The 57457-nt window shown below is 49.1% G+C and carries 53 protein-coding genes and 1 other RNA gene (1 of these 54 cut by a window edge); 42 read left to right on the top strand and 12 right to left on the bottom strand.

Going from position 1 to position 57457, the window contains the following annotated elements; genetic code table 11:
- From HMPREF1246_RS08255 to mmuM, 11 genes are all read left to right on the top strand, one after another.
- Window positions 1–216: the 3' end of a ChbG/HpnK family deacetylase gene (locus tag HMPREF1246_RS08255; protein ID WP_009016156.1), read on the top strand. The gene continues 660 nt to the left of window position 1, outside the view; the window shows 216 of its 876 coding nt (coding positions 661–876); the start codon falls outside the window, past its left edge; the stop codon is at window positions 214–216.
- Window positions 213–1118, top strand: a complete 906-nt coding sequence (pfkB, locus tag HMPREF1246_RS08250; protein WP_009016157.1) for a 1-phosphofructokinase — start codon at window positions 213–215, stop codon at window positions 1116–1118. Before HMPREF1246_RS08255 ends, pfkB begins: the two co-directional genes overlap by 4 nt.
- 1 nt (window position 1119) lies before the next feature.
- Window positions 1120–3030 (top strand): PTS fructose transporter subunit IIABC, encoded by a 1911-nt coding sequence (locus tag HMPREF1246_RS08245; RefSeq protein ID WP_021737219.1) that lies wholly within the window; start codon window positions 1120–1122, stop codon window positions 3028–3030.
- A gap of 498 nt (window positions 3031–3528) precedes the next feature.
- Window positions 3529–3885, top strand: a complete 357-nt coding sequence (locus tag HMPREF1246_RS08235; protein ID WP_009015463.1) for a hypothetical protein — start codon at window positions 3529–3531, stop codon at window positions 3883–3885.
- An 81-nt stretch (window positions 3886–3966) separates the two neighbouring features.
- Window positions 3967–4587, top strand: a complete 621-nt coding sequence (locus tag HMPREF1246_RS08230; RefSeq protein ID WP_009015462.1) for an ECF transporter S component — start codon at window positions 3967–3969, stop codon at window positions 4585–4587.
- An 11-nt stretch (window positions 4588–4598) separates the two neighbouring features.
- Window positions 4599–5117: a PPC domain-containing DNA-binding protein gene (locus tag HMPREF1246_RS10330; protein ID WP_016459498.1), complete on the top strand. Its 519-nt coding sequence runs from the start codon at window positions 4599–4601 to the stop codon at window positions 5115–5117.
- An 85-nt stretch (window positions 5118–5202) separates the two neighbouring features.
- A complete protein-coding gene (locus tag HMPREF1246_RS08220; protein ID WP_009015460.1) occupies window positions 5203–6045 on the top strand; it encodes a DMT family transporter in 843 nt (280 codons plus the stop codon).
- Between the two features lie 3 nt (window positions 6046–6048).
- Complete coding sequence (locus tag HMPREF1246_RS08215) at window positions 6049–6750, top strand: (Fe-S)-binding protein (RefSeq protein ID WP_009015459.1); 702 nt, start codon at window positions 6049–6051, stop codon at window positions 6748–6750.
- Between the two features lie 30 nt (window positions 6751–6780).
- A complete protein-coding gene (locus tag HMPREF1246_RS08210) occupies window positions 6781–7815 on the top strand; it encodes a mechanosensitive ion channel family protein (RefSeq protein ID WP_009015458.1) in 1035 nt (344 codons plus the stop codon).
- 120 nt (window positions 7816–7935) lie between these two features.
- Complete coding sequence (locus HMPREF1246_RS08205; protein ID WP_035224655.1) at window positions 7936–9366, top strand: amino acid carrier protein; 1431 nt, start codon at window positions 7936–7938, stop codon at window positions 9364–9366.
- Between the two features lie 6 nt (window positions 9367–9372).
- The gene (gene mmuM, locus HMPREF1246_RS08200) at window positions 9373–10335 is read left to right on the top strand and encodes a homocysteine S-methyltransferase (RefSeq protein ID WP_021737210.1); all 963 of its coding nucleotides are present in this window, start codon (window positions 9373–9375) and stop codon (window positions 10333–10335) included.
- Between the two features lie 539 nt (window positions 10336–10874).
- Here the strand turns inward: mmuM and bcp are convergent.
- Both bcp and HMPREF1246_RS08190 read right to left on the bottom strand, forming a co-directional pair.
- Entirely contained in the window at window positions 10875–11330 is a 456-nt protein-coding gene (gene bcp, locus HMPREF1246_RS08195; protein ID WP_009015455.1) for a thioredoxin-dependent thiol peroxidase, read from the bottom strand.
- Between the two features lie 14 nt (window positions 11331–11344).
- Window positions 11345–12271 carry a DUF1848 domain-containing protein gene (locus HMPREF1246_RS08190; RefSeq protein ID WP_014128643.1) on the bottom strand — a complete coding sequence of 309 codons (927 nt, stop codon included), beginning with the start codon at window positions 12269–12271 and terminating at the stop codon, window positions 11345–11347.
- A 177-nt stretch (window positions 12272–12448) separates the two neighbouring features.
- On the opposite strand from HMPREF1246_RS08190, the gene HMPREF1246_RS08185 reads away from it, so the two are divergent.
- The 13 genes from HMPREF1246_RS08185 to HMPREF1246_RS08125 all read left to right on the top strand — a co-directional run bounded on the left by HMPREF1246_RS08185 (window position 12449) and on the right by HMPREF1246_RS08125 (window position 31864).
- Window positions 12449–12682, top strand: a complete 234-nt coding sequence (locus tag HMPREF1246_RS08185; RefSeq protein ID WP_009015453.1) for a FeoA family protein — start codon at window positions 12449–12451, stop codon at window positions 12680–12682.
- Window positions 12675–14738 (top strand): ferrous iron transport protein B, encoded by a 2064-nt coding sequence (feoB, locus tag HMPREF1246_RS08180; RefSeq protein ID WP_009015452.1) that lies wholly within the window; start codon window positions 12675–12677, stop codon window positions 14736–14738. Before HMPREF1246_RS08185 ends, feoB begins: the two co-directional genes overlap by 8 nt.
- A 751-nt stretch (window positions 14739–15489) precedes the next feature.
- Window positions 15490–15708 carry a cation transporter gene (locus tag HMPREF1246_RS08175; protein ID WP_014128642.1) on the top strand — a complete coding sequence of 73 codons (219 nt, stop codon included), beginning with the start codon at window positions 15490–15492 and terminating at the stop codon, window positions 15706–15708.
- A gap of 43 nt (window positions 15709–15751) precedes the next feature.
- Window positions 15752–17662: a heavy metal translocating P-type ATPase gene (locus HMPREF1246_RS08170; RefSeq protein WP_021737233.1), complete on the top strand. Its 1911-nt coding sequence runs from the start codon at window positions 15752–15754 to the stop codon at window positions 17660–17662.
- A 208-nt stretch (window positions 17663–17870) separates the two neighbouring features.
- Window positions 17871–18794, top strand: a complete 924-nt coding sequence (gene argC, locus HMPREF1246_RS08165) for an N-acetyl-gamma-glutamyl-phosphate reductase (protein ID WP_021737237.1) — start codon at window positions 17871–17873, stop codon at window positions 18792–18794.
- Between the two features lie 163 nt (window positions 18795–18957).
- Window positions 18958–19506 (top strand): NADH peroxidase, encoded by a 549-nt coding sequence (locus tag HMPREF1246_RS08160; RefSeq protein WP_009015448.1) that lies wholly within the window; start codon window positions 18958–18960, stop codon window positions 19504–19506.
- Between the two features lie 776 nt (window positions 19507–20282).
- Window positions 20283–20981 (top strand): response regulator transcription factor, encoded by a 699-nt coding sequence (locus HMPREF1246_RS08155; protein ID WP_016459500.1) that lies wholly within the window; start codon window positions 20283–20285, stop codon window positions 20979–20981.
- Window positions 20982–21004: 23 nt separating this feature from the next.
- Entirely contained in the window at window positions 21005–22615 is a 1611-nt protein-coding gene (locus HMPREF1246_RS08150) for a HAMP domain-containing sensor histidine kinase (RefSeq protein WP_021737216.1), read from the top strand.
- 5 nt (window positions 22616–22620) lie between these two features.
- Window positions 22621–23925, top strand: coding sequence for a M15 family metallopeptidase (locus tag HMPREF1246_RS08145; protein ID WP_021737238.1), 1305 nt, complete (start codon window positions 22621–22623; stop codon window positions 23923–23925).
- 152 nt (window positions 23926–24077) lie between these two features.
- Window positions 24078–24413, top strand: coding sequence for a YlbF family regulator (locus tag HMPREF1246_RS08140; RefSeq protein ID WP_009015444.1), 336 nt, complete (start codon window positions 24078–24080; stop codon window positions 24411–24413).
- Window positions 24410–25345, top strand: coding sequence for a UDP-N-acetylmuramate dehydrogenase (gene murB / locus HMPREF1246_RS08135; RefSeq protein ID WP_021737234.1), 936 nt, complete (start codon window positions 24410–24412; stop codon window positions 25343–25345). Before HMPREF1246_RS08140 ends, murB begins: the two co-directional genes overlap by 4 nt.
- A gap of 167 nt (window positions 25346–25512) precedes the next feature.
- On the top strand, window positions 25513–28539 hold the full coding sequence (locus HMPREF1246_RS08130; RefSeq protein WP_021737213.1) for a PD-(D/E)XK nuclease family protein: 3027 nt from the start codon (window positions 25513–25515) through the stop codon (window positions 28537–28539).
- Complete coding sequence (locus tag HMPREF1246_RS08125; RefSeq protein ID WP_021737221.1) at window positions 28532–31864, top strand: exodeoxyribonuclease V subunit beta; 3333 nt, start codon at window positions 28532–28534, stop codon at window positions 31862–31864. Before HMPREF1246_RS08130 ends, HMPREF1246_RS08125 begins: the two co-directional genes overlap by 8 nt.
- 168 nt (window positions 31865–32032) lie before the next feature.
- Here the strand turns inward: HMPREF1246_RS08125 and HMPREF1246_RS08120 are convergent, their stop codons facing one another.
- Complete coding sequence (locus tag HMPREF1246_RS08120) at window positions 32033–32902, bottom strand: LysR family transcriptional regulator (protein ID WP_021737236.1); 870 nt, start codon at window positions 32900–32902, stop codon at window positions 32033–32035.
- Window positions 32903–33030: 128 nt separating this feature from the next.
- Between HMPREF1246_RS08120 and HMPREF1246_RS08115 the strand changes: the two genes are divergently transcribed.
- Both HMPREF1246_RS08115 and HMPREF1246_RS08110 read left to right on the top strand, forming a co-directional pair.
- Window positions 33031–33819, top strand: a complete 789-nt coding sequence (locus HMPREF1246_RS08115; protein ID WP_021737211.1) for a PhzF family phenazine biosynthesis protein — start codon at window positions 33031–33033, stop codon at window positions 33817–33819.
- A 123-nt stretch (window positions 33820–33942) separates the two neighbouring features.
- Window positions 33943–35013, top strand: coding sequence for an MFS transporter (locus HMPREF1246_RS08110; RefSeq protein WP_021737229.1), 1071 nt, complete (start codon window positions 33943–33945; stop codon window positions 35011–35013).
- A gap of 1290 nt (window positions 35014–36303) precedes the next feature.
- Here the strand turns inward: HMPREF1246_RS08110 and HMPREF1246_RS08105 are convergent.
- From HMPREF1246_RS08105 to HMPREF1246_RS08095, 3 genes are all read right to left on the bottom strand, one after another.
- Complete coding sequence (locus HMPREF1246_RS08105) at window positions 36304–37224, bottom strand: LysR family transcriptional regulator (RefSeq protein WP_009015436.1); 921 nt, start codon at window positions 37222–37224, stop codon at window positions 36304–36306.
- A 106-nt stretch (window positions 37225–37330) separates the two neighbouring features.
- Window positions 37331–38161 carry a S9 family peptidase gene (locus HMPREF1246_RS08100; RefSeq protein ID WP_009015435.1) on the bottom strand — a complete coding sequence of 277 codons (831 nt, stop codon included), beginning with the start codon at window positions 38159–38161 and terminating at the stop codon, window positions 37331–37333.
- The gene (locus tag HMPREF1246_RS08095) at window positions 38158–39420 is read right to left on the bottom strand and encodes a dicarboxylate/amino acid:cation symporter (RefSeq protein ID WP_009015434.1); all 1263 of its coding nucleotides are present in this window, start codon (window positions 39418–39420) and stop codon (window positions 38158–38160) included. The genes HMPREF1246_RS08100 and HMPREF1246_RS08095 overlap by 4 nt, the downstream gene beginning before the upstream one ends.
- Window positions 39421–39652: 232 nt before the next feature.
- Between HMPREF1246_RS08095 and ssrA the strand changes: the two genes are divergently transcribed.
- From ssrA to HMPREF1246_RS08090, 3 genes are all read left to right on the top strand, one after another.
- Window positions 39653–39999: a transfer-messenger RNA gene (gene ssrA / locus HMPREF1246_RS10325) on the top strand.
- A 716-nt stretch (window positions 40000–40715) separates the two neighbouring features.
- Window positions 40716–40883, top strand: coding sequence for an RNA-directed DNA polymerase (locus HMPREF1246_RS10600; RefSeq protein WP_014128527.1), 168 nt, complete (start codon window positions 40716–40718; stop codon window positions 40881–40883).
- Window positions 40880–41869, top strand: coding sequence for a reverse transcriptase domain-containing protein (locus HMPREF1246_RS08090; protein ID WP_021737232.1), 990 nt, complete (start codon window positions 40880–40882; stop codon window positions 41867–41869). The genes HMPREF1246_RS10600 and HMPREF1246_RS08090 overlap by 4 nt, the downstream gene beginning before the upstream one ends.
- A 217-nt stretch (window positions 41870–42086) precedes the next feature.
- Here HMPREF1246_RS08090 and HMPREF1246_RS08085 read toward each other — a convergent pair whose 3' ends face one another.
- Window positions 42087–42635 (bottom strand): flavodoxin family protein, encoded by a 549-nt coding sequence (locus tag HMPREF1246_RS08085; RefSeq protein WP_021737225.1) that lies wholly within the window; start codon window positions 42633–42635, stop codon window positions 42087–42089.
- Window positions 42636–42813: 178 nt separating this feature from the next.
- Between HMPREF1246_RS08085 and HMPREF1246_RS08080 the strand changes: the two genes are divergently transcribed.
- From HMPREF1246_RS08080 to HMPREF1246_RS08065, 4 genes are all read left to right on the top strand, one after another.
- Window positions 42814–44187: a PLP-dependent aminotransferase family protein gene (locus HMPREF1246_RS08080; protein ID WP_016459508.1), complete on the top strand. Its 1374-nt coding sequence runs from the start codon at window positions 42814–42816 to the stop codon at window positions 44185–44187.
- Between the two features lie 154 nt (window positions 44188–44341).
- The gene (locus HMPREF1246_RS08075) at window positions 44342–45127 is read left to right on the top strand and encodes a PhzF family phenazine biosynthesis protein (protein ID WP_009015430.1); all 786 of its coding nucleotides are present in this window, start codon (window positions 44342–44344) and stop codon (window positions 45125–45127) included.
- Between the two features lie 48 nt (window positions 45128–45175).
- Window positions 45176–45550, top strand: coding sequence for a RidA family protein (locus HMPREF1246_RS08070; protein WP_009015429.1), 375 nt, complete (start codon window positions 45176–45178; stop codon window positions 45548–45550).
- 54 nt (window positions 45551–45604) lie between these two features.
- The gene (locus tag HMPREF1246_RS08065) at window positions 45605–46570 is read left to right on the top strand and encodes an NADPH:quinone reductase (RefSeq protein ID WP_226828480.1); all 966 of its coding nucleotides are present in this window, start codon (window positions 45605–45607) and stop codon (window positions 46568–46570) included.
- Between the two features lie 76 nt (window positions 46571–46646).
- Here HMPREF1246_RS08065 and HMPREF1246_RS11115 read toward each other — a convergent pair whose 3' ends face one another.
- Window positions 46647–46964: a transposase gene (locus tag HMPREF1246_RS11115; protein ID WP_026385585.1), complete on the bottom strand. Its 318-nt coding sequence runs from the start codon at window positions 46962–46964 to the stop codon at window positions 46647–46649.
- Window positions 46965–47030: 66 nt separating this feature from the next.
- On the opposite strand from HMPREF1246_RS11115, the gene HMPREF1246_RS08055 reads away from it, so the two are divergent.
- Together HMPREF1246_RS08055 and HMPREF1246_RS08050 are read left to right on the top strand one after the other, a co-directional pair.
- Entirely contained in the window at window positions 47031–47240 is a 210-nt protein-coding gene (locus tag HMPREF1246_RS08055) for a hypothetical protein (protein WP_035224646.1), read from the top strand.
- Between the two features lie 278 nt (window positions 47241–47518).
- Window positions 47519–48406: a 3-hydroxyacyl-CoA dehydrogenase family protein gene (locus HMPREF1246_RS08050; protein WP_016459511.1), complete on the top strand. Its 888-nt coding sequence runs from the start codon at window positions 47519–47521 to the stop codon at window positions 48404–48406.
- Between the two features lie 91 nt (window positions 48407–48497).
- Here HMPREF1246_RS08050 and HMPREF1246_RS08045 read toward each other — a convergent pair whose 3' ends face one another.
- Genes HMPREF1246_RS08045 through panC form a run of 3 tightly spaced genes read right to left on the bottom strand, consistent with a single transcriptional unit; the run spans window position 48498 to window position 50709 of the window.
- Window positions 48498–49469, bottom strand: coding sequence for a bile acid:sodium symporter family protein (locus HMPREF1246_RS08045; protein ID WP_014128521.1), 972 nt, complete (start codon window positions 49467–49469; stop codon window positions 48498–48500).
- Window positions 49469–49855: an aspartate 1-decarboxylase gene (gene panD / locus HMPREF1246_RS08040; protein WP_021737218.1), complete on the bottom strand. Its 387-nt coding sequence runs from the start codon at window positions 49853–49855 to the stop codon at window positions 49469–49471. Before panD ends, HMPREF1246_RS08045 begins: the two co-directional genes overlap by 1 nt.
- A complete protein-coding gene (panC, locus tag HMPREF1246_RS08035; protein WP_009014641.1) occupies window positions 49852–50709 on the bottom strand; it encodes a pantoate--beta-alanine ligase in 858 nt (285 codons plus the stop codon). Before panC ends, panD begins: the two co-directional genes overlap by 4 nt.
- 619 nt (window positions 50710–51328) lie before the next feature.
- Here panC and secG point away from each other — a divergent pair.
- The 7 genes from secG (at window position 51329) to HMPREF1246_RS08000 (ending at window position 57215) form a co-directional block, all read left to right on the top strand.
- Window positions 51329–51550: a preprotein translocase subunit SecG gene (gene secG / locus HMPREF1246_RS08030; RefSeq protein WP_009014692.1), complete on the top strand. Its 222-nt coding sequence runs from the start codon at window positions 51329–51331 to the stop codon at window positions 51548–51550.
- 95 nt (window positions 51551–51645) lie between these two features.
- Window positions 51646–52383, top strand: a complete 738-nt coding sequence (locus HMPREF1246_RS08025) for a carboxylesterase (RefSeq protein ID WP_021737223.1) — start codon at window positions 51646–51648, stop codon at window positions 52381–52383.
- Window positions 52380–52787, top strand: a complete 408-nt coding sequence (locus HMPREF1246_RS08020) for a PaaI family thioesterase (protein ID WP_009014694.1) — start codon at window positions 52380–52382, stop codon at window positions 52785–52787. Before HMPREF1246_RS08025 ends, HMPREF1246_RS08020 begins: the two co-directional genes overlap by 4 nt.
- Window positions 52784–55093 carry a ribonuclease R gene (rnr, locus tag HMPREF1246_RS08015; protein ID WP_021737212.1) on the top strand — a complete coding sequence of 770 codons (2310 nt, stop codon included), beginning with the start codon at window positions 52784–52786 and terminating at the stop codon, window positions 55091–55093. The genes HMPREF1246_RS08020 and rnr overlap by 4 nt, the downstream gene beginning before the upstream one ends.
- The gene (gene smpB / locus HMPREF1246_RS08010) at window positions 55056–55523 is read left to right on the top strand and encodes an SsrA-binding protein SmpB (RefSeq protein WP_009014696.1); all 468 of its coding nucleotides are present in this window, start codon (window positions 55056–55058) and stop codon (window positions 55521–55523) included. The genes rnr and smpB overlap by 38 nt, the downstream gene beginning before the upstream one ends.
- 139 nt (window positions 55524–55662) lie before the next feature.
- Window positions 55663–56043, top strand: a complete 381-nt coding sequence (locus HMPREF1246_RS08005) for a desulfoferrodoxin family protein (RefSeq protein ID WP_009014697.1) — start codon at window positions 55663–55665, stop codon at window positions 56041–56043.
- 179 nt (window positions 56044–56222) lie between these two features.
- Complete coding sequence (locus tag HMPREF1246_RS08000) at window positions 56223–57215, top strand: 2-hydroxyacid dehydrogenase (RefSeq protein ID WP_009014698.1); 993 nt, start codon at window positions 56223–56225, stop codon at window positions 57213–57215.
- Between the two features lie 93 nt (window positions 57216–57308).
- On the opposite strand, the gene HMPREF1246_RS07995 is transcribed toward HMPREF1246_RS08000, so the two are convergent.
- Window positions 57309–57457 (bottom strand): transposase (locus tag HMPREF1246_RS07995; RefSeq protein ID WP_035224643.1); only part of this gene is annotated, 149 nt, incomplete at its 5' end.

Here is a 57457-nt window from a genome sequence, read left to right as displayed (position 1 = left end):
CGACAGATCCTTTTAAGTCATTATCAAGGGGTAACGGAAATCATGGTCCATCCTGGTCTTGATGACGCCATTCTTAGTGCCGATGCGCACTGGGACCACAGCTTTGAAACGGAACTTGCGGCTGTGACCGACGAGGGAAATCGCTCCATTTGTGAAGCTCTTTCCATTCATGTCATGAATTTCAGGGACCTTGTGGAAGAAAGGAAACAGCCATGATCTATACGGTAACACTCAATCCGTCCCTTGACTATATTGTGGACGTGGAAAACCTTACGGTTGGCGCCATCAACCGAAGCACGAAGGAAGCCATTTACCCCGGCGGCAAGGGCATCAACGTGTCCATCATCCTTTCCCGTCTCGGCGCCGAGACAACGGTAATTGGCTTCAAAGCGGGCTTTACAGGGGAAAACCTGGAGCACCTTGTCCAAAAAGAAGGCATCAAGGCTCAGCTTCTTTCGGTTGAAAAAGGCTTTACCCGCATCAACGTGAAAGTGCGGGGAAAGGAAGAGACGGCCATTAACGGCGCCGGACCAGAAGTGGCGGAAAAGGAATTAGCTGACCTTACAACCCGTCTTGAAGGTCTCGGAAAAGATGATACCCTCGTCCTTTCCGGGAGTGCACCTAAAAAAGCTGCCGATACGCTCTACGCAGATCTTGCAGCGAGGATGGAAGCCCGCGGCACACGCTGCGTTATCGATGCAACGGGCATGCTTCTTACAAAAGCGCTGCCCTATCACCCCTTCCTCGTAAAACCCAATCTAGAAGAACTCGAGGAAATCGTAGGTAAAAAGCTTGATGGTCTTTCTGCCATCGAAATCGCGGCGCAGCAGATGCAGCAGCTGGGAGCGCGGAATGTCCTTGTCTCCTTAGGCGGAGAGGGTGCCCTTCTTATCGATGAAAAAGGCCATGCTCATCACCACAGGGCCCCAAAGGGAAAAGTCCTCAATACAGTTGGTGCCGGTGACAGTATGGTCGCAGGTTTTCTCGCAGGGTACGAAAAGACCGGTGATTATGCAAAGGCTCTCCATTGGGGCATCTGCGCTGGCAGTGCCACGGCCTTTACAATGCATTTAGCAAGTCAAGCGGCGATGAAAGAACTGATTGAAAAGGGAGAATGACATGAAAATCACGGATCTGCTCAAAAAAGAGAGTGTCCTCTTAGAAGGTCACGCCACTGACAAAAAAGACGCCCTCCATACCTTGGTGGGTCTCATGGCCAAACAAGGAAACGTCGCCGATGTGGAAACGTACGAAGCCTGCGTTCTTAAGCGGGAAGAAGAGGGCAGTACAGGTGTTGGCGAGGGCGTTGCCATTCCTCATGCCAAGACGAGTGCTGTCACACGTCCTGGTCTTGCCTTTATGCGCTGCCTTGATGGCGTGGAATTTGATTCCCTCGACGGACAGCCAGCAAAACTCTTTTTCCTCATTGCCGCACCGGACAGTAAGGACAACGTCCATTTGGACGTATTGAGCCGCCTGTCGACGCTCCTCATGGACCCTGATTTTATTAATGGTCTCATGGCTGTAACAAGTGAGGACGAACTTTTTGCTCTCATCACAAAAGCTGAAGCGGAAAAGTATGCTGACGAAGAGCCGGCAGAAGAAGCCACTCCTGCTGTGGCAGGGGATAAGAAGGCACCCTATCAGGTCCTTGCCGTCACAGCCTGCCCGACGGGCATTGCTCACACTTATATGGCGGCCGAAAGCCTGGAGCAACATGCGGCCAAAAAGGGTATTTCCATCAAAGTTGAGACCAACGGCCAAAGCGGCATCAAGCATGCCCTCACGGCTGAAGAAATCGAAGGGGCGGAAGGCATCATCGTCGCTGCTGATAAGTACGTTCCCATGAACCGCTTCAAGGGAAAACGTGTCGTCATCGTAAAGGTTGCGGACGGTATCAATAAAGCGGATGCCCTCCTTGATGAAGCCCTTTCGGGGAAGGTCCCCATTTTTGAAGGGGAGACCGGCGGAAGTAAAACCGCAGCGGAAGAAGCCGCAGAAAGCGGTGCCCGTAAGATCTATAAGCACCTTATGGACGGCGTTTCCCATATGCTGCCCTTTGTCATTGGCGGGGGCATCCTCATCGCCCTTGCCTTCCTTGCTGATATGAGTGCTGCGGGGACGGCCCAGTTCGGGAACAGCACGCCTTTTGCGGCCTTCCTCAAAAATACGGGGAGCATGGCCTTTGGCTTCATGATGCCCATGCTCGCAGGCTTCATTAGTCAGAGCATTGCCGACAGGCCGGGTCTTCTTGTCGGTATCATGACCGGCGCCCTTGCAAGTGCGGGCGGCAGTGGTTTTTTTGGGGCGCTTATCGGCGGTTTTGCAGCCGGCTACCTCATTCTTCTATTAAAGAAACTCGTAAGCGGTTTGCCTCAGTCTCTGGAAAGCCTGAAACCAATTCTCATCTATCCCGTCATCGGTCTCCTTCTCATTGGGGCTCTCATGGCTGGCGTCATCAACCCTGTCATGGCTTCCTTTAATCAGTGGGTGACTGGTTCCCTGGCTCATATGGGCGGCACGAGCAAAGTTCTCATGGGCTTTATCCTGGGTGGTATGATGAGCATTGACTTTGGCGGGCCGCTCAACAAGGCTGCCTATGTTTTTGGCACGGCTTCCCTTGCTGGCGCCGATGGGTCCGCCGTTTCATCCCCCTTCATGGCTGCTGTCATGATAGGCGGCATGGTGCCCCCCGTAGCCATTGCCATTGCAACGCAGTGCTTCCGCAGCAAGTTCACGGAAAAAGATCGCAAGTCCTTTGTCTCGACTTTTGTCATGGGTCTTGCTTTCATTACGGAAGGGGCCATTCCTTTTGCTGCAGAAGATCCGATGAGGGTCATCCCGTCATGCGCCATTGGTGCTGCGGTAGCAGGGGCCCTCAGCATGTACTTTGGCTGCTCTGTGCCCGCGCCGCACGGCGGAATATTTGTCTTTGGCGTTGTCCAAAATACCGGCATGTATCTCGTATCCCTTGCTGTAGGCTCCGTCGTTGGGGCGGTCCTTCTGGGTGTTTTAAAGAAAAAAGTATAAGTTCATAGAGGCTGTGAAAAATGGGGAAATCCTTTTTTCACAGTCTCTTTTTTATGGAGAAAAGACACAACTGCTTAAAGGTGGTTGCCGCATCGCACCAATTCGCACCAAGCCTTCAAAAAAGGCGCGTCAGGGTCACGGTTACCCGTCTTTTCCATCAAGACCTTGCCATACTGTCCTTTGCTCTTGGGTCATTGCCTCAGGGCGGCGGAAGCAAATCCGCCTTGGCAAAGGCGAATCGGCTCTTCGAGTCGAGTTCAAAGGAAAAATACGTACGCAGGTCGTCCCGGGACGATTGTGATTCCTCTTACGGTCTTTTGGTCGACAGACTCTTTGTCTTTCTCTTCCGCTTCAATAAGCTGGGCACTGGAAGTAATGGCATGTTCTACATAATTATCAGTCTAGTTTTTATCGGGATCCAACTTTCCGCCACCTTGTCATTGACAACGCTTCATGGTAGAATGAAAGTGTATCTACAACAATAAGGAGGGGAGTCCCATGTCAACCGTTACGTTTGCTGCCATCAAATCCAAGGTGGAAGAACTTTGCACGCTGCCTTCCACCTGTCCTGAACTGAAAGCCGTCTGTATGGAATGGCTCGCAGCTGTTGGTACGGACCGTCAGCAGGAAATGAACACTAAGCTCTTAAAGGAAGTGGGAGAAGACATCAACACCCTTGATGACGTCATTCCGTTCTTTGAATCTGCTGCAGGTAAGAAGATCTTCGGTGAAGAAACGGCAGCCCAGCTTGCAAAAAAGGCCCACGACCTGAAGGCCGAAGGCAAGAAATACTGTTTCTGCCCGTCCTGCACGATTTGTCTCTTCATCCTGGAAAATAAAGAAGTCCTTCTCTAAGGAACGATTCCAGGGGGTGCTTTCGCGGCACCCCTTTTCCTATGTCGAAATCGCCAGTTTTCTATATCATTGGGAGGCATTATGTTTGTCAATCGTCCACTGACGACTCGTGCCGTCGTTTTTATCGGCCTTTTGGGGGCCTTATCCTTTCTTCTCATGAGTTTCGAATTTCCCTTGCCTTTTGCACCTGCCTACATGAAATTCGAAATCTCTGATATGCCGGCCCTTTTCGGCGGCTTTTTTCTGGGACCCATTGCCGGGGCCTTGGCTGCCTTTGTCAAGATCCTTTTGAAACTTGTCATTATCGGGACAAACAGCGCCCTTGTAGGAGAGGTCATGAACCTTTTCTGTTCCATTGCTTATGTCGTCCCAAGCACCATCTTCTACCATCTCCATCATTCAAAAAAAGGCGCCCTCTATGCCCTTGTGTCTGGCTCCCTCATTGCCAGTATCTTTGCCGTTGTGACAAACTATTACTTTGCCATTCCCATGTATGTGAAGCTCTACGGGATCCCTCTTGAAACCATCCTCAAGATGGGGCGAGCCGTCAATCCTTTTGTAGATTCCCTCATAGATTATCTCTTATTTACGGTCCTGCCCTTTAACCTCATCAAATACGGAATCGTAAGTTTTCTTACCTATCTTGTCTATAAAAAGGCCAGTGTGGCCTTGACGGAAATCGTGAATCGTCTTGATCGGTAAGGAGAAAATTGATGGAATATGGTAAAATTGATGAACCCCATTTTGTGGTCTGCCTTGAGGGGGGCGATGAAATCCATGACAGCCTTGTTGCCTTTGTTGAAAAAGAGCACATCACCTTTGGAATGATTCAGGGCATTGGCACCGTCCGGGAAGTCACGTTGGGCTTTTTTCACCCTGACAGGAAAGAATATAGGGAAACGAAACTTTACGGCATCAAGGAAATCATTTCCCTCACAGGAACTCTCGATATGTTTCAGAAAAAGCCCTATGGACATTTTAATATCGCCCTTGGCGGGGAAGTGGCAATACATAGGGCAGCCATATGGTCTCGGGCGTCATCGGAATTACCGCCAAAATCATCGTCACCTGTTTTAACACGATCATCATGCGGGAGAAGGACGAATCCATGGGCTTTAATATGTGGAAACTATCCAAAAAGGCGTAACCTTCGATACAATTTCATAGTAAAAAGCTGGGGCAATTTATTTTGTTCCAGTTTTTTCTTGCTCTTTTTTATCTTTTCCCATTAAAATATAAAAATACGCAATCTCGATAGAAAGGAAGGCCGCCATAATCTCTTCATCGGCAAAAGCCCGTTTATCCATCATCTTCTCCATGCTTGTCTTTGCTACGGTTGGACTCATTGTGCGCCATATTCCACTTCCCGAAAGCGTCATTGCCTTTTGCCGCGCGTTTTTGGGCGCTTTTTCCTCTTTATCTTTGCCTGCGCAAAAAGGAGAGGCCGCGCGGGAAAAACTCTGGGAACACAGGTATAAGCTTTTTTCCTGCGGCTTTGCCATGGGGTTTACCTGGATCTTTCTCTTTAAGGCCTTTGCCAGCACGACCGTAGCCGCAGCAGTCATTTGCTACTATATGGCGCCTATCTTTGTGCTCTTTTTTTCGCCCTTTAGTTTTGGGGAACAACTGACGAAAGGTAAGGTACTCAGCGTGCTCTTTGCTTTTTGCGGTATGATCCTGGTCTCCGGCATCTTTGGGGAATCAAGCGGGGCCAATGCAGAGGGCATGATATATGGGCTCCTAGCGGCTTTCTTTTATGTCTGTGTCATGATGATCAATAAGACCTTGGGGGGCCTTACCCCCTATGAATCGACCCTTGTGGAAGTCATTTTGGCCGCCCTGATCCTTTTACCCTATGTTTTCTGGACGGAAGACGTCTCCCATCTTGTGCTGACGGGTAGCGAATGGGGCTATCTGCTGTTTTTGAGTCTATTTGTGATAGGCTTTACGTACGCTCTTTTCTTCAGCGCCCTGCCCAAACTGGAGGCGGCTGCCATTGCCCTTTATACCTATATCGATCCTATTGTGGCCGTTCTCCTTTCCACGTTTTTGCTCCATGAACGCTTCACGCCTGGCATGTTCCTGGGTGCGGTTTTGATTCTCTTGCCGACAGCCGTACAGGAAATCCGGTCTTTTCATAACAAGGTGAAAGGAGAATAATCCATGTTTTTTAATCCAAGCTGCGGCTTGTGTCTTTATAAGCCGAAACTCACTGAACGGGTCTATGAAAAGCTTCATGCCATAGATCCCTCGCTTAAGCCTCACGGCATCTGTTGCCGGAGGAATCCTGAGCTGCCTCAGGGCGCGGTCATCATTAATGTCTGTCCTTCCTGCGACAATCACTGGCGAACCCGTTATGAGGGCATCCGCACCTTATCTTTGTATGAATATATTGATCGCCTGGACGCCTTTTTTTTGCCGCGCTATGACCAGCTGACGTTGACCATTCACGATCCCTGTCTTGTAAGGGGGCGGGATTCCCTTTATGACAGTGTGCGCAGCCTGCTCCGAAAAATGAGCATTACGGTACGGGAGGCCCCCTACAACAGGGACCATGCCCCGTGCTGCGGTAATTCCTTTTTTAAACGTAAAGATCCTGCAGGTGCTTTTTGCGCGCTTGATCGCTGCGTTTTGCAGCTGCCTTGTGAGAATGTCCTAACCTATTGCCTTACATGTATGAAGATGCTTTCCTTGGGTGGCAAGCGGCCGGTCTTTCTATTGGACCTTATTATGGGGGAGCAAACAAAGCCAGGCTCTCTTGATATTAAGGCATGGCACAGGGCGCTTGACAAGGCGAAATGGCAGGATGATAAGGCCTTTCGCTATTTGGAAAGCCAATCTTTGAAAAATACGGAACGCAAATGATTCCGTCAAGAAAGGATCTAGACAACTATCATGGATGAGACAATACTTGCCATTGCAAAAAATGAGCTAAAGCACGGAGGACCGCATGTACATTTTCTAGCTTTTATTTTCTTTAATTTATTGGGCATCCTCCTTTTTCATTTTGTTTTCCGGTTTTTGATCGTAATCTTGGTAAAAATCACCCATATCAAGGAAAAGACGTGGAAAAGTACCTTCCGCTTCATGCCAACACTGGTAGGGATGCTGGCAGGAAGCCGCATGGCCAAGGATTTCCTGAATGTCCCTTGGTTCATCAAGGAGCTGATGGAAAACCATTTTCGCAGTCTGCTCCTCATTACGGTGACCTTTTTCATTGCCCATCTGTCTTCTTCCCTGATTAAGGCGAGGATGACGCGGCGGGAAAGCGAATCGTCTTCCATGTCTATCTTGACGACGGTCATTGATCTTGCCATCTACATGGCGGGTTTCCTCATTATCCTCAGTTCTTACGGAATTTCCATTTCTCCCTTGCTGACTGCTTTGGGAGCTGGGGGACTGGCTTCGGCCTTAGCCTTGCAGGACACACTGAGCAATTTGTTTTCCGGTATCACCACGATCGTTTCCCGTCAGGTCCATATGGGGGACTATATCAGCCTTTCCAGTGGCGAATCGGGGCGGGTTGTCGATATGAACTGGCGCAATACGACCCTTCGGACGTCAACAGGAAATATGATCATTGTCCCTAATAAAAGCATTGCAGCCTCAATCATTACCAATTATGAGCAGCCACAGGCGGAATGCACGATTGCCATCCCGTTGACCATCACTTATGGAAATGATCTGGAAGCGGTTGAGCGGGTTACCCTCAGGGTTGCACGCAGCATCCTGGACCGGAGCCAGTATGGCGTCAAGGGATTTATGCCGGCTGTACGGTTTGATAAAATGGGGGAATACGGGATTACCTTGAAGGTTGTCCTGCGCATCCGCAACATCGTTGATGAGACCAAGATTCGTCACCAGTTCATCAAGGAAATCATCCGGGTCTATCAGCAGGAAGGCATTGAGCTTCTTGTGCGTCATGATTAAATAGATGCCATATTGTTGTAGGGAAGAAGAAAAAAGAAAGCAAGGCTGCTAGGAAGGTACAAAGGGTCCCTCGGCCGTAGCCGGAGGGTACGCAGCAAAGCAAGAGGAAGAAAGGAAGGAATGCAGATGATCGTATCGTCTTTAATCGCTCTGTCGGATGCGCTCTGGGGGACGCCCATGATTGTGATTCTTTTGGGAACGGGACTTTATTTGAGTATCCGGTTTCGGTTCCGATATAATTTCCGCAGCTATGCGTTTCATTTTCGCAATACCTTTGGCCGTATGTTTGCTCATGGGGAAGGGCAGGGCACGGTTTCAGGTTTTGCAGCTGCCTGCACGGCCATGGCAAACACCATCGGTGTCGGGAATATTGGCGGCGTGGCAACGGCAATTGTATCCGGCGGTCCTGGAGCTGTTTTTTGGATGTGGGCCTCAGGCTTTTTGGGGATGTCCACGAAAGCGTGTGAAATCATCCTGGGGCAGCGTTTCCGCGTGAAGTATTCAAAATCCATGGATGAATATATGTGCGACCGCTCCTTTGTGATGAAAAATGCCTTGGGCTGGAAAAAAGGCGCCATCCTCCTTGCCATTGCCTGCTTTACCTTGGGACCTTGGACAGACTGCGTGCAAACCGAATCCGTGGTTGGTGCAATGCAGGAGGGGTTTGGCCTTGATCCGCGGATCAGTGTGGCTGTCCTTGGCGTGACCTGTTTTGCAACGATCTTTGGCGGCCTCAAGAGAATCAGTGCCGTCATGGAAAAAATCGTTCCTTTTATGGCTCTGCTCTATATTCTTGGAGGGATGGGGATTCTTTTGATCCATCTGGCCGATGTGCCCAAGGCTTTTTGGCTCATCCTTGAAAGCGCGTTTACACCGACCGCTGCCGTAGGCGGATTTGCCGGGGCCACGGTGAAAGACGCCCTGCGCTATGGCATTGCCAGGGGGCTTTATTCCAATGATGCCGGAACTGGATATGGCATCATTGCCCATGCTTCGGCCCGTACGGATCATCCTGTGCGGCAGGCTTCATGGGGGTGGGGGGAAGTCTTTCTCGATACAATCGTGGTCTGCAGCGTGACTGCCCTTTCGATCATCCTGACCAATGTCTATGTGACCCATCCGGGAGTTGACAGTGCCCGCCTGACGACTGTGGCTTTCCGCGACGCTTATGGCATTTTTGGGGCTTGGTTCATGGCCATTGCCATCACGATTTTTGCATGGACGACCATTGTAGGCATGTATTACAGCTGCGAAAAATCCATCAACTATGCCTTTGGCGATACGGAGCGCAATCGGGTTGCCGTAAAGATCTACATGCTGTACTACATGGTTCCTTGTGTCATCATGTATGATATCAAAGCCGATGCCCTTTGGGCTATGACCGATATCCTGTCCGCTGTGTATGTCATGATGACCCTGCTGTTTGTCTTTACGCAGCAAAAGGAAATCATGCGGCTTGTAAAGGACTTCTGGGACCGTTACCTACCAGCATATGAGCGTGGAGAGCACCCGCCCGTTGTCAGTTTTGGAACCATTGAGGAAAGGAAGTAAGAAAAGATGAGACAAACCCTTGCAAAGATTCTTGAAAAAAAACAGATCTGTGTCATTGACGGATCCATGGGGACAGCCCTGGAGCATTTGGGCGCCAATCTCAATAACTCCCTGTGGACAGCACGTGTGCTCTTGGATCAGCCCGAATTAGTAAAAAAGGTCCATCTGGATTATTTCCATGCCGGCGCGGACGCGGGCATTACCTGCAGCTATCAGGCCACCATTCCTGGACTCATGGCAAATGGCCTTTCGGAAAAAGAAGCCGAGGATCTCATTGTCCGTTCAGTCAAGGTCTTCCAGGAAGCCCGTAACGAGTGGTGGGAAAAAGAAGGCAAGGCCGCGGACCGCGCCTATCCCATGTGTCTAGCTGGCATCGGGCCTTATGGCGCTTATCTGGCTGATGGCTCGGAATATAAAGGCCATTACGGCATTCCTGACGCTGCCCTTCATGACTTCCATCAAAGACGGGCTGAGCTTTTGTGGGAAGCCGGCGCCGATGTCCTCCTTTTTGAGACCCAGCCTTCCCTTGGTGAAGCCAAAATTGAAGCGGCCATTGCAGAGCGGCTCGGCGCTGATTACTGGATCAGTTTCTCTTGTAAGGATGGGCTTCATATCAACGAAGGCGACCTCATCCGGGACTGTGCTGCTGCCTTCCGTAGCGGCTATCCGCGTCTAAGGGCCCTCGGCGTCAACTGCACAAAACTGGAATACCTTGAAAGCCTTATCAAGGAACTTGGAAAAGAAACGGATCTTCCGATTGTCGTGTATCCTAACAGCGGGGAAACCTACGATCCGGTTACCAAGACCTGGAATGGGAAAGGCGACGGCCATTCCTTCAAGGACTATGCCCGGACATATATGGAAGCCGGCGCCCGTGCCGTTGGCGGCTGCTGCACCACCGTATCTGAGCATATCGTCGCGGTGGCAAAAGCGCGAGAAGAATTCCTGGACCGTCAAAGTAAAGCATAAAATGAGGAAGGTGGGTCGTTTCAGCTGCTATTGGTATCCCTATATTTCAAAAGATCAGTTAATTAAAGACTTCAATTAAAGAACAAGAGCCCTAACCCGACTCTGCGCTTACAGTCGAGTTAGGGCTAGCTTTATGATGGGTTGTCTTTGTATTCTCGCCGCAGGGCCGTGAAAGCTATAAAATGGATCAAAACAGCGAAGCGAGAAATCGTGCAGGGGACGTATCCAGAGAGCGCTCCATTGTAAGACTGCGGAGTGCAGAGCCCTTTTATCCCTTACATCCGCATAGTATCAGGCGGATATAAAAAGCAGCGGAATCGTTTTCGTGTACGACGAAGTTTCGAATAGATTTTCTTAGCAGGATTGTAACAAATATGCTTGCTTACGGGAGTGGATGGTAGATGAAAATGGCGGTTTGGCACCGTGTGTTATGGGCCTTTGCCTTCCAATCTTTTCCTCCATTGCATCCATAAAATATGGATTAAGCAATGGAGGTATGTCATGATGCAGAATCGGAGTGATTTTTGCTTTGAGTACAATCATCCTAAAACCTTTACCATCTGCTCGGGATTCTTAGCCGGCTGTACTTTCTGCAGCGCCTTTACAATGGTGCCTTCTTCATCAATGAGGTAGGTTGAGCGTTCCGTGCCCATGTATTTCCGCCCGTACAGGCTCTTTTCCTTCCATACGTCATAAAGTTCCTGGACCTTATGTTCTGGATCGGAAAGAAGCGTAAAGGGAAGGGCGTAGGTCGTCACAAATTCCTCGTGCTTTTTGACGCTGTCCTTACTGATACCGATCACAACGGCGCCTTTTTCCGTAATGAGAGGGTAGCGTTCTTTAAAGCCGCAGGCTTGTTTCGTGCAGCCGCTTGTCAAGTCTTTCGGATAGAAGTAGAGGATGACTTTCTTCCCTTTGAAGTCTGATAGGGAGACTTCCTTTCCTTCTTGGTTCTGCAGGGTAAAATCAGGTGCTTTTGTTCCAACTTCAAGCATGGGTGTAATCCTCCTTAGAATAATGAAATTTCAGGACTCTTCCAGCTTTTTTGCTGGGCGTCCTTGATGATATCCCCCTGTTCAAGATGCCCGATGAGAAGGGCTGACGCAGGGTCGTGGCGCTGGTAGTTTTTCCTCACCAGGGCTTCATCGTAATTGGCATAGCAATAGCGGCAGAAATGAGAGCATGTATTATAAGCGCCGATATCGGCTCCAAGAAGACAGGTACAGCCTTCCCGCGGTGCTTTGCGGCGTGGTACGGAAAGTTTTTCACCAAGAGCTTCTTCGAGGACAGCCTGGGACAGACAGCCATTCGCATCGACATTGTCCCGCTCCAAGATGGCCGATTCACAGCACAGATGGATGGCGAGCCCTGTCTTTTTGGCAATTTCCGAAAAGGCATTGACGAGGAGCACCTGGTCATGGGCGCTGACGGGACGGGCTTCTGGAAAGTTGCGCTTTGTTTTTTCATAAAGATCGATGAAGCTAATGACCACTTGGTGTGTATAGCCTTGAAGCGTTTCTGCCATGGAGCGAAAGGCTTCGATATGGTATGCCGTCGTGTAGGTATGATTGATGAGAATGGGGTCGTAACGCCAGACGATGCGATTTGCGCCTATCTGATGGGACAGGTACTGGAACGCCGAAAGAATGTCCCTTTTGCTAGGCACGTTGGGTTCGATGTCCCTGCCATAGGGCGTAATCGTCACATGCCAAAAGGTATCAAAGATGCTCAGCGATTTTAGATGGGGCAGGATGGGATAGGGGTTCTTCGTACAAAAAACAAGGAGGTCAACGACACTGGGGTCGAGACGATAGCGCGTGACCTGATTTTCCGCATAAGGACTGCGGACTAGGACTTCACCGCTTTTTACTCGGTTCATGAACCAAGGGGTATAAAAAGCGGGTATATCCGTGCGGTTGCCTGTATTGAGGATCATGACCGGGCCTCCTTTCGAACGCAAATTCCTTTCTTCATATAGTATATATCGGTTGGGGGAAAAGAGGCAACGAGAAAGAATCTGCAATTTTCCTTCGTCTTTTTCCTCAATAAAGTGGACAAGATGAGTAGAACAAATTAGAATAGGAAGAGCTGTTAAATTGGGGGAGTCAGAGATATGAAACTAAATGAACTTGGCAAAGGGGAGACCGCCATGATCGATGCTTTCCATTTGCCTTTTGAAATTGAACGCCGTCTCCTTGCCCTTGGGATGACGCCGGGGACAACGGTCGATGTTGTGGACCGTAAAGGAAAGGGCGTCATGATTGTGACCGTCCGGGGCACCCGATTTGCCATGGGCTACAACCTGACACGCAATGTCGACGTGACAAGGGAGGTCTATCATGGCTGACGCAAAGACAAATCTCACCATTGGCTTCATTGGGAACCCGAACTGCGGGAAGACGACCTTGTTCAACGCCTATACAGGCGCCAATCTTAAAGTCGCGAACTGGCCGGGCGTGACTGTGGAAAAAGTAGAGGGTGCCATCCGCCACCACAACATGAATATCCGTCTTGTCGATCTGCCCGGGACCTACAGTCTCACAAGTTACACCATGGAAGAAATTGTTTCCCGGAAATTCATCCTCAGTGATGAGGTGGATGTCGTCATCAACGTAGTTGACGCATCGGCCCTTGAACGCAGTCTCTATCTGACGCTTCAGCTCCTTGAACTGGGTAAGCCGGTGGTCATGGCCCTTAACATGATGGATATTGTAGAAAAACGTGGGCTGGAGATTGACCTGCACCGGCTGCCAGAAATGCTCGGCATCCCGGTCATTCCCGTATCAGCTAGAAAGCGACGGGGCCTTGAAGTGCTCATTCACGCCGCGGCTCACCATAAGGACGTGAATACGACCGATCCCTTGATTCACGACCATGATCAACCCAGTACCCATGAACTCAATCATCAGGAATATGCCATGGTCTATTCCGATGATATCGAAGACCGAATCGACCAGATTTCCGCTTTTCTTGAAACTCATTATACGGATGTTCCCAATCGCCGCTGGGCCTCCATCAAACTTTTGGAGCGCGATAAGGAAGTGATGGAAAAGCTTCCTGTGAACTTGCCCGACGTGCTGGACCGGAGCTATGAAATCGATATCATTCGGCAAAAGTATGACTTTATTGAAGAAATCATTCGGGAAGTGGTCATCCACAAGGAAAAAAGGGATGAATTCACCGATCGTCTGGACCGAATCTTTACGGATAAGACATGGGGCATTCCTATTTTTCTTCTCATCATGGCCTTCATTTTTTTCCTTACCTTCACGGTGGGGGACTTTTTAAGCGGATTTCTTGAAGACGGTATTTCTGCCCTCACAGATTTTATGGCTGCCGCCATGTCGGCCCAGTTGGTCGCAAAGCCCCTGCAGTCCCTGATCCTTGATGGGGCCCTTGCGGGGGTGGGAACCATCATCACGTTTCTTCCCAATATCCTGATTCTTTTTCTGAGCCTGGGTTTTTTGGAGGACAGTGGCTATATGGCCCGCGTTGCTTATGTCATGGAAAATATCATGGGAAAGGTTGGGTTATCGGGCCGTGCCTTTATCCCTATGCTCGTTGGTTTCGGATGTACCGTGCCTGCCATTATGGCATCCCGAGGTCTTGAAAATAAACGGGACCGCTACAAGGTCATGCTCGTTACTCCGTTCATGAGCTGCAACGCTCGCCTGACCATCTATATTCTCTTTTCGGAAATCTTCTTCAATGAATATGCGATGGTGGCTGCTTATTCCATGTACATCATTGGCATTTTTGTTGCCATTGGCGTTTCCCTCTTGATCCATTGGACCGATGTTGCCCGTCATCTGGACAAGGAGGATTACCTCCTCATTGAGCTTCCTGAATATAAAATGCCGGATATGCGTACAGTTGGCATCTATGTTTCAGATAAAGTCAAAGGCTACCTGCAAAAAGCAGGAACTATCATCTTCTTAGGGACAATCGTGATCTGGGGGCTCTTGAACTTTGGACCCCAAGGGTATACGGAAGATCCGACACAAAGTCTGGGAGCTCTCTTAGGACACTCCCTGGTGCCTCTTTTTGCTCCTATTGGACTGGGATTTTGGCAGATTACGGTGGCCCTTCTTGCAGGAATTTCAGCAAAAGAAGTGGTTGTATCAAGCTGTGCCGTTCTTTTTGGAATCACCAATGCAACAAGCGGAGAGGGCATGGACCGGTTTCAGCAGGCTCTTGAAAGCATTGGTTTTACTTCCATTAATGCCTTGTGCCTCATGGTCTTTTGCCTGCTTTATGTCCCCTGTGTGGCAGCCCTTGCGACTATCAGGAAAGAATCAGGAAGCTGGGCCTGGACCCTTGGTGAAGCGGTGTTTCAGCTCGTGACGGCATGGGTGGTGACCTTTGTTGTTTATCAAGGATTTCAGATTATCTTCGGAGCGTAAATCACTCCAGCCCAGGTAAGGTACGAGCCCTTTCTTCAAAAGAGAACACGGGGTATTACGGAACGCAACGAAAAATAAAAGACGCCTCAAGCTGAACTTGTATATGGATCCAGCTTGAGGCATTTTTGTCCTTTATGGGCGTGCAGTAACAATTCCTTGCGGCTGCAAAATTGCGAAAACTGTTTTTGTGCACAATGAAACCCGCATGTCCTTTTGTGTTTTGCTTGCGTTATTTTGAGAGGAAGCATCAGCCATATCAAAAGAGTAGCCCGTTAATAAGTTCAACTGCAAACTAAGAGTGCCGATCCGAACCAGTGCTGACGTTCAGTTTGTGGCCTACTTCATGATGATGGATCGAGAACCTGCTGCACCATGTTCCGTCATTTTAAGATTGACCGATATAGGACCCAGGGAATCATGCTTCTTCTACAAACGAAATCATTCCAAGCGGTGGCTCGACCGCCGACAGCTTTTTTCGGGCGAGATTATCTTGAAATTGTGTATCGCATCATTTTACTATGTGCCATGACCTCATTGCCATAAAATCAATCTTTTAAAGCCAATGATGACACGTAACTGTATCGAATCGGCACAATTTCTAATCCAAGTAAATAGAAAAGGTGCTGGTTGGGCCATGAACCCCTTGCTTCATATTCATCTGAATCCTCTTGACAAACCCACTCAAAATGGGTATAACATAGTTAAACGATTAAATAAATATTTAATTAAAATACATCGTGAGGTGAGTTGGATGAAAAAACGTTATGCAATCGTTGTCGACTGTGCCAACTGTGCAGCCAAGATGGAGGGCCTCGCTCAGGAAACTCCAGGCGTCAAGACGGCCGCTGTTAATTTTATGACCCAAAAGATGGCCATTGAATTTGAACCGGGAGCGGATGCGGGAACCGTTATGAAAGCCGTCAAGGAACGCTGCGAAAAAGTCGATGCAGAGGCTCAGGTCCTGATCTGATTGCTTTTTAATTAAAATTTGACTTAATCAAGAAGGAGAGATCATGGAAGCAGAACAAAAAGAAAGCCTGATCCGCATCGTTACGGCCGCGCTCTTGACGGCGGGTGCTCATCTTTTTATGGATGCTGGCCCGATGAAACCGGGCGAATCCCTCGTGACAAGGCTGTGGGAATCCTTGCCTTATTTTGCGGCTTACGCCGTCATTTCCTGGAATATCCTGATCAAGGCTTGGAAAAATATTCGCCGCGGCCAGGTTTTTGATGAAAACTTTCTTATGGCCGTTGCCAGTTTAGGGGCTTTTTTCCTCGGATTCTTCCAAAATGGGGAATACACGGAAGCCATTGCTGTTATGCTCTTTTATCAAGTTGGGGAACTATTTGAAGACTATGCGGTCGATAAGAGCCGCCGCAACATCAGCGAACTTATGGATATCCGTCCTGATTACGCTAATGTTGAAGAAAACGGGAAATTGATCCGCATCGATCCCGATGATGTGGCCGTAGGAACCCTCATTGTCGTACAGCCTGGTGAAAAAGTGCCGATTGACGGTACGGTCGTAAGCGGTCATTCTACCCTTAATACGGCCGCCCTTACGGGAGAAAGCCTGCCTCTTGATGTAGAACCGGGGATGGCCGTTGTCAGCGGGTCCATCAATCAGCAAGGTGTGCTTAAAATATGCACGTCAAAGGAATTCTGTGATTCCACGGTCAGCAAGATCCTCGAACTTGTTGAAGATGCAGGAAGCCGTAAATCTAAGTCAGAAAACTTCATCTCCAAATTCGCTCGCTATTACACGCCTATTGTTTGTTGCAGTGCCTTGGCCCTTTCCCTTATTCCGCCCTTTGTGCGGATCTTCATGGGCCTTGAACCTTTGTGGTCAAGCTGGATTTACCGGAGCCTGACATTTCTTGTCATCAGCTGTCCCTGTGCCTTGGTGCTCAGTGTTCCTTTGACATTCTTTGCCGGGATTGGCGGAGCAAGCCACGAAGGCATTTTGATTAAAGGGTCCAACTATATGGAAACCTTGTCACAGGCGGCCACAGTTGTCATGGATAAGACAGGGACCCTGACCAAGGGCGTTTTTGAAGTGGTTGGCATCCATCATTCACCTGTTGAAGACCATATCCTTCTTGAATGGGCCGCCCTTGCTGAAAATGCATCCAGCCATCCCATCAGTAAAAGCCTTCAAAAAGCCTACGGGAAACCGCTGGACCGCAGCCGTGTCACGGAAATTAAAGAACTGAGCGGCCGCGGTATTCAGGCCACCGTTGACGGACGCAGCATACTGTGCGGCAATGCCAAGCTCATGGAAGAAGCGGGGATTTCCTATCTTCCCTGCCATCAAGTGGGAACTCTCGTCCATATGGCCGTTGATGGGACATATGCAGGGCACATCCTGATTGCTGATGTCGTGAAACCGCATTCCATAAGGGCCATTGACGAGCTGAAAAAACAAGGCATCGCTACGGTTATGCTCACTGGTGATGCGAAACAGGTTGCGGAAAAGGTCGCTCAGGAGCTGGGGATTTCGCGTGTCTACAGTGAACTTTTACCTGAAGATAAAGTCACACTCCTGGAAAAGATTACCCAGCAGAAAAATGGCAATGAAAAGGTCCTTTTCGTGGGTGATGGCATCAATGACGCGCCTGTCCTTTCCCTAGCCGATGTAGGGATTGCCATGGGGGCTATGGGGTCCGATGCAGCCATCGAAGCTGCCGATGTCGTTTTGATGGATGATGATCCTTTGAAAATCGGGAAAGTCATTCGCATCTCTAAAAAATGCGTGTCCATTGTCCACCAAAATATTTATTTTGCCATCGGGATCAAGGTGATTGTCCTTATCTTGGGGGCGTTGGGCCTGGCCAATATGTGGATGGCCATTTTTGCCGATACAGGCGTCCTTATCATGGCCGTCATGAATGCCATGAGGGCTTTGTTCGTAAAAAAGGTCTGATTCTATCATCCTGCAGGGATCTGTGAAAAATGAGAACTTCATTTCTTCACAGATCCATTTTATTTCTGCGGTTTCTTGAATCTTCACAGTTTCTTCCCAAAAGAAAGCGATTTATCAAACTAAAGATGATATAATGGAATAACAGGGAAGAGCGACTAAACCGTCGGTCTTCCCCAAAAAAACTATCAATGAGGGGAAGAAACAACGTATGATCAAGGTATTTATTGATGGTTCCCAAGGAACCACAGGACTTCGTCTGAAAGATCGGCTCATGGAACGGAAAGATATTGAACTCCTTACAATTTCTGAAGAGGAGAGAAAATCCCTTCCTGCCCGGGCCCAAAAAGTCGCTGAGGCGGATGTCGCCTTTCTTTGTCTTCCTGACGCGGCAAGCCGCGAACTGGTAGAAACCGTCAAAGATGTAGATACAAAGATCATTGATACATCGACCGCTTTTCGCTGCGATGATCGGTGGGCCTATGGATTTCCGGAACTTGGGATTTCCTTTCTGGAAAAGATCCGAAATGGCAGCCGCATCAGCGTTCCCGGCTGTCACGCCAGCGGGTCCATTGCCGTTATCGCGCCGCTGGTCCAGATGGGCCTTGTCTCACCTAGTAGGACCCTGACCATTACCTCCTTGACCGGTTATTCCGGCGGTGGGAAAAAGATGATTGCTGAATACGAAGGGCCGCATGATCATGAGGTCGATGCCCCCCGTATCTATGCCTTGGGGCAAACCCATAAACATTTACCGGAGATCAAGAAGTATACGGGCCTTGCTTCGCTTCCCATCTTCCTTCCCATTGTGGCACCGTATTATTCGGGCATGTTGGTCACCGTGGGCATCGAAAATAGGGACCATCAGCGGCTGGAGGATATCCGTCAAGGCTATCGGGAATTTTTTGGCCCTTCTCCTTTTTTCTCCGTAGCCGGAGAAGAGGAGAATCCAGTCATGCTTGGATCAAATACCCTTTCAGGAAAGGATTCCATGCGTCTTTATATTTGTGGGAACATGGACCGGATCACTGTATCGGCTCAGTTTGACAATCTCGGGAAAGGTGCCAGCGGAGCGGCCTTGGAGAGCATGAATATTGCCCTTGGTCTTGATCCAACGACAGGACTGTCCCTATAAGGTGCGGACGAAGGGCGGAAGAAATAAAAATTCTTAAAAAATAAGTAAAAAGGGCTTGCATTTTATAAGTTCGATGCTATAATAAGGATGTAAGCAAAAATAATTATTAATAAATACTTCTTCCAAAAATGGAAGAAGCCAATTTCAAGGGGAGGTTTTTACTATGAAAAAATTCATTTGTTCCGTCTGTGGTTATGTTTATGAAGGGGAAGAAGCTCCTGAAAAGTGCCCTCAGTGCGGTGCTCCGAAAGATAAGTTCACCGTTATGGGTGAAGGCAAAAAAGAATATGCCGATGAACATGTTCTTGGCGTAGCCAAAGGCGTAGATGAAAGAGTCATCGAAGGCCTGCGTCAAAACTTCACTGGTGAATGCTCCGAAGTTGGTATGTACCTTGCAATGAGCCGCGTTGCTTTCCGTGAAGGCTATCCTGAAGTTGGTCTATATTACGAAAAGGCTGCTCATGAAGAAGCTGAACATGCTTCCAAGTTTGCAGAAATGCTGGGCGAAGTTCTTTCCGACAGCACCAAGAAGAACCTCGAAATGAGAGCTGCTGCTGAACAGGGTGCCTGCAAAGGAAAGAAAGAACTGGCTACCTTGGCTAAACAGCTTGGCTACGATGCCATCCATGATACTGTTCATGAAATGTGCAAAGACGAAGCTCGTCATGGCCGTTCCTTCGACGCCCTGCTGGCTCGTTATTTCGGCAAATAATCACAAATCTGCCCGCATCCTCCATGGGTGCGGGCTTTTTGTCTCTTGTGGCAAAATTTTGGCAAATGGATTCAAGCTTCAAGGTACGGTTTTGTTTTTATCAAAAATGGATTGATTCACGGATTAATTCCCGTTTGGATGCTGACAATACATTTGCTGGTTTTTTGTTTTGTCAAGTTGAGAGAAAACCTGTTCCTCAATCTCCCGAAATCACGTGTTCCTACGCCTATTTTTTAACCGTCTCAATGAGGTTGTTATCGCCTTCAGTGAATCCATTGGAATATGGCTGGTTCCATCGCTTGCATCATTGGGCGTTACCTCAATCTTGCGGGCCATAAATCGTTTTGACTGGACGATTTCCAGGGGGTGAGGATATGGAAAAAACACGATAACAAGAGAGCCTTTCGCTAGGGATGGCAGGGGAATTTGTTAAATCGAGCGCCCTCATTGTAAAATAAGGGAAACTTGTTCTTCCATAATCATGCGTTTCCGAAAAGCGCAAGACGGGCAGACTAGAACAAAATATCGCAGGAAATCCAGCGCCTCATTTAGATCCGTACCCATCATCAGGTTGCGTCTTTCTTAGGAATCTATGAGCGTCTTTTTCGCTGGCCAAATAAGGAGACATCCTGCACTTCACAGTCATTTCCTTTTTTTGTCATAAAGATTTTATTTGTTCTTTCGATTTTTACGCTGTATAATGGAGCAAGTGGTATATCCAATTTGCATGGGTCTTTCTTTGAGGGAGGATTCTGTTAAGGAAGGTTGTTATAACTATGGAAAGACAACAGACCGTACTGATTGCTGATGATGAGGCACAGATCCGAGAGATCTTGAGCCTTTATTTTAAAAAAGAAGGCTTCAAAGTGATTGAAGCGGCCGATGGGGCGGAAGCCCTGGTGCAGATCCAGGCGGGGAAACCGGACATCATCCTTCTGGATATCATGATGCCTGTCCTCGATGGTTTTGAAGTCTGCAAACAGGTCCGTAAGATTTCTGATGTGCCAATCATCATGCTGACCGCCAAGGATTTTGATGATGACCGTATCCTGGGTCTGGAGATGGGGGCCGATGATTACATCGCAAAGCCATTCAATACCCGCGAAGTTGTCGCCCGCGTTAAGGCTGTCCTGCGTCGCAGCAGCCAGTTCCTGCAATCCCAGAACAAGCAAGTCCTTGAATATCCCGATCTCATGATCAACTTAAGTGAATATCGCGTCGTTGCCTTTGGCCGGGAAGTGACCTTTACGGCAAAGGAAATGGAGCTTCTGTGGTGCCTTGCATCAAACCCGGGCATTGTTTTTTCACGCAATCAGCTGCTTGAAAAAATTTGGGGGTATACGTATTACGGGGATACCCGCACGGTCGATACGCATATCAAGCGCGTTCGCCACAAATTGGACATTCCCAAGGATGCGAAATGGGATATCGTGACCGTTTGGGGCGTTGGCTATAAGTTTGAGGTCAAGAAGTGAAAAAGTCATTAAGTACGAGGCTCATGTATAGCTACATGGGCCTTATTGTCATTATCATCGTAGGGATTTCCGTAGGACTTTCCTATTTGATTACGGATTATTTCTTCCGTACAAAGGAGATGGAACTGAACCAAAAAGGGGGAGAAGTAGCCCTCATTGTCCGCTATTTCAACGCGTCAGGGGCGTCGTCCGCCATGTTGAGCCAGTACCTTACAAGTGTGGATCAACTGATTGGCGCGCGTATCTGGGTCTTTGATTCCAATTACCGCCTCATCAATGCCTCCGAAACGATGCGGGATATGGAAAAAGATCTTCGTACAGCCCACGACATGCCGAGTGCCGGCGCCAATGACCCCTCCTCCCGCCGCAAGGGAAGCTCCGTTGAAGCCATTGACCAGCAGCTTCGGGAAGGCGGTCCCCTCAATGATAAAGTCAAATCTATTCTCTCGAGCGTCTATGAACGCAACCGTGTCAATGCCCGGCTCTTTCATCCCTACTATAAGGAACAGGTGCTCTTGGTAGGGCTTCCCATGGAAGATTCACATCAGGAAATTACAGGGGCCATTTTGCTGGCTGCCCCCATTGATGGGTTAAACCGTGTCCTGCGCGATATCTATATCTACTCGATCATTGTCGGCATTGCCGCCCTCGTCATCAGTGTCATCATTGTGTCAGGACTCACGCGGCGCCTTGTGCGTCCCCTTGTAGACATGAAAAACAGCGCCAAGGCCATTGCTTCCGGCGATTACTCCTTGAAGGTTGTCGTAGACGGGGAGGATGAAGTGGCTGATTTGGGCCGCTCCCTGAATTCCTTGGGCCGTGACCTGGCACAATTTGTCCTTAAGACCAATAAGATGGAAAAACTGCGCCGCGACTTTGTAGCCAATGTTTCCCACGAACTGCGGATGCCCATTACTATCATCCAAGGATATAATCAGGCCATCCTCGATGGAACGGTCACAGATCCGGATGATATAAAAAAATATAGGAAACTCATTGATAATGAGACCCAGCGCCTGGAACGGCTGATCGATGAACTTCTTGAAATCAGCCGTCTCCAACGCAAGGAAAATGAGGAAATGGAACCTGTGCCGTTGGGTGAGATTACGGAAAACGTCGTGAGCATGATGGAAGTTCGGGCCCAAAAGCGGGATATCCGGCTCGAGCGCTACCTTGATGACAATCTCATGGTCATGGGCAACGGGGACCGGCTCTTCCAGCTTGTCATGATCTTGGGGGATAATGCAATGAAGTATTCCCCTGATTCATCATCCATCGTCTTCCAAGTCCTTCCCAGCCGCACCGGAGGCGCTGTGTTAACGGTGACAGACCACGGGTATGGGATCCCTCAGGAAGACCTTCCCTATATCTGGGAACGCTTTTACAAGGTGGATAAGTCCCACTCACGCCATATCCCGGGAACTGGCCTAGGCCTCGCCATTGCAAAGGAAATTATTCGTATCCATAAAGCCAAGGTCCAGGTCCAGAGCGAAGTGGGGAAGGGAACGACCTTTATGATCACGTTCCCCCCTGCCAAGGTCAAAAGCAAAATGGGAAAGGAACATGTGGCAGAAGTGGTTGAGCCCGTTGTGCCTCTTCCTGATGAAGATCCAGTGGAGCCGGAAGGAAAGTGATCCATATGAAAAAAGAACTCCTTACGCTGTGTTTTTGCCTCATCGGGCTGTGGGGAGCAGGTACTGTTCAGGCCACGGCACCAGTCACCCCAACCCAGCCGTCTGCTCTTAGGTATTTCGGAAATGCCCATGAAACCCTTGCCTTGGTGCCGCAAAAAAGTGGTTTTTCCCTCTGCTATGCGCTCCCCGGCGAAAATGGGACGCGCTGGAACTGGTTTTATCTGTCTCCTGAACGTAAGGACAGCTACACCCTTCGGGAAGAAGGCCCTACGGTCAAAGCTGACAGTACGGTCCGTCTGTCCCCTGGTGGATCCCAGCTTGTTGCAGGCCGTTATGTCTACCCTGCCATGACCTATACGGGCAAGCCGCCTGATGAAGCCTTTCAGGAAGCTCCCTACGAGATGGCCCCTGATGAAGAGGCCTTGATTGGATACTATCACGGCGGCGGAGATGTGCTCCTTGTCCGGGAACATCAAGGAGAACTGGAACTACTTTATGAGCTTGAAAAAAATGATCGGGATTTTACGAAAAGCAACAGCTTTGCCTTGGTAAAGAATCATTATGATGCCTATACACTGATGGAAAAGGGCCCCTATACGGATACGTCCTCTCCCGTCCGTTTTGACCGAAATGGATCAGGGTTGGGAATCAGCCTGCGCATAGGCAATCATTCCTACAGCCGAATTTTTACGCGAGGCGAAAATGACAGGCCTTGGCGCGTCAAACCGGTCATGACCTTGGCGCAGGCAAGGGAAAAAGCCAAGGCCTTTCCCGTCCCTTCAAAAATAGCTGCAGAAAAGCTTGATCTTGTAAGCGTGAGCGATGTTGTTTCAACGGCAAAACTTGACCTCCGCTACAGTACGGCGAATAATCTATTTGGAGAAGCTATCGTGTCAAGCAAAAAGGCAGAACTGAACCGTAAGGCCGCACAAGCTTTGAGCCGGGCGGCAGAAATACTGGCTTCTAAAGGGTATGGGCTCCTTATCTGGGAAGGCTACCGTTCTTATGAAGATTTTGCTGTGGCAAAGCTGCTCTTGGGTCCTTCCCGTGACAGCCTTTTGCCCCCTTTAAGTGAAGGTTATTCCCATAATACGGGGCGCAGCCTTGATGTGAGTCTCTATGACCTTGAGACGGGAACCCCCATCAAGATGATCTCTGATTTTGATGAACTGTCACCTGCTCAGTATCGGGCTTTTCCAGGTGGTACGGATCTCCAGCGCTATTTGCGCGGCCTTCTCGATTATGCCATGACGCAAAGTGGATTTAACGGCAGCGACATGGAATGGTGGCACTACGAATACAAAGGATAATCATACATATTGCAGCAGGTCTTCTCTTTACAAAGAAGGCCTGCGTTTTTTTAGCTCCTCATGGGAGTTTCTGTACAATCACAGAAAATTGGCATTCCAATCTTTTCTATGTTAGAATAGGAGGCGTAACCAAAAAAAGGAGGAGAAATCCCATGAACGTATATGATCAAATGAATCAGGTGTGCGAAGCCATCCGCGATTCCCACGAATACAAAAAGATGCAGGAGGTCAAACCGAAACTCGCGGCCGATAAGGACGCGGAATCCATGGTCAAGGACTTCCTCAAGCAGAAGTCAGAAATTGAACTGGCCCAGTATCAGGGAAAGAAACCGGACGAAGCTCAGGTACAAAAGATGCAGAAACTTTATGAAGTGCTGCAGCTAAATCCCGTTGCCAGCGAATATATCCAAAACTACATCCGCTTCCAGATGATGCTGGGCGACCTGTCCAAGGCTTTCAGCGATACCATCAAGGAAGCTGTCGAATGATGGACTTTGATGGTCTTTGCGCGTATGTAAAGGTGCATTTTCCAAATTCGTTCAGCATCGGGGAACCGATGAAGGACCATACGACCTTTGCTATTGGCGGACCGGCCGATCTATTTGTGACGGTGCGGGAGGCCAAAGCGATCCAGGCCCTCTTGAAAAAGGCACGGGACTGTGATGTGCCTTACCTTATCCTAGGGAAAGGCTCCAATATGCTCGTCCGTGACGGCGGCATTCGAGGCCTTGTTGTTCATTTGGATGAAGGGGGCGCGCAGCTCGTGACTGGTTACGAACTGCGCGCCGCCGGCGGCGTGCCCCTTTCTCAGGTTTCCCAACTGGCGGCTGCCCATGGACTGGGCGGCCTCACGTTTGCCATCGGTATTCCCGGCAGCCTTGGCGGTGCCGTGCTCATGAATGCCGGTGCCTATGGCGGGGAAATGAGCGATGTCATCAAGGAAGTGACCTTCCTTGATGAAAACCTGGACTTTCAAACCGCAAAGGCTACGGACCTTTCCTACAGCTACCGTCATTCCTATTTCATGGATCATCCAGGCTGCGTCATCGTCGAAGCGGTCATGGAGCTATGGGCTCAGGCATCCTGTGAAATCGAAGCGGAAATGGCGGACTTTACGAAACGCCGCAAGGAAAAGCAGCCCTTGGAGTACCCCAGTGCGGGCAGCACCTTCAAACGTCCGCCCGGTTATTATACAGGTCCCCTTATCCGGCAGGCAGGTCTTGCCGGCCTTGTCATGGGCGGCGCTCAAGTGAGCAAAAAGCATACGGGCTTTGTCATCAATCGTGAGGAGGCAACCGCGCGAGACGTGCTGCGCCTCATTAAAACCATTCAATATAAGGTCAGGAGCCAGTATGGCGTCCTTCTTGAACCGGAAGTCAGGATCTTTGGGGAAGACACGGATGAAAAGCGGGGGAGCTGACAGCATAGAGGACTTTTCCTTTAGCGAGGAAAGGTCCTTTGTTTTATGGATAAGGTGATTGCTGGGTTAATTTTCACCCTATGATACGGACTATATTGAACTTTTGTTCTGCTTCCGTCATAATAGGAGAAGAAGCCAAAGAAAAGAATCTTGGCAAAGGAGGAACCATGGAAAAAACCTTATGGATCACGGGCCTTGGGGAGACCATGCGACCAGATTTCCTGAAAGAAGCGGTTCAGTACCCTTATGGAAAAGCCCTTTTTCTTGTGCCAAACCTGTATTTTAGAAACCTGGTCCGTCGCCATGGCGTCGTCAAGACGAGTACCATCGATGCCCTGCCGCGGGAAATCCTGCGCTTAAACGGACGGGAAAATGAACGGATGCTGATTTCCCGGGATACGCAGGCCCGCATTGCATCAGAAGCCATCGAGTATCTTGTTGGAAAGGAACTATTGCCTTATTTTAGGACCCTTGCCGATAAAAAGGGGTTCTGTGACAGTGTCATCCAGCTATTGACAGAACTTGAAACGTGTCATGTGACGGGTGAAGATTTCAAGAACGCCGTCCTTTCCTGGAACCGTGAGGAAAAGCGGGGAGGGGAAAAGGATAAGGAAATTGCCCTCATCCTTTCTGCTTATGAAGCTCTCATGAATGAACGCCATCTTTGCGACCTGAATGGTCTCTATGACGCGGCCCTTGACGTGCTGCAAGATCCAGGGGCGATTCTCCCATGGGAAAAATTGTATTTCAGTGAGTTCAACGAACTGACAGGTCTTCAGATGGCTCTTGTAAAAGCCCTGGGAAAACGGGTTTCCATCTCTTTTGGCCTTTTTTATGATGAGTCGCGACCTGATTTATCGGAAGCAACGCGAAAACTCGAAGAAGATCTCTTGGGAGATGGGTATGAAAAGATAATTGCACCAAAAAAAGTGAGCCGTCCTGAGGACCTTGCCTATTTTGCCGAAACGTTTCCCAAAGCAACTGGCGATGCCGTGGCTGCGCAGCACATCTATCTTGGTGAAGCGTCCAGCGTTGACAGCGAAATCAAGATGGTCCTTACAGACGTCAAGAAAAAGCTCAAAAGCGGCGTGGCGCCCCATGAAATTCTCCTTCTTGTACGGAATCTCAATGACTATCAGGGTCTTGGCCGGTACATGGAAGAATACGGTCTCTTGTCGACCCTTGCAGATGTGACGGACCTTGCCGGTCAGCCTTTGCCCCTGTTCCTTACAAAACTCTGGGAAGCAGCGCTAACGAAGGATGATACGATGCCCCTTCTAGCCCTTATGAAGACAACGCTCATGCAGGAACTTTTCCATGTGGACCGGATAGCCGTAGGTCACCTTGTCGAGGAAAGCTATATCGAGACGCCAGGGTTCCTTTTGGAACGCATTTCCCATCTTTCCGGTGTTTCGGACCTGAAGCCTCTTTTTGAAGCGCTCCAGACGCCAAAGACCTGTACGCAGTGGCGGGATTATCTTGACGAAAGGCTCACGGAATGGGACCTTGTGCGGACCTTTGGCAGGCTCCATCAGGAGGGAAAAGTGACCCTTTCGGAAGTGAAGATCATGGCTCAGTCCGAAGACTTCGTCAGGGCCTTTTTTGACCGTCTCGAAGCCCTTTTTGAAGCTGTCGGCAGCAAGGACCTCTCCGTCGGATTGGGGGACATCTTTTCTTATTGGAAGGAGGCCCTCATTGGCACGACTATTACGCTGACGCCGAGTCATGAAGAAGGTATCCGTGTCATGGAAGCCTCCGATATTCAAGGCGTTCCTTATCCTTATGTCTATATCCTGGGCGTGAGGGATGGGCTCTTTCCGGCTATTTCCCGGGAAAGCTGGCTCTACAGCGATGAAGAACGGACAGAACTTGCTGCTCTTGATATCCCCTTGGGTACGTCCGCACGGCGCCTTGCCCGGGATCGCTTTTTCTTTGCTTCGGCTGTCAGCCTTGCCGAAAAGGAAGTTCATCTTTCCTGGTTTGCTGACGATGAGGGCGGCGCAAGCTATTATATTGAACGGCTGCGGCACTTTTTCACGCCTCACGCCCTGCCATTTGTGACGTATCATTCAGATGTCCATGACTGTTACAGCGAGCCCCAAATGGTACGCTATCTCATGGAAGCGGAAAATCTGGGCGAAAAGGAAGCCACCTATCTGGCAGACCATGTGGACGCGAAAATTTTGCTGCGGGCCCAGGACGAAAAGAATCGGTTTGCTCCAAAGAGCCTTTATAATGGCTATTTGGGACCGCAGGAAGAAACGCTCCATCTTTCCGCATCCCAGCTTGACGGTTTTCTCACGTGTCCCTTTATGTACTTATTTACTCATGTGTGGAAGCTTGACGTAAAAGAAGCAAAGACGGCATTTCCTACACCGGACGTTGTGGGAAACCTGATCCATCTGACCCTTTCCCGCTTCATGGGGCGTCACTTGGGGGAAGCGCTCTTTACAAAGGAACTGGAAATGCTGTGGCAGGAACTTAGTGAGGCGTACCAAGCTGCTTATACCGAAATGGAACGGAACGGGGATATTCCCCGGTCCCGCTACTCGGACCACATTCGAAAAAGCTATGAAGAATGGCTGAAGCGCTGGCTCCGCATGGAAGTGGACTATGAGGAAAAGAGCCCTACTGGAGTCACGGTTTGTGCCGTAGAAAAGGCCTTCGGCCGAAAAGGCGCGGCTTGGCCTCCTTATGACCTTACGGTGGATGGAAAGAAAGTCTATCTTTCCGGCCAGATTGACCGCATTGACCGAAGTGAATCAGGCTACCTCATCATGGACTACAAAACGGGCGGACGGCCGACCACGGCTCGTATGGATGAAGGAAAAGCCGTCCAGCTGCCCCTTTACATCAAGGTCCTCGAACGCAATCTGGGTCTTATTGACCAACAGATTTTTGGCGCTATTTATGGAGATATCCGAACGGGACGCCGCGTGGGCGGCATGTGGTCGAGCGTTGGCAAAGCGGCTAAAGAGGCACCAAAGAGCGTACGAGGAAAGGATATGGAGGACGTTCTCAAGATTTCCGAAAACGTTATCGCTGCGGCTGTTCGGCGCATGAGAAGTGGGGACTTTGCCGCAGAGCCGTACAACGGAAAATGCCCGGATTACTGCCCCGCCCGTGACATTTGCCGCATCAAGGACAACCAAACCCACGAAATGATGAGCGCTGAGGAGGATGCAAATGGCTGATTTCACTAAAGAACAAACCCTTGCCATTACCACATTGGACCGGAATGTCTCCGTCTCAGCCGGTGCGGGATCTGGGAAAACGCGGGTCCTTGTCGAGCGTTTCCTGACCATCTTGAAAGATCCGGACAAAAGCGCCAACAGGATCCTTGCCATTACCTTTACCCGCAAAGCGGCTCGGGAAATGCGGGAACGCATCCGTAAGTCCCTCTTGGAAGAAGTGGGGAAGACGAGCGGTGAACTGCGGGCCCATTTCGAAGAACAGTTGCGCCACCTTGATGGCGCGCCCATTACGACCATCGATGGCTTCTGCTCCCAGATTCTGCGCGATCATCCTGTTGAAGCAGGGATGGATCCTCAGTTTACGGTGAAGGAAGAATATGAAGTAAAGGAATTCCAAGCTTCCGTTATCGATGCCTTCCTGCGGGATCTGCTCAAAAAAGAAGATGAGGATCTGGAGCTTTTATTGGGCCTTTATCACCCGGGGAGGCTTGGCAGCATGCTTTATGGTCTTCTTGAAATCCTGCCGGACCTCATGGCTTTGGGGGATCTTTCTTCCCCTTATGTGGTACGTCAAGAGGAGTGGGAAGAAGCAAAGATCCGGGCGGAAGAAACCTTCCTTGCCATGCTCGCCTCTGGGGCAGACCTAAAACCTTCAAAGACGAAAGACGCCCTCTTGGAGCTTGAAAATGCACGGGCAATCTACCATGAAGCCCTTGTTGCAGATGATCTTGAAACTGTTCTTCCCTTTATGAACCTTATCCGCGCAGCAGGAAAAGCGGCCCCTCTCATCAAGGAGTGGAAAGAGGCCTTAATCAAACTTCAAGGTTACGCACGCAATGAAGTGGCCATTCCTTATGCCAAAGCGTGGAATGGCCTGCTGCACCGCCTTGCGGACCGTCTCGAAGAAGAATCCCTGCGTCAGGAAATTTTTAGTTTCTCTTTCCTTGCAGGACGGGCGGTCTCTCTTTTGCGGAATTATCCCGAAATCTGCCGGGCCTACCAGCATCGTTTTGACTACATCATGGTCGACGAGTTCCAGGATACGAATGAGCAGCAAAAAGAACTGGTTTACCTGCTTTCTGGGGCGACAGCTAGTGAGCTGCGGGGGAAGAACCTTTTTATCGTCGGTGATGCCAAGCAGTCCATCTACCGATTCCGCGGTGCCGATGTCACGGTCTTCCGTGTTGTCCGTGATGACATCATACATTCTGGCGGAACGGACATTGTCATGGCCGATAATTTCCGCTCTGCCCCAGAAATCATCGAGTCCTGCAACTGTCTCTTCCGTGACCTCTTGGGGACGGACCCCCAAAAGGCGGTCATGGCCCAGGACCTTGTGCCCCATCAGAAAGCGACGCAAAAACCCATTCTTGCCATCATTGACCAAGAAGACGGCACATTTGCCGACGCACAGCGGGCCGAAGCTCAGTGGGTGGCACAAAAGATTGATGCTATCGTAAAAAGTCATGAGGAACTGGGGTATGGGGACATTGCCATTCTCGTACCGGCCATCCGGCTTGCTGAGCCTTATGCCGCAGCTCTTGCAGAGGCCCATATTCCCTATACCATGACGGATGGGAAGGGCTTTTATGAACAGCAGGAAGTCATTGACATCATCACCATCATGACCGCCGTTCTTTCGCCTGATGTGGATTGGGCCATGGCCGGCGTCCTTCGGTCTCCGTACGGCGGTCTCACGGATCAAGAAATCCTTGGCCTTTTGCGCATGTATCCCCAAAAGAACCTGTGGGAGAGCCTGTCCCAATCTATTGAACCGAGCCATGTCAGTCTTTGGAAGAAACTCACGGTCCTCATGCACGTGAGCCGCTTGGGTTCTTTGCCAGAACTTTTTGATGCCATCATGGAGACGCTCCATGTGGAAAGTCTCCTTCTTGCTATGCCTCATGGACGAGAAAAGATGGCAAACGTGTGGAAACTGCGTTCCATGGCTGCTTCCTTTGCCATGCAGGAAGGGGGCGGCAGCGAAGACTTTTTGGACAGATTGAACCTGATGCGCAGGATGCAGGCTCGGGAAAGCGGCGCTGCCTTGGAACCGGACGCCAAAAGCGTGCAGATCATGACCATCCACAAGTCCAAAGGGTTGGAATTTCCCGCTGTTTTTTTACCGGATCAACAGTATAAATCGCCTCCTGACAGGCTCGGCCTTCAGTATCTTCCCGGCGCTGGTCTTGGCATTATGATTCCTGGTGATGAAGGACCGCAAAAGACCGCCCTTTATGAAGAATTGAGCGAGGACAATCGCGCCCTCGAGTGGGAAGAAAAGAAACGCCAGCTTTATGTTGCTATGACGCGGGCTGAAAAATATCTTTTCCTGTCGGCTGCTGTGAGTGAAGAAAAGGAATCTGTCAGACGGGAAAAACGGGCTAAAGGACGTGTCAAGAGCCGGGAAAATTGGTATGAAAGCCTGCGCCGTATTTTCCATGATGGTGAGGGAAAAGACCTTGTCGAATGGGTGGAACTGAAAGCGTCGGAAATCCTTGCCTTACCCCTTTCCTTTAGTATCCAGGAAGCACCGCCCCTTGAACTTGAAGCCGGCGCCTTCGAAAAATTGAAAGCTGTGGAATTTCCACAGAAAGTGATCCTTAGCGCCACGGCCCTTGGGACTTATGACCTTTGCCCGCGCCGCTACTTCTATCAGTATCGGAGCCATATGCCGAGCCTTGATCCCGATGTGGTAGGGACGGGGAGTGTCCGCATTCCGCCGGCAACGCTGGGGACCTACATCCATAAAGTCTTGGAACTTTGCCGCACGGCACCGGCTGAAAAAGCAAAGGAACTGGCACTTCTTGAAGAATCATACAGCGATGGGGAAAAGAACGTTCTCCGAAAAGAAGGGGGCCCCCTCATCGATGCCTACCTTGCGTCGCCCCTTTATGCTGCTTATGGGGACTTTCCCCAAGATGCAGAAGTCGATTTTGAACTGCCTCTCATGACTGTAGGGAATGCGTCGGTCTACTTTGAAGGCAGCATCGATAAAGTCGTCCATCTGCCAGATGGAACGCTTGAAATCATCGACTATAAGAGCGGTCATCCGCCCCTTGATGGCATGGAACGAAAAGCTTATTCGCGGCAGCTTGCCATCTATAGCCTTGCCGCCGAAGCCCTTTATCACATGAAAGTGAGTCAGGCCTCGCTCCATTTTCTGCGCAATCTCTCGACCTGGGAACTTACTGACCGGGACAGGGAAGCGGCAGAACTTAAAGCGCTCCTTACAAAACTCCAAACCCTTGGCGAAGAAGAAGACTTTGCCGTGAAAACGGACGCCTGCACTTATTGCGGTTATGGCTATTTTTGCAAAAAGTAAGCGGTCATCCATCGTTGCGCCACCATCATCAAAAGACCTTAACCGAACCCAGGAGACTGGTTTGGTTAGGGTCTTTGGCTTTTCTTTAGGGCAGAGGCTTGAAATGGAGTCCTTGAATCCTGGAATCAAGCCCGTAAGCCCAGTATATGGCACGACTGTCTTACGTCCTTATGGCAACTCATCCGCCTTCTCCTTGATATAGGTGATGAAATGCTTACTTGCCAGCGGCAAAAGATCCCAGTCTTTATAACAAATGGCAAGATGTCGATAAAGGGGCGGGTCTATGGGAACAGTTACGATATCATAGGGATTTCGGTCCGTCATGAGTTTTGCGAGGATGCTGACACCAAGACCGGCTTCGACCATGGTCATGATGGCGTAATCATCGTGGAGTCTGTAGGCGACATGGGGTTTGATTCCCTTTTTTTGAAAGGCTTCCATTGGTTCACTGTAGTTTCCTTCTTCAAGAAGGATAAAGGGGTCCGAAAGGAGGCCCTCCAAGGGAATCGCTTTTTCCTTTGCCCAGCGGTGGCGACGGGGGAGCACCGCTAGAAGTTCTCCGTCCTTAACGGGAATGGTCATTAAGTGGGGACAGGAGTCAGGGGAGACAAAGCCAAAGTCGATGATGCCCAACTCGATCCATTCGGGAATGAGCCTGTAATCGCCTTGCTGAAAGGTAAACTTCACATTGGGGTAGCGGGCTTTGAATCCTTTGATGAGAGGCGGCATCCAGCGGCAGGTGATACTTGAGATGGTCCCTACACGAATCACTCCCGTTTCAAGTCCCCTGATTTCACGGGCCTTTTCTTCCATGGCTTCGTAACTATGGAGGACCTGTTCCAAAAAGGGGTAGAGTTGCTGCCCTTCTTGGGTAAGGGTAATGCCATTTCTGGAACGGATCAGGAGCTTAAAGGACAGTTCCTCTTCAAGAGAGGCCATCATTTGACTGATGGAGGATTGGATATAGCCCAATGCGTGGGCGGCTTTTGTAAAACTCCCTAGCCGCAGGATGGTCCGAAGGGCTTTGAAACGCTGCATTAAAGGCACCACCTTTCATTTTGCTGTCTTTATTATACATCACTATTTCTAATTTAAACATTAGATAAAGTCGTTTTACTAATTCTCGTCACCGTGATATCCTTCCTTTAGAAACGGAGGACGTTACAATGAAACAATATATTGTCGATGCCTTTACGGATACCGTCTTTAAAGGAAATCCTGCTGCTGTCTGTATCTTGGATGCGTGGATTCCAGAGGGCATCATGATGAAAATTGCCATGGAAAACCGGTTTTCCGAAACGGCTTTTGCCGTACAGGAAGGAGGCGCATACCATCTGCGCTGGTTTACGCCAGGCGGGGAAATCGACCTCTGCGGTCATGCCACCCTTGCTGCGGCCTATGTCATATTCCATTTTTATCAGAAGGACGCGGAGAAAATTTGCTTTAAGACTTTGAGCGGCCCCCTCACTGTGCGCCGCGACGTGGATCTCATTTGTATGGATTTTCCTAGCTATTCCCTCATGCCTGTCCCTGTCACAGATGCCATGGCAGATGCCATCGGTGTGCGTCCAGAACGTGCCTATATGGGACGGGACCTTGTCTGTATCCTTTCAGATGAAGTCGCGGTCAGGAACGCAAAAATCAATCAACAGCAAGCCCTTGACCTAAACGGATTGCTCCTTCACATTACGGCCCGCGGGAAGGACTATGACTGTGTAAGCCGTAGTTTTGCGCCAAAACTCAGTGTGCCAGAAGATCCGGTCTGTGGGTCCGGGCACTGTCATCTCGTTCCTCTTTGGTCCGCCATTTTAGGAAAGGATGACATCAAGGCCTTTCAGGCATCGGAACGGACCGGCGTCCTTTATACCAAAATAAGGGGCAGCCGGGTGGAACTTGCCGGTAAAGCCGCTCTTTATTCCATTGGGGAACTGGTCTTTCCCTTGGAGGTAAAATAAATGAAACAAGGAAACACTTCTTTGCGCAGTGCCCTCTTTTTAGGACTTATTGCCTGCCTCATCTATGGCCTGGGGGCAGGGCTGCGGGCAAGTATTGGCATTCTGCTATAACCCATTGCGGATATGACAGGCCTTTCCTATGAAGAGGTCAGTTTTTCCATTGCCGTCATGCAGATTGTCTTTGGCGCGTCCCAGCCTTTATTTGGGCTCTTAGCGGCACGACGGTCCAATCGATTCGTCCTGACGTCAGGTGTTTTTTTCATGGTCCTTTCCGTCCTCGGTATCAAACTATGTACCAGCTATGGGATGCTCATCGTGACCCTCGGCGTCCTCATGGGGCTTGGAACGGGAGCCATTGCGTTTGGCCTTGTCCTGTCGTCTGCCATCTCTTTTGTCGGACAGGAGCGCTCTCTTTTTCTTGCGGGACTCCTTAACGCATCAGCCGGTATGGTCAATTTCTTTCTGGCCCCGCTCCTTAACTTTTCTCTCCAACACGGCGGCGTACCGTCGACCATGCCCCGACTTGCTCTTATTATGGTGCTCCTCATTCCTTGTATCCGCTATCTGACCAAAAAGGACAGTACGATAAAGGGCGGGACGGATGTTCCCCGACTGGGCCTTGGGGAAATCCAGTCGGCCTTGGGGGAACGGACGTACCAGCTCCTCCTCGCCGGGTTTTCAACGTGTGGGTTCCACATGGTCATCATTGAATCTCATCTCTTTTCCCAATTCGTCTCCTATGGGATTCCTAAGATGGAAGCAAGCTGGGCCTTTTCATTTTATGGCATTGCGACCATTGCGGGCGCCCTGCTATCTGGGTATGCCAGTTCCCGTCTGAGAAAAGGTGGGCTCCTTTCCTTCTACTATGGATTCCGTGCCCTGTGGGTGCTATTCTACCTTTTTGTCCTGCCCAAAACGATGACAACGGCCATCCTTTTTGCAACGGGTCTTGGCCTTACCGGAGATGCCACGGTATCGCCCACATCGGGCATCTTGAGCGGCCATTTTCCGCTTCATCAAGTGGCAACCCTCATGGGCTTGCTCTTTTTTGCCCATCAGATCGGTGGGTTCCTAAGTGCTTATTTGGGTGGCCTTTCCTATCAGCTTTTTGGCAATTACACGCTCATTTGGCTGATTGACGTTATACTTTGCCTAGTGGCGAGTTTGGCGAGCTACCTGATTCGAGAAAAATAGGGGACGACCCAATAGTCGGGCTGATTTGATGTAGAACGTGAGCCCCTTGCTTTAGAAAAGATTATTCTGAGGCAAGAGGCTTATGACCTATCGCACAATGGACCGACCGTCTCACGTTGGGGGATAGGATAAAGGCTGTCAGGCTGCCACGCTAAGGGGGGCGTCTGCCGGTTTAATCATCAAAATTGCGAAAATGGCAGGATACAACCGCGTGAAGATGGGAGCTCCCTAATACTGTACTACTGAGAGACGCTTATTCACAGTAATCAACTCAACGCGCACGTGCGAGGCTGAATCGCCGCGACGGAATCTTGCCAGTAGCGGTTTTGAACTATCAAAAATATTCCTTGCTCCCGCTCGCAAGGAGACAACCGCCCCATTTTTCATCTTTACTCGGAGCAAAAATTACTCCGATTTTCTGCACGAGGTGACTTCGTTGCCTTGTTCAAGATTTATGAGATGGCAATTTGGATTTTTTTCGGATGATGTAGGAAACTTCATTCACTTACAGTCCATCTCGGTCCATCTGCGTCGTCAAACACGGCAGGCTTCCCAGAAGTACGGACAATCAATGTACGACGTCGTCTGGCTGCTTTGTGTTTTTTCAGCATCTGGGCCAATCTGGAGCCATATTCGAAAAAGGTCAATGGAAAAAAGACAGGAAGGAAAAGTATGACGAACCTTTTTAAAATCGTCTTGATCAGGTGGAACGGCATTCGCCGTTTCTAAGACAAAAGACCATAAGGTGAGTCTCTGTGAAGATTACATTCATTTCTAAATTCAGTAATGAATGAGAATCTGACTTCAGCTAGTGCTCAAAACAAAAAGTCTTATTCCGAATTGGTGTCTTGATTCGGGGTAAGGCCTTCTTTTTTATTTATTCTTTAGGTTCGATGCACCAGCATCGAACCGTCACCGTCAGATCTTTCGCCTTGCCAAAGCGGGGGACCGAAACGGGGAAATTTCCAAACACAAGTTACCTCTGAATTTTATCCGTTTTGATGGAGGATGAGGACGCGCAGTGACGTTACCTCACTCGCGTTAGCGAGGCATACTCGCCCGAGTCCCAAGCCCGTTTTGGAGCAAAGTGGAAGGACGCAGGGACATGGTTAAGGGCAAATGTAATTCGGCGCCCATTCCCGCAGGGACACGGTTTGGCGCCGGCGTTAGGGCTTTTCCATATCCTTAGCCAGCTTCCGGAGGCAGCCTTAGCCTTGTATTCTTTTCGCTTGACAGCTGCGGACATGGCCGCGAGACAGCTAGAGCCGAAGGCTCGAGACAGCTCGACCGCTATTTTCCCTTCCCATCAAACTCTTTCTTTAACAGCTCAATCAAATATTTCTCCGCTTTATTAAGATACGTTCCTTTTTTATAAAGGGCTTGGATGGGAAAGACGGGTGGATGGTCACTGTAGGAAAAACTTGTCCCATTTTGTTTGTCCCCGAGGATGATGACCGTGCGCTGGGGCACAATGGTGTAGCCCATCCCGCAGGCTGCAAGCTGGACGGCATCGTAGCTGCTGTCAACTTCCGTGAGAATATTGGGAATGATGCCTTCTTTTTGGAAGACGCGGTCCACAATGGTGCGGATGAAGTGTCTTTTTTTAACGGCAATAAAGGGCTTTTTAGCAATCTTATTGAAGTTAATGCGGCGCGCTCCTTTGTCCCAAAAATCTGCATCGCTGAAAAAGTCCGGTGCGGCAATGAGAGGAATCTCTTCGTCGTAGATATGTTCCTTATGGATTCCTACAGGCAGCTCGTCATCAAAATAGGGGACGATGATAAAGGAGACCTTTCCCATTTGTAGAAGCTCCAAGAGGTCACTCGTGCCGCCTTCTTTAAAAAAGAGCTGGGAGGCCGGGTACTTTTCACGCAGGCGCCCCAGAACAGGGCGAAACATATAACCGGCCCGGCCCGATGGGATACCGACAATGATATCGCCGGAACTTCCTATCTTGAGATCAGCGATGCGATTTTTCATATCCGTTTTTTCGCGAAGAATGAGGCGTGCCGTCTTAACGTAGATCCGCCCTGCATCCGTGAGTGTTAACGGCTGATGGGAGCGGTCAAAAAGTTTGGCACCCACTTCCTTTTCAATTTGGGCCAAGGCATGGCTCAGGGATGGCTGGGAAATGAAAAGTTCTTTGGATGCTTGGGTGATGTTCCGGCAGTCCGCTACCGTGACAACGTATTGCAGTTCTCGAAAATCCATAAGCCCTCCATAGAAACAATCGAATCGATTTCTTATTTTTCATCAATTATATCATAGCAAACCAGAAAAGAGCCTTTCCTTGAAAGGAAAGGCTCCTTGACTTACCTTATGAAAGGCTTTCAATAAACGTCCCCACCGTTTCAATCAGTTTCAGTCGGCACGTATCAAGAGAATGGTTGCCCAGAAGGTCGACACGCTGGTGAATAGCCTGAGACTGCTGGTCTGTAAGAAGGTTCCAGAAGGGATCGATCATGTATTGGGGTGGGGCTGTCGTATCTTTTTCACCGCCGATGATAAGGATGTTCTGATCCTTCAAAGGGTAGGCAGCAAGAGGGAAGGCCCATTCGTCGCGGTGCGTTTCACTGTCATTGACTAACGCTTCGGGGCTTTCGATATGAAGGACTGTGGCCGCTTCTGTGAGCATGGAGGCAAGGCCTTCTTTTCCGAGAAGGGTTTCCGCCCCCTTGTGATCAAAGGGGCAGTAGGCGATGACGCCGCGCAGTTCTGGATGGCGCTTTGCAACGTTGATAACCGTGTTGCCCCCGTTGGAGTGTCCAAGGAGAAAGACACGCAATGGGTCAATGGCATAGCGGTCCGTGCCGCCTGTGGCAAGATAGGAAAGGACCGCTTCCGTATCTTCTAGACAGTGAGAAAACGAGTAGGTGCCGGCACTGCCCCAGGCTCCACGGTGATAGAGCCTGATGACGACGCAGCCCATTCGGCGCAGGCTTTGGCATAGGTCGTCGTTGTTATTGGTGCCGGGAATGCCGTGGCAGACAATAACGGCTGGATGGGGCGCATCATAAAGGCCGCTGGGAAGGTACGCTTCGCCTAACAGGCGGTCGCCTGCAACCTCAAGGATGAAGTCCTGTGAATCTGGCTGAGTGGCATCTCCGTAAGGCGGTTCCTGCAGGACATATTGGGCATTGATTTTCATTCTATGGCCTCCTGATTTGGGTTCAAGTTTTGTTTATACCAGTCTTTCCCGTGGAAAATGCGCGTAATGAGCATGGAAACGACGGTGTCGCCGCAGGAATTGAGAAGTGTGCAGCCTGGATCAAAGAGTTCCACAATCATGAGCAGGATGGGAAAAGCCGCTTCGGGAAGGCTGAAAACAGAAACAATCATGGTTTCGCCGGCCGCTCCCCCGCCTGGAACACTGCTTGTTGCAACAGAAGAGGTTACACCTACAAAAATGGCAAGAAGGAAGGCAAAGCCTTCGAGGGGAACCCCAAACATCGTCGTTGCCAGCACTTCGGCATAGACCATGGCGATGCAGGCTCCATCCATATGGCAAGTTGCGCCCATGGCAATGACAACACTTGAGATGTCACGCGGTACGCCCAGTTTATCACAGGCTTCCATCTGAAGCGGAATCGTTGCTGCTGACGAACGTGTCCCAAGGGCCGTCAGGGCCGGAGCGAGAATGACCTTAAAGAAATTCCGTACGCCCCAGGGACCTGCGGCTAGGAAAGCATAAAAACCAAGGAAAAGGAAAAAATAAAGGAAAACGACGGAATAAAAGACGAGCATGGCATTGCCATAGGTTTTTAGGAGCTCAATACCATAGGTTCCGGTGAGGTCCGCAAAGTAGGCACCAAGGCCAAGGGGCGCAAGCTTCATGAGATAGGCCACCATTTTATAGCAGACCTTGGTCATGGCGTTCATCCAGTCGATAATCGGCTTTGCTTCGTCGCCAAGACGGGAGACGCAGATGCCAAAGAATATGGTCATGATGATGAGGGGCAGGACGTGGTAGCGGGAAATGAGAAGCGGCAGGTCGCCGACCGTGAGGGTCCCGACAATCTGGTCACTGACGCTGATGGGCTTTGCTGCCGCTGCATTTTTGGTCACGGCCGTAAAATTTGTCGGAACCCCTGTAAAATGGGTCACGACAAGGATCAAGATGGCAGAAAGGATGGCCGTCGTTACAAAAATAAGGAGCGTTAGTCCAATCATCTTGCCGACCTTGCCCGTATCCTTCGTATTAGCAATGGAGCCCGCAATGGAAAAGAAAATAAGGGGAACAATCAGGCAGAAGAGGAGATTGAGGAAAATCTGTCCAATCGGCTTGAGAAAAGAGACCTTGTCCCCAAAAACAAGGCCCAATATAGCCCCAATCACGCATCCTGTAATTAGAATGATCGGATCCCGGTAACTGCTGAGGGGTGCTGTTTTTGTTTTTGTGCTCATCATAACACGCTCCTTAAAAATAAGTAAGTCTATTATATTCCTACAGCTATAATAGGAAAAGACATAACGCGATTTTATACAATAAATGAAGAAAATAAATAAAAATCATGAAAATTATTAATATTAATGAAAAGATTTCTGATAATCATGCAGTCATTCTCGGCTCAGTGTAACTCATTTTACTTTCATTGCTTTTTGGCGATGGATGTGCTATGATGAAGCTCAAATAAACCCTGGGGATGTACTGGTTTCGACGGGGGTAGATGTTGTGTGATAAGCGAGCTGGGATTCCATCAACCCCATAAAACGGTGGAAACGCGTTATAAACGCAGAAGATTCTTACGCTTTAGCAGCTTAATTGCTAACGTTCCTTTTCTTCATTCCTGCTGAAGGAAAGTGAACGACACTTGCAGGATACCACAGGGCCAATTCTCGGAGGTCGCGTGGGAAATCCATCGAGATAGGGACTGATTAGCCCGCCAATAGGCGATGATGCCCCGAAATAAAGTATGTTGGATGCGCTCGGAGAAAGTTGCATGGCAATGCTTTCGGACAGGGGTTCGACTCCCCTCATCTCCACCAATTGAAAATAAGCCCTGCTTTGGGCTCAGGCGGCACCGCATGGATGAATCAATCCATGCGGTGTTTTTGTGCGCCCGGCATAGGGGCACTCTTAAGGATGCAAGTCCTTAGACTGTTCGAGTAAGTCATAGCCGAACACCAAAAGCGACACCGTGAGGTGGAATCTGAAGGAAGGTGCAGGCAAATCTCTGACCTGACGAACAGAAACCGCATAAGGCCAATTCGGGATGGATAAGGGAGTAAAACAGACTGAAGTCCCATAATGACTCGGAATCCCCAAGGGTAGATGCGGCAGGTGGGTGGAGAGAAAGAGTGTGTTCTTACGCGGGGAGGCCTCACGGATAGGGCCGGAGCCATGAAAATGGCAGCTGTGGCCCAAACAAGATTTATCGTGAGGAAGTCAGCAGAGGCCATCGTACTGGACGGGTTATAGACCGTCCAGGAAGGGCCGAATCTTAGGAAATATCAGTTAGTGAAGGGAGTCAAAAGAGGTCATTAAAAGCAGAAAACTTCATAGAGAAGGTTGCCCGCGAAAAGCAGCTGCCAAGCGGCAAGGATATGCGGGAACGCCTATCCCTGTGAGGAGTGCCGAACACAACGACATCATTGCAAACTTGTGAGCGGACACTTTGTTGGGGCAAGTCCTGAGGCGAGACAACCTGAATGCCGCGTATCACAGGGTAAAGGCCAACAAAGGATCAGGCGGTGTCGACAAGATGAGTGTAGATGAACTTCTACCGTACCTTGGAGAGCACCGACTGGAACTCTTACAGCAGATACGGGATGGGAAGTATAAATTCAAACCCGTCCGACGGGTAGAAATACCCAAAGAAGAAAAAGGAAAATTCCGTAAATTGGGAATCCCGACGGTTGTGGACCGGTGATACAGCAGGCGATTACGCAAGAGCTGACGCTGGTATATGAACCGCAGTTCTCAGACAGCAGTTTCGGCTTCCGGCCGGGACGCAAAGCGCATGACGCCCTGAAACAGTGTAAGGCCTATGCAGATGCAGGATATGTCTATGTGGTGGACATGGATTTGGAGAAATTCTTCGGCAATGTCTACCAGAGTAAATTGGTAGAAGTCCTGTCAAGAAGCATCAAGGACGGAGCTGTCATCTCACTGATACACAAATACCTGAATGCAGGAATCATGAACCACGGGATATTTGAGAGAAGCGAAACAGGCGCTGTACAGGGAGGCCCCTTAAGCCCACTATTAAGCAACGTGATGCTTAATGAACTGGACGAGGAACTGGAACGGCGAGAACATAAATTTGTCCGTTACGCCGACGAATGCATGATACTGTGCAAAAGCAGGAGAAGTGCAGAGAGGACCTTGGAAAGCATAACACGATACATAGAAAGGAAACGGTTCCTCAAAGTGAATCGGGAAAAGACGCCGGCTCCATACATTAGCCGGGTAAAATACCTGGGATATGGATTCTACAGGAGGAAAGGGAAACTTCGTTTTCGTGTGCATGCAAAATCCGCAGCAAAGATGAAGGAGAAGGTGAGGGCCATTTTAGACCGCAACAAACTAACTCCGAATGCGGTAAGGCCCATCAGGCCGAAACAGTTCATCCACGGATGGGTCAATGATTTCAAGCTGATAGACATGAAACAGCTGCTCATGGAAGTGGATACATGGATACGGCGGAAAATCCGGGCAATCTACTGGAAACAGTGGAAGAAGGTGCGAACAAGGTACTGCATGATGCGCCAATACGCAATTCCAGAATGGAAAGTGCATGAACTGGCAAGTTGCCGAAAAGGACTATGGAGAGTGGCGCTTATGCTGAGCTCATTCCTTACGAACGAAGAAATAGCCCGCCCTGGTTATATAACCATGACGAGCTATTACAAATAAGTTTGTGAAAACGAGGAAACCGCCGCGCTTCGAACGGTACGCACGGTGGTGTGAGAGGTCGGGATCTCTATTTAGAAATCCCTCCTACTCGTATTTCTGGGGATTGTTATTTCACATTCCCTTTTTGGCGCAGTCTGAACGAATCAATACAATAACCTCAAAACTAAGCATTAAAAAAGCTCCATCTTTTAGGATCAAAGGTGTAGTGTGTACATCCTTACAGTTGGTCAGCCAGAGCTCGAGCTTGTTCAGGTCCGGCAGTTTGCTGTAGTTCGCCAGGTTTATCCATAGAGGAAATAAGGATTTCGCCTATGTTTTCCCATCCGAGATAGTCAATGGCCTTATGGTATGGCATGATGATACCTTCCATGTCGCTTGTGCTCTGAGACCGGCAAGTGCAGAGCAGGCCAGCTTCTTTACCGGCAATGGCTTCTTTTTTGCCAACACAGAAGCTATAGAGTTTATCAATCAGGCATTTAACTTTGCCAGGTATGGAAAACCAATAGGTCGGTGTCGCGAGGATGACAGCATCTGCTTCTTCAATATAAGGTGCTACCGTATTGAAATCATCGTCAAAGGTGCAGGCTTTACCCGTCTTGAAGCAGGTATCGCATCCATGACAAGGACCGATATTTAGATAGGCAGCATCGAAGCGTTTGACAGAGTGACCTTTTTTTTGAGCCTCTTCAATGAATGCTTCAGCAAGAGCGGTACTATTGCCATCTTTACGAAAACTGGATGTGATAACTACAATTTTTTTACCCATACTCTTTTCTTCCTCTCTTTTTATGGATATTTTCTTTATATTTTTTTCATGATATCATGAATATATACTGCATTCAATAATAAAATTGTATGTAAAACAATTACGCGTATATAATGTAAATGGATTTACTTTACTCACTATTTACGTTAAAAAACAGACAGAAAGGGGACCGATACCTATGTCCATTAATTCGTTTGATAACTATTATATGTCCTGGAAGCCTCAACTGAACCGCACCAATCAACCATTGTATATTTCGTTAGCCAGACAACTTGAAAATGATATTGCTACTGGTGTTTTGCTGCCAGGAACTAAACTGCCGCCACAACGTGAATTAGCTGATTTTTTAGATATTAATGTCAGTACAGTAGTACGAGCTTTTAAACTCTGCTCCAATAAAGGCCTGCTTACTAGTACTGTTGGAAGTGGCACGTATGTAGCGTACGATGTGGTGACTAATATTTTCGATACACCTGCAAAAAAAAAGCCTTATCTGATAGATATGGGTTCTCTTACACCGGAAACAATTCCTCAGGATGAAGTCGTGACGCTCTTGGAGAAAATGATACAAGAAGATGATTTTGGACGACTGTTGCAATATAATCACTCTGCTATGTTGTTTCATAAAGAGGCGGCCGTGAAATTACTTGATCGGGCAGGATGCCATACTGATGCTGATCATGTCCTTTTCGCCAGCGGCGGCCAAAATGCAACGTATGCTGTACTAGCGGGGCTTTTCAGGCCTGGTGATCGTATTGGTACAGCACCTACTGTGTATCCAGGGCTAAAAAGTGCTGCCAAGCTTATTGGCATTCATCTCGTTCCTATTCGGCAGGAAAATAATGAATTTACGGCTGAAGCAATTCAGTACGCCTACCACAATGAAGGTATCACCGGTCTGTATGTCATGCCGGATTATCAGAATCCAACGACCCATAGTATGCCACTATCCTGCCGAAAAATGATTGCACGCCTGGCCAGAGATCTGGATCTTCTGGTAATAGAAGATGGCATTAACTGTCTGCTTTCTCCACACATTCATCAGTCTATTGCCAATATGGCTCCGGAACAAACCATCTTTCTTGCCAGTTTATCCAAAACGCTGATTCCAGCTTTACGTTTAGCCTATATTAAGGCTCCTAAAAAATATTTTAAGAATTTGCGCAACGCCTTATATGCGATTCAATTATCTCCATCTGCGTTATTAATGGAATTGGCATCGCGCATGATCGTTTCAGAAAAATTTGAAGGCTTGCTTGAACGACGGCGCCAGGGGTTGAAAATTCGCAACGGGATTGTTGATGAAATTTTAAAAGGCTATGATGTGCGTGGCACGGAAGAATGTCTCCATCGCTGGTTGATTTTATCAGAAGATATGTCCGGAGAGCAATTTGAGCACCTTGCTTTGGAACATGGCGTCTATGTCTATGGCTCACAACGATTTGCTGTCGGTAAAGATATGCCTGTCCATGCGGCTAGACTGGGTATTTGTGTACCTTCTACGTATGATGAGTTACGAGAAGGCCTGAAAATTCTGCGTCAACTATTATGATGAAAAAGCAAAAATCAATTGAAATATATTTATTAAATCGTACTGCACACAATTTTAATATTGAATGAATATTGACTCTCTAGTATACTTGAATAAATCAAATAAACAGGTTCCCAATCGGGAAACAAACGAAGTAGAAGGAGGATTGATGAATATGAAGTACTACGTTGTTGATGCGTTTACTGAAGAATTATTCAAAGGTAATCCGGCAGGGGTTTGCCTGGTAGATGAATTCCCTACAGATGAAACCATGACGAATATCGCTGCAGAAAATAGACTTTCTGAAACGGCTTTTGTAAAGCATAAAGTAGATGGCATTTATCGTGTCCGCTTTTTCACACCTACATCAGAAGTAGATTTGTGTGGCCATGCTACATTGGGTACAGGGTTTGTCCTCGCAAATTTTGTGGAACCGGGTAAGAAAGAATTCCATCTGCGTGCCAATCAAGATGATATTGTCATTACCGTTCGCGAAGGCGGATTGTATGAAATTGAATTCCCATCCTGGCATCCCCAAAAAGTTGCAGTGACCAAAGAAATGGAAGATGCCCTTGGCTTCAAACCGGAAGCTGCTTGGCAGACACGCGATCTCATCATTTTAGCGAAAGATACAGATACGGTCCAAAATTTCCAGCCCGATTATCAGGCTATTGCCCATATGACCGATAAGCTAGGTGTCCTCATCACGGCTCAAGCTAGTGACAGTGAATTTGTCAGCCGCACTTTCTTCCCCAATATCGGTATTCCGGAAGATCCGGTTTGTGGTTCTGCTAACTGCTCGTTGATTCCGCTCTGGTCTCAGCGTCTCGGTAAAAAAGAGATAATCAATCATCAGCTGTCGCCTCGCACCGGTACGATTTACTGCCGTGACGGAGGTAATGTAGTTAAGATTAGCGGCCATGTAACGCTCTATAGCACGGCCGAATTAAATATCCATTAATCAAGTATTTTGTACGATATCTAACATATCCAGAGGAGGCTATCTATTATGAAATGCATCTATACAAATAAAGGCGCTGATCCGCAGGCACCATATTCTCAGGCAATGGTAACGGGGAATCTCGTATTTACAGCAGGCCAGATCGGACTGCTTCCTGGTGGTACGCAACCTGCCGGTGATACTGTAACGGAACAGGCAGAACAAGCTTGCAAAAATATCCAAAATATTCTTGAGGCGGCTGGCACAAGCTGCAAAAATGTCGTGAAAACCACTGTTTTTCTCAAAGACATTGCATACTTTGATGAATTCAATACAGTATATAATAAGTATTTCCCTCATCATCCGGCTCGCACCTGCGTGGCTGTCGTAGCGTTGCCGCTTGGCTATCTCTGTGAAATTGAAGCCATTGCTGAAATCAAATAAGATTCTTTTAAATACCCGTATAAAAAGGAAGAACCTGTCATGAAAGCTATCGTAATGAAAGAATTCGGCGGACCGGAAGTACTGAAATATGTTGATGTACCTGACCCGGTACCGGAAGCTAACGAAGTCCTGATTAAGCTTGCATTTTGCGGCGTCAATCCAAATGAAACCTATGTCCGTACAGGCACATATAATTTCTATAAACCGGAACTGCCTTATACGCCCGGCTATGACGGCGCTGGAGTAATAGAAAAAGTAGGTGCAGGTGTCACGCATGTGAAAGTCGGCGACCGCGTTTTCGTTGCAGCTCTGTTGGCAAAACGCAATACTGGTACCTATGCGCAGAAAGTCGTTTGCGATGCTGATTCGGTCCACAAGCTGCCGGATTTCATTTCCTTTGAAGAAGGCGCATCCTTTGGTATTCCGGCAATGGCTGCATACCGCGCTTTGTTCCATCGTGCTCACATCAAGGCCGGCGAAATTGTAATGATCCATGGGGCTGAAGGCGGTGTAGGATCGTTAGCTGTTCAGATGGCAAAAGCTGTAGGTGCCATCGTCATTGGTACAGGCACGACTCCTGAAGGCTTGGACATCGTCCGTTCCTTTGGAGCTGATTATGCAATCTATCACCTCAAAGCAGACAATCAGGATGAATTGATGGAATTAACCAAGGGGAAAGGCCCGGACGTCATTATTGAATTCCTGGCAAATGTCAATCTGCAGACCGATTTGAAGGTGATTGCAAAATATGGCCGTATCGTAGTCGTAGGCAATCGTGGCACGATTGAAATCAATCCGCGCCTGGCCATGGCCAATGAATCTACTATCCTAGGCATGGCTCTGTGGAATGCTCCGGCCAATGAATATCGGGAAAGCCTGTTTGCATTGCGTGCTTTTATGCAAAGCGGCGCTGTTCGTGCAAAAGTTGGAAAACAGCTTCTCTTGAAGGATGCTGCTCAAGCACATAACGAAATCATTAATGGTTTGGCAAAGGGAAAAATGATCCTCAAAATCGAATAACGACCATAGTCCATTGTAATTCCTGATTTGGTAAAGTAACTATCTTTTTACTAAAAATCCATTTTAAAACGATTCTTCACGTATTTTTGGGGGATGCCAAATCATACGCAGGTAAAGACAAGTACCGAATCAAGGTAAAAAAGTATCTGTCGTTCTTGTACCCATATGCATTCCGTTTGGCAACCTTAATCATGTTGTACCCTTCCAATCGGCTTGTGTTAATAGGGCATTTGGCGTGATTTGCCAGACCATCGATTCGCTTTTCCTTTAGCTTGGCGAACCGGACCAAGGCCGGTATCACGCTCGCCTTGGCCGCCTTAAACCATCGTTTCCACCTCTCGACAGCCTTCTGGTAGTCTGTTATCGCATATAGCTTATTCATTTCTCCCTTCATGGCGTAGCAGATTCCCACGGCTGTTTACGTAGTTTTACGAGCAATACAAATCAGAAGAGCTAAATTATGACTCAATCAAAAAGAGGGGGAATGCGCCCAGGTGCTGGGCGTCCTAAAGGTTCTGTTAGCCCAGAAGGAACAAGAAAACAGCATCAGGTCAGGGCTTTTGATGATGAATGGGGTCTCATCTACAGATTTGCCAAGCTTATAAAATCCGGGAAAATTAAAGCTTGCAAGGTCGCAGTAGAAAAGCTTGGAAAAAGCAGCATTGACTAAAATTGCGCACTAAGTGTGCACCAAAATCATTTTAGTCATAAATAGTTAGAAACGTAGCCACTTTGTTAAGAGACTCCCCTCATCTCCACCAATTGAAAATAAGCCCTGCTTTGGGCTCAGGCGGCACCGCATGGAACATAGAATCCATGCGGTGCTTTTTGGGTGTACCGCCCGGCTCCGACAGATAAAGGGCCTTTAAAAAGATACGGCTCACTACCGCCTTTTTCTTAAAAGTGCTATGATAGACCTAAGAGATGATCTTGAAAGGAGCCTTGATTATGGAGATCAAACGAATCGGCATTGCCGGCGCTGGTACGATGGGCTATTCCATGGCGGATATCTTTGCTTCCTATGGTTTTGATGTGACCCTTTGGAACCATAGAAAGCCTACGCTTGAGCGTGCAAAGACCCTCATCAGTGAAACGAGCCGCGACAAGATCCACTATACGACCAATCTGGAGGACATCGCCCATCTCGATATTGTCATTGAAAACGTGACGGAAGACATGGCCATTAAAGAGGGGTTCTATGAATCTTTCTGCAAGATGGCCGATGCGGACATGATCCTTGCGACAAATACATCAGGTCTTTCCATCAATGCCCTGGCCCAATTTGTGACGCACAGGGAACGCTTTTTAGGGATGCACTGGTTCAATCCGCCGACGCTTATTCTCCTTATTGAAATCATTAAAAATGACGAAACCTGCCAAGACGTGGCTGAGGCCGTTCGGGACCTTGCCCGCACCATTGGAAAGAAACCGGTCATTGTCAATAAGGATGTCCTGGGTTTTGCTGCAAACCGCATCCAGCTGGCTGTCGTGCGGGAAGCCCTGTCTTTGGTGAAAAAAGGTGTTGTTTCTGCTGAAGATATTGACGCTGTTATGAAATATGGACTTGCTTTCCGCTGGGCCTGCATTGGACCGCTCGAAACCATGGATTTTGGCGGGATCGACACGTTCTACCATGTCTCGAGTTACCTCATGAAGGACCTTGATGACAGCCATGAGATCCCCACTCTTTTAAAGGAACATTATGAAAAGGGTGAACTGGGTGTGAAGACCAAGAAAGGCTTCTACGACTACTCGAATGGGAAAGATAAGGAAGCAACCGAAAGACGGAACGAAAAACTCTTGAAAGTCTTCAACGTCCTTTATAAAACTTTATAAAAAAGCATAGTCCTATCAAAAAGCCCCTCCAAAGCGCAGGTCATGCGTTTTAGAGGGGCTTTTGTCTATGATGAAGCTGATTTCCTAGGAATTAGGAGCGGGATTTTACATGGAGAGGGACTGTCTCTTCTCTTTCTTCCATTTCCTCGTCCTTTCCGACGCAGTAGGAGGCGTAGAGGGACCCGGATACGTTATGCCACACGGAGAAGATGGCGCCGGCAATGCCGCCAGCTGCCGTAAAGTACATGAGGGCAAGGGCTGAGGCGAGACCGGAATTCTGCATGCCTACTTCGATGGTCATGGCACGCACTTTTTGCGGCGTCATGCCAAAGCGGCGTGCTGCAAGGTGGCCCAAGGCCATGCCGCCAAGGTTATGCAAAATGACGGCAACGAGGATCACAAGGCCGTGGTCCAAAATGGTCCTTCCTGAAAGGGAGACGACGCAAAGAACCGTCACCATAATGACAAAGGAAGAGAACATGGGCATGAAGCGGGAAAAACGGGATACAGTGCGGGGAAAGAAATAGTTGCTCGCAAGGCCCAAAATGAGGGGGAGGAGCACCATCTTGACGATGGAAAGCATCATGGAAGAAAGGCTGATTTCAATCCACGTCCCAGCAATCAGGTAGATGAGAAGGGGCGTGATGAAAGGGGCCAGTATAGTGTTTACCATGGTCATGGATACAGAAAGGGCTACATCGGCATGAGCGATGAAGGAGATGACGTTCGACGCAGTCCCACCAGGGCAGCAGCCCACAAGGACGACACCAATGGCAATTTCAGGAGGCAGGGCCAAGAGCGTAACAAGGACATAGGCCAAAAGGGGCATGATGGTAAACTGCAGGATGGCCCCGACGGCAACAGAGCGTGGATCCCGAAAGACATTTCGAAAGTCTTCGGCCTTAAGGCTCATGCCCATGCCAAACATGATGATTCCCAAAAGGGTGGGGATAAAGCGGGCGTAGGGTTTCATGGCCGCTGGGAAGAGAATCCCTAAAAAACCTGCAATCATGACGCCGACGGCCATGTAGCGTGTGGACCAACGGATGAGCTTATCGAGCATCAGTCTGCCACCTCCCGTTCTTTTTCCGTCCCGCGGCTTTTTAGCGGCTGATTTCCTTCGCCGAGCATGACGACCTTGGGCGTAAAGGAGCGGGCTTCTTTTTCGTCCATTTGGGTATAGGCGATGATGATGACAATGTCTCCTATCTGGGCGTAACGGGCGGCTGCACCATTAAGGCAAACAACACCGCTGCCGCGTTTTCCCGCAATGGTATAGGGTTCAATGCGGGCGCCGTTATTATTGTTGCAGATCTGGACGCGTTCGCCGGGAAGGATGCCTGCGGCGTCAAGCAGGTCGGCATCGATGGTGATGCTTCCCATGTAGTTCAGGTTTGCTTCTGTAATGGTGGCGCGATGGAGCTTTCCGTGCATCATGGTGTAGATCATGCTTCCACCCCCAAAATGACGTTATCAATGAGGCGCGTTGTGCCAAAGCGGACGGCAACCGCAAGGAGGACGGGCGTATGGAGCGTTTCTTCCACTTCAAAGAGGCCGGGCATGCCATACATTTCAACGTAGTCGATGTCGCTCATGGGTTCTTCCTTGATTTCTTTCATCACAAGGTCAACGAGGGCTTTCTTGCTCCGCTCGCCTTTTCCGTAGGCTTCTTTTGCATGACGGAGGCTGCGGGAAAGGACAAGGGCGGCTTTATGTTCTTCTGGGCTCAAGTAGACGTTGCGGGAACTTTTGGCAAGGCCGTCTTTTTCGCGGACAATGGGCATGAGGCGCAAGGTGACGTTCATGAAGAGATCTTCAACCATGCGCTGCAGGACCTGGGTCTGCTGAGCGTCTTTGAGGCCGTAGTAGGCGCGGTCACATTGGGTGAGGTTAAAGAACTTGGCACAGACCGTAGCGACGCCGCGAAAATGAATAGGTCGTGTCCTTCCGCAAAGGACCTTCGTAATAGGACCCGTGACCTCAACCCAGGTCATATCCTCGTGGGGATACATTTCGCCCGGGGCTGGCGCAAAGACGAGGTCGGCGCCTTCGCGTTCCGCCATCTTGCAGTCACTTTCCAAAGTCCTGGGATATGCAGCGTAGTCTTCCGTCGGTCCAAACTGTGTAGGATTGACAAAGACGGTGACGATGACGAAATCGTTTTCTGCCCGGGCTGCCTTGATGAGGGAAGCGTGTCCTTCATGAAGAGCGCCCATGGTGGTCACAAGACCAATGGATTTTCTTTCTTTCTTGACGCGGCTGACCTCATTTCTAAGTTCCTTTGTTGTGTGACAGACGTACATAGATGAATCACATTCCTTTCTGATTGGTGGAGTGTGGGGACAGGTTTCAAAAGGAAATGAAATGATAAGCAAGATCCTGGCGGACAATGCGAAAAATAGGAAGCAGCATACAAAAAAGCCGTGTTCCCAAAGAAACACGGCAAAAAAATTCCACAACAAAATGGATAAACAGGTTTCTTTGGGAAGCAGCTTTTCGGAAGGATCATTTCATCATTCCAATTTTCTGCCTTAAGGGAAGAATTTCTCCCCTTTGAGCCCTTCGGGAAACAAGGCCGCCCTGCGGCTTTGCGACTCGCGGCACACACCTTCTGAAACGTGTCTGCACTCTCCCTATAAGATTTACCCAAATCTTCCTATTTTTCTATCCGGGGAGTAATGTACCACCGTGATGATAATTTGTCAAATCATTTGCAATATAGTTAACTCAAATTATTTTTTCTTGAAAAAGGCCAATAAGATGCGGATACCCCTCGCAGAAGTGAAAAAATGGAAGAAAGTTTTTCAAAGAGGGACGGTAAAAATAAGGACTGGAATAAATTTGCTGGCACCTCGTCCTTACTTGCACTCGCTTTCAATCTATGCTAAAATACAAGAATCTAATGAGTGGAGGGAAATACCAGTGTTAACGGTTTTAATGGTTGTAGATATCGTCGTCAGTGTCATCCTGATTGCGTCCGTCCTGCTCCAGTCCGGTAAGAGCTCCGGTTTTGCTGGGCTTGGCGGCGGTGAGTCCATGTTCAGCGGCAAACCGACCGATATGGATGAGGCTCTGAGCCGCATTACGGTTGTCTTTGGCCTTATTTTTGCTGTCCTTAACATTGTAATTGCCCGCCTGCAGTGAGGGTGGGGGATGGCATTAATCAAATGGTGCAGTTATGGCATTGCCTTCATGAAGGGTAATGCTTTTTTTGTGTATAAAGTAAGGAGGAAACGGCTATGCTCCAAGGCGCTGAGCCTTATCGCTTTCCTGGAACCAATGATACAGCGGTTCTTCTCATTCACGGCTACACGGGTTCCCCGTCGGAGCTGCGTGAACTGGGGGAACGGCTGCATTATAAAGGCTATACCGTGCAGGGCCTTCTTTTAAATGGTCACGGTACGAACCCGGAAGACCTTGACGGCGTAACCTATGAAAAATGGACTCAATCCGTGAAATCCGCCGCCAGTGCCCTCAAGGAAACGTACGGCAAGGTTGTTTTGGTGGGGATGAGTATGGGAGGTCTTCTTGCCCTTGATTGCGCTTCGACTTTTCCCGTTGACGGGGTCATCGTCATTTCAACGCCCATCTATCTATTCGATTGGCGTTCCCATTTCCTTTGGCTTGCGGAAAAAGTGACGCGATCCATTCCCAAGCGCCCTCGTCATATCGACGCTCCGGCCCGCTATGATGTGGCCTATCACGAGATGCCCCTTTCCGGTGTCCGCGAATTCCTGCGTTTGCTGTCGACAGTCAAAAAGCGCACCCTTCCTCGCGTGACGGCTCCGCTTTTTATTATTCAAAGTGAAGCGGATCGAACCGTCCGCCCGCAAAGCGCACAGTACATCTATGAACATGCGGCATCTCCTCTAAAGCGGATCGAGATGCTCCCCCAAGGAAAGCATGTCCTGACCCTTTATAAGGAACGGGGACTTGTCTATCAAAAAATTGACCGTTTTCTGGAGGCCCTGCGATGAAGAATGTGAATGATACGAATCCTATGTGTTTTGGCTGTGGGAAGAACAATCCCATTGGCCTTCACATGCATTTTAAAGTGGATGAAAATGGCTGCTCGTCACACTTTACGCCCGAACCCTGTCATCAAAGCTATGACGGGCGGATGCACGGCGGACTCATTTCCACCTTGCTTGATGAAACCATGGGGAATTATCCCTATCTGTATGAACACCGCGTGGCCTATACGGCCCGACTGGAAGTCCGTTTCCGCTCGCCCGTCCTCATTGGTGAAACCATTGAGATTGTGACTAAGGTGAAGCGCCGTAAAGGCCTGCTCCTTGAGATGACGGGAGAGGTTATCCGCCCTGATGGAACTGTCGCGGCGGAAGCGGATGCCAAGATGATGTATGAAGGAGAAAGATGAGTAACGAAAAAATTCGGCAGGATGTCCTTACTTATATGGAATCCCATGCCACCCATCCTGTCAGCTATGATGACCTGGGCCGCGACCTGCGGTATAAAGGAAAAGGGCTGGGAGCCTTGTGGACGGAAATTGAACTAATGATCAAGGATGGGCTTCTTGTGAAGACCCGCTTCAATACCTTGGGCCTGCCGCGGGCCATGGGGCTTGTCACAGGGCGCCTGCAGGTCACGCAGAAAGGGTATGGGTTTGTTGTACCCCTTGAAAAGACGGAGGAAGGTGATCTTTTCATCCCCGCGATGCACTTATCCGGTGCGATGAACGAGGACCTTGTAATCGCACGGGTCAGTGACCATGGCTATGGGGGAAGGCGTGAGGGAAAGGTCATCCGTATTTTGGAGCGGGCCCATGAACGTTTTGTCGGGACTTTTACGCGCAGTGGGGATTTTGGCTTTGTTACCCCTGATAACCGCCATATTGGACAGGATATCTATGTGAGGCGCAAGGACTTCCTGAATGCCCGCAACGGGGACAAGGTTGTCGTCAAGATTACGGTCTGGCCCAACGGACGTCAAAAAGCAGAAGGAACCATTACGGAAATCCTTGGCAAAAAGGGCGATGTGGGCATTGATATCATCTCCATCATCAAGGATAAGGACCTGCCCCTTGATTTTCCCAAAGAAGTCAAGGAAGCCGCCCAGCTTGTCCCGCAAGTCATCCCTAAAAAGGATCTTAAAGGGCGTCTTGACCGGCGCAAATGGCCAATCATCACCGTCGATGGCGTTGATTCCAAGGACCTTGACGATGCCATTTATGCCGAAAAACGGGGCGAGGATTACTTCCTTGGCGTCTATATTGCCGATGTCAGTCACTATGTGCGGCCCCGCGGTGAACTTGATCGGGAGGCCTATGCCCGAGGCACCAGCGTCTACTTGGTTGACCGCGTCCTTCCCATGCTGCCGCCCCTTTTGTCAAATGGCATCTGCAGCCTCAATGAAGGGGAAGAACGTCTTACCATGAGCTGTGAAATGGTTATTTCCGGTAAGACAGGGAAGGTCCTTTCCTATGATATTGCGCCCAGCGTGATTGCCTCCCGGCATCGAATGAACTATCCTGATGTGGCAAAAATCCTCACGGACCGTGACACGGCCCTGCGGGAAAAATACAGCGATATTGTGCCTATGTTGGAAACCATGGAGGAACTTTGCACGATCCTCCATAAAAAACGGGTGAGACGGGGTGCGATTGAGTTCGAGATTCCTGAAGTGAAGGTTATTCTGGATGAGAAAAAACGGCCCATCGACGTTCATCTGCGGCACAGAACCATTGCGGAAATGATGATCGAGGAATTTATGCTCGCTGCCAACGAAACCGTAGCCGCCCATATGACTAAGCATCATTATCCCTTTATTTACCGTGTCCACGACGTGCCTGATGAGGACCGGATGCAGAGCCTTTCAAAGATCATGGCCCAGTTTGGGACCGTTCTCAAGATTGAGGGCAAGATGCGGCCTAAAGTTCTTCAAATGGCCCTGCGCAAGGTGAAGGGAAAACCCGAAGAAGGCATGATTTCCACCCTCGCCCTGCGGAGCATGAAGCAGGCTGTGTACCAAACGGAAAATGTGGGCCACTTTGGCCTTGCTGCCAAGGACTACACGCATTTTACCTCTCCCATCCGGCGCTATCCAGATCTGTTGGTCCATCGTCTCCTCAAGGAGCAGCGGACGGGGCAGAAACTTTCCAAGAAGGAAAAGGAAAACTTGAACGATAAGCTTTCCCTCATGGCAAGCCATGCCTCGACACGGGAACGCCTTGCCATTGAGGCAGAACGGGAAACGGATGAACTCAAGATGACGGAGTATATGCTGCCCTATGTAGGACAGGAATTTGATGGAACGATTTCCGGCGTCACAAGCTTTGGCATGTTTGTCCAGCTCGAAAACGGTATTGAAGGCCTTGTCCATATCTCGAGTCTCCTTGACGATTATTATCGTTATGATGAGGAACATTTTGCCCTTGTCGGGGAGCATGGCGGAAAGAGCTACCGCCTTGGCAGCCCTGTAAGGATCAAGGTCTTCCATGTCAGTGTGGAAGAACGCAAGATTGATTTTATCCTTCCCGAATTCGAAACTTTTGTCACAGCTCGAAAGGAAACCGTTCCGTCAGATAAGAAAAGGACGCCTAAAAAACAGACCGTAAAGAAAGGCGGCCGCAATAAACTGGCCTCACAGACCAAAAAAAGAGGCGGTACACGTCAGAAGGGAAGTCAGCATGGAAAAAACAAACGTCAAAATCATCGCAGAAAATAGAAAAGCCCGCCATGACTACGCCATTCATGAAACCTTTGAAACAGGCGTCGTGCTTACCGGCACAGAAGTCAAGTCCCTCCGTGCTGGTAAGGCCAACCTGAAGGACAGTTATGCTGCCATTACCAAATCGGGGGAACTATATTTATACAACCTTCACATCAGTGAATATGACCATGGCAATATCTTCAACCATGAGCCGCGGCGTGACCGCAAGCTGCTCATGCATAAACGGGAAATTGCAAAACTCATAGGTAAGACCAAGGAAAAAGGCTTTACCTTGGTTCCTCTGACCCTTTATTTTTCCCATGGCCTTGTGAAAGTAAAACTGGCCCTTGCAACTGGTAAAAAACTTTATGACAAGCGGCGCGATATGGCGGACCGGTCGGCCAAACGAGAAATTGACCGGGCCCTCAAGTCTCGTAATCGCTAAGGGATACGGAAACATAGTTTTCACAACTTTTTTCGTACAGGAGCCCTTTGATATGATATACTTGAAGTAGGACAACGATTGTCCAAACATTCAAGGAAGCCACGTATTTTGTGCGTGAAAATCAAAGGAGGACGAGAAAATGGAACAAAAATTCTACAGATGCAGTCATTGTGGTAAAATCATCGCTGTTGTAAAGGAAACGGGTGTCCCTGTCATTTGCTGCGGCGAAAAGATGCAGGAAATCGTTCCGAATACCGTTGATGCAGCCCAAGAAAAACACGTTCCCGTCATTGAAGTCAAGGAAAACCTCGTGACGGTCAAGGTTGGTTCCGTTACCCATCCCATGCTTGATGAACACTATATCGAATGGATTTCCCTGGAAACCAAGGAAGGCAATCAGAGAAAGGAACTGAAACCAGGGGCTGATCCTGTCGCGGTTTTTGCACTGGCTCCCAGTGATGATGTCGTTGCTGCTTATGCTTACTGCAACCTGCATGGACTTTGGAAAGCTGAAAAATAATGAAAGAGGGGGGGCGCATGCGGCGTCCCTCTTTATTTTTAGGCCTTTATGAAAATTAAAGTGTATACAAAATACAAAATATATAGGAAAATACAGATTTTTATGTTAGAATAGGGGAGACGGGTGTGGTGCTGTGCATCACCCCAAACAAAGGGCTACTTTAATTAGGAGGTATTGTCATGAAGGTTTTGTGTTATGGCGTCAGAGACGTTGAAGAACCGATTTTTGAGAGCAGCAATAAGGCTTTTGGGTATGACATCAAATGTGTCCCCGATTACCTGAATACTCCGGAAACGGCTGAAATGGCAAAAGGTTTTGATGCTGTTATCCTGCGTGGTAACTGCTTTGCCAACAAACAGAATCTCGATATCTACAAGAAACTCGGTGTTCAGTATGTACTGACCAGAACGGTTGGTAAGGACCATATCGATATTCCCTATGCCAAGGAACTGGGCTTCAAGATGGCATTTGTTCCCGGTTATTCTCCGAACGCCATTGCCGAACTGGCTGTTACCCATGCCATGATGCTCCTGAGACATCTGGCATACACGACGAGCGAAGCTCACAAAGGCAACTTCGTTGTTGATAAGCATATGTTCTCCAAGGAAATCCGCAACTGCACCGTTGGCGTAATCGGCCTTGGCCGTATCGGCCGCGTCTGCGCCCAGATCTTCCACGGTATGGGTGCCAAAGTTGTCGGTCAGGATGTCTTCCAGATCAAAGGCATCGATGACTATGCTACGCAGGTTGAAATGGACGAACTGCTGAAAGTGTCCGACGTCATCTCCCTGCACTGCCCGTACATCAAAGAAAACGGCAAGGTGGTTACCCGTGAATTCATCAGCAAGATGAAAGACGGCGCCATCCTTGTTAACGCTGCCCGCGGCCAGCTCGTTGACACGGAAGCTGTCATCGAAGCCATAGAAAGCGGTAAGCTCGGTGGTTTTGCTGCTGATACGCTGGACGGCGAAGCCGATCTGTTCGGTAAGGACTTTGAAGGCGGTAAGGCCCCGAATGCTATATTCCAAAAACTCATCGACCTGTACCCGAAAGTCCTGCTTTCCCCGCATCTGGGTTCCTTCACTGACGAAGCTGTCAAGAACATGGTTGAAACGACCTATGAAAACCTGAAGGAATACATGGAAACGGGCGACTGCAAGAACAAGATCTAAGCGATACGACCCGAAACTCCCTGCTGCGATGGCGGCAGGGAGTTTTATAGGTTCTTTGTCAAATGTTGGGGTGCCCCACAACTAAATCGCCTTTTAGGAACTCGGCAAGGCATTTGCCGAGTTCCTTTTTTGCCAATTCACATAGAGAATCCGGTTCCTAAATCTGTTGAAATCACGCATTCCAAATGCAACTCTCTTAACCGTCTTAATCAGGTTGTTACAGCCTTCTGTGAATCCATTGG

Origin of the sequence: Acidaminococcus sp. BV3L6 (assembly GCF_000468835.1) — a bacterium.
GTDB classification, from domain to species: Bacteria; Bacillota; Negativicutes; order Acidaminococcales; family Acidaminococcaceae; genus Acidaminococcus; species Acidaminococcus intestini.
The sequence above is the reverse complement of the archived record's forward strand: the minus strand, read 5'-3'. Positions and strand labels throughout refer to the sequence as shown.

Excerpts from the sequence above, each read along its gene's own strand:
- pfkB (WP_009016157.1), top strand. The coding sequence starts at position 213 with ATGATCTATACGGTAACACTCAATCCGTCCCTTGACTATATTGTGGAC.
- HMPREF1246_RS08245 (WP_021737219.1), top strand. The coding sequence starts at position 1,120 with ATGAAAATCACGGATCTGCTCAAAAAAGAGAGTGTCCTCTTAGAAGGT.
- HMPREF1246_RS08235 (WP_009015463.1), top strand. The coding sequence starts at position 3,529 with ATGTCAACCGTTACGTTTGCTGCCATCAAATCCAAGGTGGAAGAACTT.
- HMPREF1246_RS08230 (WP_009015462.1), top strand. The coding sequence starts at position 3,967 with ATGTTTGTCAATCGTCCACTGACGACTCGTGCCGTCGTTTTTATCGGC.
- HMPREF1246_RS10330 (WP_016459498.1), top strand. The coding sequence starts at position 4,599 with ATGGAATATGGTAAAATTGATGAACCCCATTTTGTGGTCTGCCTTGAG.
- HMPREF1246_RS08220 (WP_009015460.1), top strand. The coding sequence starts at position 5,203 with ATGCTTGTCTTTGCTACGGTTGGACTCATTGTGCGCCATATTCCACTT.
- HMPREF1246_RS08215 (WP_009015459.1), top strand. The coding sequence starts at position 6,049 with ATGTTTTTTAATCCAAGCTGCGGCTTGTGTCTTTATAAGCCGAAACTC.
- HMPREF1246_RS08210 (WP_009015458.1), top strand. The coding sequence starts at position 6,781 with ATGGATGAGACAATACTTGCCATTGCAAAAAATGAGCTAAAGCACGGA.
- HMPREF1246_RS08205 (WP_035224655.1), top strand. The coding sequence starts at position 7,936 with ATGCAGATGATCGTATCGTCTTTAATCGCTCTGTCGGATGCGCTCTGG.
- mmuM (WP_021737210.1), top strand. The coding sequence starts at position 9,373 with ATGAGACAAACCCTTGCAAAGATTCTTGAAAAAAAACAGATCTGTGTC.
- bcp (WP_009015455.1), bottom strand. The coding sequence starts at position 11,330 with ATGCTTGAAGTTGGAACAAAAGCACCTGATTTTACCCTGCAGAACCAA.
- HMPREF1246_RS08190 (WP_014128643.1), bottom strand. The coding sequence starts at position 12,271 with ATGATCCTCAATACAGGCAACCGCACGGATATACCCGCTTTTTATACC.
- HMPREF1246_RS08185 (WP_009015453.1), top strand. The coding sequence starts at position 12,449 with ATGAAACTAAATGAACTTGGCAAAGGGGAGACCGCCATGATCGATGCT.
- feoB (WP_009015452.1), top strand. The coding sequence starts at position 12,675 with ATGGCTGACGCAAAGACAAATCTCACCATTGGCTTCATTGGGAACCCG.
- HMPREF1246_RS08175 (WP_014128642.1), top strand. The coding sequence starts at position 15,490 with ATGAAAAAACGTTATGCAATCGTTGTCGACTGTGCCAACTGTGCAGCC.
- HMPREF1246_RS08170 (WP_021737233.1), top strand. The coding sequence starts at position 15,752 with ATGGAAGCAGAACAAAAAGAAAGCCTGATCCGCATCGTTACGGCCGCG.
- argC (WP_021737237.1), top strand. The coding sequence starts at position 17,871 with ATGATCAAGGTATTTATTGATGGTTCCCAAGGAACCACAGGACTTCGT.
- HMPREF1246_RS08160 (WP_009015448.1), top strand. The coding sequence starts at position 18,958 with ATGAAAAAATTCATTTGTTCCGTCTGTGGTTATGTTTATGAAGGGGAA.
- HMPREF1246_RS08155 (WP_016459500.1), top strand. The coding sequence starts at position 20,283 with ATGGAAAGACAACAGACCGTACTGATTGCTGATGATGAGGCACAGATC.
- HMPREF1246_RS08150 (WP_021737216.1), top strand. The coding sequence starts at position 21,005 with ATGTATAGCTACATGGGCCTTATTGTCATTATCATCGTAGGGATTTCC.
- HMPREF1246_RS08145 (WP_021737238.1), top strand. The coding sequence starts at position 22,621 with ATGAAAAAAGAACTCCTTACGCTGTGTTTTTGCCTCATCGGGCTGTGG.
- HMPREF1246_RS08140 (WP_009015444.1), top strand. The coding sequence starts at position 24,078 with ATGAACGTATATGATCAAATGAATCAGGTGTGCGAAGCCATCCGCGAT.
- murB (WP_021737234.1), top strand. The coding sequence starts at position 24,410 with ATGATGGACTTTGATGGTCTTTGCGCGTATGTAAAGGTGCATTTTCCA.
- HMPREF1246_RS08130 (WP_021737213.1), top strand. The coding sequence starts at position 25,513 with ATGGAAAAAACCTTATGGATCACGGGCCTTGGGGAGACCATGCGACCA.
- HMPREF1246_RS08125 (WP_021737221.1), top strand. The coding sequence starts at position 28,532 with ATGGCTGATTTCACTAAAGAACAAACCCTTGCCATTACCACATTGGAC.
- HMPREF1246_RS08120 (WP_021737236.1), bottom strand. The coding sequence starts at position 32,902 with ATGCAGCGTTTCAAAGCCCTTCGGACCATCCTGCGGCTAGGGAGTTTT.
- HMPREF1246_RS08115 (WP_021737211.1), top strand. The coding sequence starts at position 33,031 with ATGAAACAATATATTGTCGATGCCTTTACGGATACCGTCTTTAAAGGA.
- HMPREF1246_RS08110 (WP_021737229.1), top strand. The coding sequence starts at position 33,943 with ATGACAGGCCTTTCCTATGAAGAGGTCAGTTTTTCCATTGCCGTCATG.
- HMPREF1246_RS08105 (WP_009015436.1), bottom strand. The coding sequence starts at position 37,224 with ATGGATTTTCGAGAACTGCAATACGTTGTCACGGTAGCGGACTGCCGG.
- HMPREF1246_RS08100 (WP_009015435.1), bottom strand. The coding sequence starts at position 38,161 with ATGAAAATCAATGCCCAATATGTCCTGCAGGAACCGCCTTACGGAGAT.
- HMPREF1246_RS08095 (WP_009015434.1), bottom strand. The coding sequence starts at position 39,420 with ATGATGAGCACAAAAACAAAAACAGCACCCCTCAGCAGTTACCGGGAT.
- HMPREF1246_RS10600 (WP_014128527.1), top strand. The coding sequence starts at position 40,716 with ATGAGTGTAGATGAACTTCTACCGTACCTTGGAGAGCACCGACTGGAA.
- HMPREF1246_RS08085 (WP_021737225.1), bottom strand. The coding sequence starts at position 42,635 with ATGGGTAAAAAAATTGTAGTTATCACATCCAGTTTTCGTAAAGATGGC.
- HMPREF1246_RS08080 (WP_016459508.1), top strand. The coding sequence starts at position 42,814 with ATGTCCATTAATTCGTTTGATAACTATTATATGTCCTGGAAGCCTCAA.
- HMPREF1246_RS08075 (WP_009015430.1), top strand. The coding sequence starts at position 44,342 with ATGAAGTACTACGTTGTTGATGCGTTTACTGAAGAATTATTCAAAGGT.
- HMPREF1246_RS08070 (WP_009015429.1), top strand. The coding sequence starts at position 45,176 with ATGAAATGCATCTATACAAATAAAGGCGCTGATCCGCAGGCACCATAT.
- HMPREF1246_RS08065 (WP_226828480.1), top strand. The coding sequence starts at position 45,605 with ATGAAAGAATTCGGCGGACCGGAAGTACTGAAATATGTTGATGTACCT.
- HMPREF1246_RS11115 (WP_026385585.1), bottom strand. The coding sequence starts at position 46,964 with ATGAAGGGAGAAATGAATAAGCTATATGCGATAACAGACTACCAGAAG.
- HMPREF1246_RS08055 (WP_035224646.1), top strand. The coding sequence starts at position 47,031 with ATGACTCAATCAAAAAGAGGGGGAATGCGCCCAGGTGCTGGGCGTCCT.
- HMPREF1246_RS08050 (WP_016459511.1), top strand. The coding sequence starts at position 47,519 with ATGGAGATCAAACGAATCGGCATTGCCGGCGCTGGTACGATGGGCTAT.
- HMPREF1246_RS08045 (WP_014128521.1), bottom strand. The coding sequence starts at position 49,469 with ATGCTCGATAAGCTCATCCGTTGGTCCACACGCTACATGGCCGTCGGC.
- panD (WP_021737218.1), bottom strand. The coding sequence starts at position 49,855 with ATGATCTACACCATGATGCACGGAAAGCTCCATCGCGCCACCATTACA.
- panC (WP_009014641.1), bottom strand. The coding sequence starts at position 50,709 with ATGTACGTCTGTCACACAACAAAGGAACTTAGAAATGAGGTCAGCCGC.
- HMPREF1246_RS08025 (WP_021737223.1), top strand. The coding sequence starts at position 51,646 with ATGCTCCAAGGCGCTGAGCCTTATCGCTTTCCTGGAACCAATGATACA.
- HMPREF1246_RS08020 (WP_009014694.1), top strand. The coding sequence starts at position 52,380 with ATGAAGAATGTGAATGATACGAATCCTATGTGTTTTGGCTGTGGGAAG.
- rnr (WP_021737212.1), top strand. The coding sequence starts at position 52,784 with ATGAGTAACGAAAAAATTCGGCAGGATGTCCTTACTTATATGGAATCC.
- smpB (WP_009014696.1), top strand. The coding sequence starts at position 55,056 with ATGGAAAAAACAAACGTCAAAATCATCGCAGAAAATAGAAAAGCCCGC.
- HMPREF1246_RS08005 (WP_009014697.1), top strand. The coding sequence starts at position 55,663 with ATGGAACAAAAATTCTACAGATGCAGTCATTGTGGTAAAATCATCGCT.
- HMPREF1246_RS08000 (WP_009014698.1), top strand. The coding sequence starts at position 56,223 with ATGAAGGTTTTGTGTTATGGCGTCAGAGACGTTGAAGAACCGATTTTT.